Annotated in this window: 50 protein-coding genes (2 of these 50 only partly in view); 31 read left to right on the top strand and 19 right to left on the bottom strand. The window is 57.5% G+C overall.

The features are described from left to right. From EPG66_RS17880 to ugpQ, 10 genes are all read left to right on the top strand, one after another. Window positions 1-1087, top strand: the 3' portion of a protein-coding gene (locus EPG66_RS17880) for a branched-chain amino acid ABC transporter substrate-binding protein (protein WP_031592701.1). It extends 26 nt beyond the left edge of the window; only the last 1087 of its 1113 coding nucleotides appear in the window; its start codon lies beyond the left edge, outside the window; its stop codon occupies window positions 1085-1087. Window positions 1088-1221: 134 nt separating this feature from the next. Then, entirely contained in the window at window positions 1222-2148 is a 927-nt protein-coding gene (livH, locus tag EPG66_RS17875) for a high-affinity branched-chain amino acid ABC transporter permease LivH (protein ID WP_009087789.1), read from the top strand. Continuing rightward, on the top strand, window positions 2145-3416 hold the full coding sequence (locus EPG66_RS17870; protein WP_010253305.1) for a high-affinity branched-chain amino acid ABC transporter permease LivM: 1272 nt from the start codon (window positions 2145-2147) through the stop codon (window positions 3414-3416). Before livH ends, EPG66_RS17870 begins: the two co-directional genes overlap by 4 nt. Beyond that, window positions 3413-4180: a high-affinity branched-chain amino acid ABC transporter ATP-binding protein LivG gene (gene livG, locus EPG66_RS17865; protein WP_182687691.1), complete on the top strand. Its 768-nt coding sequence runs from the start codon at window positions 3413-3415 to the stop codon at window positions 4178-4180. Before EPG66_RS17870 ends, livG begins: the two co-directional genes overlap by 4 nt. Before the next feature lies 1 nt (window position 4181). Next, window positions 4182-4895 carry a high-affinity branched-chain amino acid ABC transporter ATP-binding protein LivF gene (gene livF / locus EPG66_RS17860; protein WP_022624013.1) on the top strand — a complete coding sequence of 238 codons (714 nt, stop codon included), beginning with the start codon at window positions 4182-4184 and terminating at the stop codon, window positions 4893-4895. Window positions 4896-5296: 401 nt separating this feature from the next. Further along, the gene (ugpB, locus tag EPG66_RS17855; RefSeq protein WP_031592699.1) at window positions 5297-6613 is read left to right on the top strand and encodes a sn-glycerol-3-phosphate ABC transporter substrate-binding protein UgpB; all 1317 of its coding nucleotides are present in this window, start codon (window positions 5297-5299) and stop codon (window positions 6611-6613) included. A 54-nt stretch (window positions 6614-6667) separates the two neighbouring features. Next, window positions 6668-7555, top strand: a complete 888-nt coding sequence (ugpA, locus tag EPG66_RS17850) for a sn-glycerol-3-phosphate ABC transporter permease UgpA (RefSeq protein WP_039387961.1) — start codon at window positions 6668-6670, stop codon at window positions 7553-7555. After that, window positions 7552-8397 carry a sn-glycerol-3-phosphate ABC transporter permease UgpE gene (gene ugpE / locus EPG66_RS17845; protein ID WP_039387959.1) on the top strand — a complete coding sequence of 282 codons (846 nt, stop codon included), beginning with the start codon at window positions 7552-7554 and terminating at the stop codon, window positions 8395-8397. The genes ugpA and ugpE overlap by 4 nt, the downstream gene beginning before the upstream one ends. A gap of 1 nt (window position 8398) precedes the next feature. After that, window positions 8399-9472, top strand: coding sequence for a sn-glycerol-3-phosphate import ATP-binding protein UgpC (locus tag EPG66_RS17840; RefSeq protein WP_031592695.1), 1074 nt, complete (start codon window positions 8399-8401; stop codon window positions 9470-9472). Beyond that, complete coding sequence (gene ugpQ, locus EPG66_RS17835) at window positions 9469-10212, top strand: glycerophosphodiester phosphodiesterase (RefSeq protein ID WP_115387097.1); 744 nt, start codon at window positions 9469-9471, stop codon at window positions 10210-10212. Before EPG66_RS17840 ends, ugpQ begins: the two co-directional genes overlap by 4 nt. Here ugpQ and EPG66_RS17830 read toward each other — a convergent pair. Next, window positions 10209-10502, bottom strand: a complete 294-nt coding sequence (locus EPG66_RS17830; protein ID WP_010253283.1) for a DUF2756 domain-containing protein — start codon at window positions 10500-10502, stop codon at window positions 10209-10211. The genes ugpQ and EPG66_RS17830 overlap by 4 nt on opposite strands. 206 nt (window positions 10503-10708) lie before the next feature. On the opposite strand from EPG66_RS17830, the gene ggt reads away from it, so the two are divergent. Beyond that, window positions 10709-12460 carry a gamma-glutamyltransferase gene (gene ggt, locus EPG66_RS17825; protein ID WP_031292113.1) on the top strand — a complete coding sequence of 584 codons (1752 nt, stop codon included), beginning with the start codon at window positions 10709-10711 and terminating at the stop codon, window positions 12458-12460. A 251-nt stretch (window positions 12461-12711) separates the two neighbouring features. Here ggt and EPG66_RS17820 read toward each other — a convergent pair whose 3' ends face one another. After that, a complete protein-coding gene (locus EPG66_RS17820) occupies window positions 12712-13206 on the bottom strand; it encodes a GNAT family N-acetyltransferase (protein ID WP_182687690.1) in 495 nt (164 codons plus the stop codon). Window positions 13207-13554: 348 nt separating this feature from the next. On the opposite strand from EPG66_RS17820, the gene EPG66_RS17815 reads away from it, so the two are divergent. The 4 genes from EPG66_RS17815 to gntU all read left to right on the top strand — a co-directional run bounded on the left by EPG66_RS17815 (window position 13555) and on the right by gntU (window position 17368). After that, a complete protein-coding gene (locus EPG66_RS17815) occupies window positions 13555-14250 on the top strand; it encodes a pirin family protein (protein ID WP_182687688.1) in 696 nt (231 codons plus the stop codon). A gap of 102 nt (window positions 14251-14352) precedes the next feature. Next, entirely contained in the window at window positions 14353-15348 is a 996-nt protein-coding gene (gntR, locus tag EPG66_RS17810) for a gluconate operon transcriptional repressor GntR (protein WP_010253274.1), read from the top strand. Window positions 15349-15488: 140 nt separating this feature from the next. After that, a complete protein-coding gene (gene gntK, locus EPG66_RS17805; protein ID WP_010253272.1) occupies window positions 15489-16025 on the top strand; it encodes a gluconokinase in 537 nt (178 codons plus the stop codon). A gap of 2 nt (window positions 16026-16027) precedes the next feature. Further along, a complete protein-coding gene (gene gntU, locus EPG66_RS17800; protein WP_010253270.1) occupies window positions 16028-17368 on the top strand; it encodes a gluconate transporter in 1341 nt (446 codons plus the stop codon). A gap of 50 nt (window positions 17369-17418) precedes the next feature. On the opposite strand, the gene EPG66_RS17795 is transcribed toward gntU, so the two are convergent. Then, window positions 17419-18012, bottom strand: coding sequence for a YhgN family NAAT transporter (locus tag EPG66_RS17795; protein ID WP_003853054.1), 594 nt, complete (start codon window positions 18010-18012; stop codon window positions 17419-17421). 217 nt (window positions 18013-18229) lie between these two features. Between EPG66_RS17795 and asd the strand changes: the two genes are divergently transcribed. The 7 genes from asd to EPG66_RS17760 all read left to right on the top strand — a co-directional run bounded on the left by asd (window position 18230) and on the right by EPG66_RS17760 (window position 30285). After that, window positions 18230-19339 carry an aspartate-semialdehyde dehydrogenase gene (gene asd, locus EPG66_RS17790; RefSeq protein ID WP_182687686.1) on the top strand — a complete coding sequence of 370 codons (1110 nt, stop codon included), beginning with the start codon at window positions 18230-18232 and terminating at the stop codon, window positions 19337-19339. A gap of 360 nt (window positions 19340-19699) precedes the next feature. After that, window positions 19700-21883 (top strand): 1,4-alpha-glucan branching enzyme, encoded by a 2184-nt coding sequence (gene glgB, locus EPG66_RS17785; RefSeq protein WP_033780976.1) that lies wholly within the window; start codon window positions 19700-19702, stop codon window positions 21881-21883. Then, window positions 21880-23862, top strand: coding sequence for a glycogen debranching protein GlgX (gene glgX, locus EPG66_RS17780; protein WP_064704133.1), 1983 nt, complete (start codon window positions 21880-21882; stop codon window positions 23860-23862). The genes glgB and glgX overlap by 4 nt, the downstream gene beginning before the upstream one ends. A gap of 10 nt (window positions 23863-23872) precedes the next feature. Continuing rightward, the gene (gene glgC, locus EPG66_RS17775; protein WP_010253246.1) at window positions 23873-25165 is read left to right on the top strand and encodes a glucose-1-phosphate adenylyltransferase; all 1293 of its coding nucleotides are present in this window, start codon (window positions 23873-23875) and stop codon (window positions 25163-25165) included. A gap of 63 nt (window positions 25166-25228) precedes the next feature. Further along, the gene (glgA, locus tag EPG66_RS17770) at window positions 25229-26662 is read left to right on the top strand and encodes a glycogen synthase GlgA (protein WP_010253243.1); all 1434 of its coding nucleotides are present in this window, start codon (window positions 25229-25231) and stop codon (window positions 26660-26662) included. 19 nt (window positions 26663-26681) lie between these two features. After that, window positions 26682-29129 carry a glycogen phosphorylase gene (glgP, locus tag EPG66_RS17765; protein ID WP_182687684.1) on the top strand — a complete coding sequence of 816 codons (2448 nt, stop codon included), beginning with the start codon at window positions 26682-26684 and terminating at the stop codon, window positions 29127-29129. Window positions 29130-29349: 220 nt separating this feature from the next. Next, the gene (locus tag EPG66_RS17760; protein WP_083070490.1) at window positions 29350-30285 is read left to right on the top strand and encodes a LysR family transcriptional regulator; all 936 of its coding nucleotides are present in this window, start codon (window positions 29350-29352) and stop codon (window positions 30283-30285) included. Here EPG66_RS17760 and mdcH read toward each other — a convergent pair. The 9 genes from mdcH to glpD all read right to left on the bottom strand — a co-directional run bounded on the left by mdcH (window position 30266) and on the right by glpD (window position 39211). Further along, complete coding sequence (gene mdcH, locus EPG66_RS17755; RefSeq protein ID WP_182687682.1) at window positions 30266-31168, bottom strand: malonate decarboxylase subunit epsilon; 903 nt, start codon at window positions 31166-31168, stop codon at window positions 30266-30268. The two genes, EPG66_RS17760 and mdcH, sit on opposite strands and share 20 nt — an antisense overlap. Next, entirely contained in the window at window positions 31165-31785 is a 621-nt protein-coding gene (locus tag EPG66_RS17750; RefSeq protein ID WP_182687680.1) for a malonate decarboxylase holo-ACP synthase, read from the bottom strand. Before EPG66_RS17750 ends, mdcH begins: the two co-directional genes overlap by 4 nt. Window position 31786: 1 nt before the next feature. Further along, complete coding sequence (locus tag EPG66_RS17745) at window positions 31787-32746, bottom strand: AEC family transporter (protein ID WP_010253228.1); 960 nt, start codon at window positions 32744-32746, stop codon at window positions 31787-31789. A gap of 133 nt (window positions 32747-32879) precedes the next feature. Further along, window positions 32880-33680, bottom strand: coding sequence for a biotin-independent malonate decarboxylase subunit gamma (mdcE, locus tag EPG66_RS17740; protein ID WP_031592683.1), 801 nt, complete (start codon window positions 33678-33680; stop codon window positions 32880-32882). Then, window positions 33680-34513: a biotin-independent malonate decarboxylase subunit beta gene (locus tag EPG66_RS17735; protein WP_031592682.1), complete on the bottom strand. Its 834-nt coding sequence runs from the start codon at window positions 34511-34513 to the stop codon at window positions 33680-33682. Before EPG66_RS17735 ends, mdcE begins: the two co-directional genes overlap by 1 nt. Next, entirely contained in the window at window positions 34506-34805 is a 300-nt protein-coding gene (mdcC, locus tag EPG66_RS17730) for a malonate decarboxylase acyl carrier protein (RefSeq protein ID WP_031592681.1), read from the bottom strand. Before mdcC ends, EPG66_RS17735 begins: the two co-directional genes overlap by 8 nt. A gap of 8 nt (window positions 34806-34813) precedes the next feature. Next, window positions 34814-35674, bottom strand: a complete 861-nt coding sequence (locus EPG66_RS17725) for a triphosphoribosyl-dephospho-CoA synthase (RefSeq protein ID WP_115758891.1) — start codon at window positions 35672-35674, stop codon at window positions 34814-34816. Continuing rightward, window positions 35674-37329, bottom strand: coding sequence for a malonate decarboxylase subunit alpha (gene mdcA / locus EPG66_RS17720; protein ID WP_010253213.1), 1656 nt, complete (start codon window positions 37327-37329; stop codon window positions 35674-35676). Before mdcA ends, EPG66_RS17725 begins: the two co-directional genes overlap by 1 nt. 376 nt (window positions 37330-37705) lie before the next feature. Continuing rightward, window positions 37706-39211, bottom strand: a complete 1506-nt coding sequence (glpD, locus tag EPG66_RS17715; RefSeq protein WP_010671548.1) for a glycerol-3-phosphate dehydrogenase — start codon at window positions 39209-39211, stop codon at window positions 37706-37708. Window positions 39212-39438: 227 nt separating this feature from the next. Between glpD and glpE the strand changes: the two genes are divergently transcribed. The 5 genes from glpE (at window position 39439) to malQ (ending at window position 46058) form a co-directional block, all read left to right on the top strand. Next, window positions 39439-39765, top strand: a complete 327-nt coding sequence (gene glpE / locus EPG66_RS17710) for a thiosulfate sulfurtransferase GlpE (protein WP_010253207.1) — start codon at window positions 39439-39441, stop codon at window positions 39763-39765. A 29-nt stretch (window positions 39766-39794) separates the two neighbouring features. Then, entirely contained in the window at window positions 39795-40616 is an 822-nt protein-coding gene (gene glpG / locus EPG66_RS17705) for a rhomboid family intramembrane serine protease GlpG (protein ID WP_064704138.1), read from the top strand. A 31-nt stretch (window positions 40617-40647) separates the two neighbouring features. Next, the gene (locus EPG66_RS17700) at window positions 40648-41406 is read left to right on the top strand and encodes a DeoR/GlpR family transcriptional regulator (RefSeq protein WP_010253201.1); all 759 of its coding nucleotides are present in this window, start codon (window positions 40648-40650) and stop codon (window positions 41404-41406) included. Window positions 41407-41561: 155 nt separating this feature from the next. Next, window positions 41562-43967 carry a maltodextrin phosphorylase gene (gene malP / locus EPG66_RS17695; protein WP_182687678.1) on the top strand — a complete coding sequence of 802 codons (2406 nt, stop codon included), beginning with the start codon at window positions 41562-41564 and terminating at the stop codon, window positions 43965-43967. A 9-nt stretch (window positions 43968-43976) separates the two neighbouring features. Then, entirely contained in the window at window positions 43977-46058 is a 2082-nt protein-coding gene (gene malQ, locus EPG66_RS17690) for a 4-alpha-glucanotransferase (protein WP_182687676.1), read from the top strand. 34 nt (window positions 46059-46092) lie between these two features. On the opposite strand, the gene nfuA is transcribed toward malQ, so the two are convergent. Together nfuA and gntX are read right to left on the bottom strand one after the other, a co-directional pair. Beyond that, window positions 46093-46668, bottom strand: coding sequence for a Fe-S biogenesis protein NfuA (gene nfuA / locus EPG66_RS17685; RefSeq protein ID WP_010253194.1), 576 nt, complete (start codon window positions 46666-46668; stop codon window positions 46093-46095). A 58-nt stretch (window positions 46669-46726) separates the two neighbouring features. Then, a complete protein-coding gene (gene gntX, locus EPG66_RS17680; RefSeq protein WP_031594626.1) occupies window positions 46727-47407 on the bottom strand; it encodes a DNA utilization protein GntX in 681 nt (226 codons plus the stop codon). A gap of 34 nt (window positions 47408-47441) precedes the next feature. On the opposite strand from gntX, the gene bioH reads away from it, so the two are divergent. Beyond that, entirely contained in the window at window positions 47442-48218 is a 777-nt protein-coding gene (gene bioH / locus EPG66_RS17675) for a pimeloyl-ACP methyl ester esterase BioH (RefSeq protein WP_182687674.1), read from the top strand. A gap of 170 nt (window positions 48219-48388) precedes the next feature. After that, the gene (locus tag EPG66_RS17670; RefSeq protein ID WP_010253187.1) at window positions 48389-48658 is read left to right on the top strand and encodes a YdgH/BhsA/McbA-like domain containing protein; all 270 of its coding nucleotides are present in this window, start codon (window positions 48389-48391) and stop codon (window positions 48656-48658) included. Here the strand turns inward: EPG66_RS17670 and EPG66_RS17665 are convergent, their stop codons facing one another. The 4 genes from EPG66_RS17665 to yjbE form a co-directional block, all read right to left on the bottom strand. Next, the gene (locus EPG66_RS17665) at window positions 48659-50344 is read right to left on the bottom strand and encodes an alpha-amylase family glycosyl hydrolase (RefSeq protein WP_083070483.1); all 1686 of its coding nucleotides are present in this window, start codon (window positions 50342-50344) and stop codon (window positions 48659-48661) included. 128 nt (window positions 50345-50472) lie between these two features. Beyond that, complete coding sequence (locus EPG66_RS17660) at window positions 50473-52800, bottom strand: Tex family protein (RefSeq protein ID WP_143789909.1); 2328 nt, start codon at window positions 52798-52800, stop codon at window positions 50473-50475. 103 nt (window positions 52801-52903) lie between these two features. Further along, entirely contained in the window at window positions 52904-53377 is a 474-nt protein-coding gene (greB, locus tag EPG66_RS17655; RefSeq protein ID WP_010253180.1) for a transcription elongation factor GreB, read from the bottom strand. Window positions 53378-53559: 182 nt separating this feature from the next. After that, on the bottom strand, window positions 53560-53808 hold the full coding sequence (gene yjbE, locus EPG66_RS17650; protein WP_010253177.1) for an exopolysaccharide production protein YjbE: 249 nt from the start codon (window positions 53806-53808) through the stop codon (window positions 53560-53562). 537 nt (window positions 53809-54345) lie between these two features. Here yjbE and ompR point away from each other — a divergent pair. Together ompR and envZ are read left to right on the top strand one after the other, a co-directional pair. After that, window positions 54346-55065 (top strand): osmolarity response regulator transcription factor OmpR, encoded by a 720-nt coding sequence (gene ompR / locus EPG66_RS17645; RefSeq protein ID WP_003853014.1) that lies wholly within the window; start codon window positions 54346-54348, stop codon window positions 55063-55065. Beyond that, window positions 55062-56429, top strand: coding sequence for a two-component system sensor histidine kinase EnvZ (envZ, locus tag EPG66_RS17640; protein ID WP_010253168.1), 1368 nt, complete (start codon window positions 55062-55064; stop codon window positions 56427-56429). Before ompR ends, envZ begins: the two co-directional genes overlap by 4 nt. Before the next feature lie 39 nt (window positions 56430-56468). On the opposite strand, the gene pckA is transcribed toward envZ, so the two are convergent. Next, window positions 56469-57671, bottom strand: partial view of a phosphoenolpyruvate carboxykinase (ATP) gene (pckA, locus tag EPG66_RS17635; RefSeq protein ID WP_010253165.1) — the 3' portion only. 417 nt of this gene lie beyond the right edge of the window; the window shows 1203 of its 1620 coding nt (coding positions 418-1620); its start codon lies beyond the right edge, outside the window — the gene reads right to left on this strand; it ends in the stop codon at window positions 56469-56471.

The raw sequence follows: 57671 nt of genomic DNA, 5'->3' as shown, positions 1-57671 counted from the left end.
GGCGGGATGTGTAGCACTGGCGATGAGCCATGCGGCGCTGGCTGAAGATATCAAAGTGGCGATTGTCGGCGCAATGTCTGGCCCGGTGGCGCAGTACGGCGACATGCAATTCGCCGGTGCGACTCAGGCAATTGAAGATATCAACGCCAAAGGCGGTGTTAACGGCAACAAACTGGTTGCGGTGAAATATGACGACGCCTGTGACCCGAAACAGGCAGTTGCGGTAGCGAACAAGGTAATTAACGATGGCATCCGCTACGTGATCGGCCATCTCTGCTCTTCATCCACCCAGCCCGCTTCTGACATCTATGAAGATGAAGGCGTGCTGATGATTACCCCGGCGGCGACCGCACCTGACCTGACTTCCCGCGGCTATAAACTGATTATGCGCACCACCGGTCTCGACTCCGATCAGGGTCCGACCGCCGCGAAATATGTGATGAGCGAGCTTAAACCTAAGCGTATCGCTGTGGTGCATGACAAACAGCAGTATGGCGAAGGCCTGGCGCGCTCCGTACAGGAGAGCCTGAAAAAGCAGGGCGCTAATATTGTGATGTTTGAAGGTATCACCGCTGGCGATAAAGATTTCTCTACGCTGGTGGCGCGCTTCAAGAAAGAGAACGTCGATTTCGTCTATTTCGGCGGTTACTACCCGGAAATGGGCCAGATAGTGCGTCAGGCACGTGCTGCGGGCCTGAAAACCCAGTTTATGGGACCAGAAGGCGTGGGTAACGCCTCGCTGTCCAACATCGCCGGTGCCGCATCTGAAGGCATGCTGGTGACCCTGCCGAAACGCTACGATCAGGTTGAAACCAACAAACCGATCGTGGAAGCGCTGAAAGCGAAGAAACTGGATCCAACCGGACCGTTCGTCTGGACCACCTATGCAGCTCTGCAGTCGCTGGCAACCGGCATGGAGCGCAGCAAGAGCGCTGAGCCGGACGCTATCGTGAAAAACCTTAAGGAAGGTGCCGCGGTGCCAACCGTGATGGGCAACCTGAACTGGGATGAGAAGGGTGATCTTAAGGGCTTTGAATTCGGCGTCTTTAAATGGCACGCCGATGGCACCTCGACTGCTGTGAAGTAAACCAGGCTGTTTTGTGGTGAGCGGGAGGCTGGTTAACCGGTTTTCCCTGACCAGCGACACGAACGCCTGGTGCTTGTCTGCCAGGCGTTTTTTGTACCCCGATCGCCCATGATCGGTTAAGTAAGGGTCAAGGTATGTCCGAGCAGTTCCTCTATTTTATTCAGCAGATGTTTAACGGTGTGACCCTTGGTAGCACCTACGCGCTGATCGCCATCGGTTACACCATGGTTTACGGCATTATCGGCATGATCAACTTCGCCCACGGCGAGGTCTACATGATCGGCAGCTATGTCTCCTTTATCGTGATTGCCGCCCTGATGATGATGGGCATCGACACCACCTGGCTGATGATTGCGGCCGGCTTTGTGATGGCGGTAATTATCTCCAGCGCCTACGGCTGGAGCATCGAGCGCGTCGCCTACCGGCCTGTGCGCTCGTCCAAGCGCCTGATTGCGCTGATCTCCGCCATCGGGATGTCGATATTCCTGCAAAACTACGTCAGCCTGACGCAGGGTTCACGCGACCTGGCGCTGCCGAGTCTGATTACCGGACAGTGGACGGTAGGCGAGAGCAACGGCTTTGCCGCTACCATCTCCACCATGCAGATTGTGATCTGGGTGGTGACGTTCCTGGCGATGCTGGCGCTGACCACCTTTATCCGCTACTCGCGCATGGGCCGCGCCTGCCGCGCCTGCGCTGAAGACCTGAAAATGGCCAGCCTGCTGGGAATTAACACCGACCGCGTGATCTCGCTGACCTTTGTGATCGGTGCAGCAATGGCCGCGGTAGCGGGCGTGTTGCTGGGACAGTTCTACGGTTCAATCAATCCCTTCATCGGCTTTATGGCAGGCATGAAAGCGTTCACCGCCGCCGTACTGGGCGGGATTGGTAGTATTCCGGGCGCGATGATTGGTGGTCTGGTGCTGGGCATCGCCGAGGCGCTGACCTCGGCCTATCTCAGCACGGAATATAAAGATGTGGTCTCGTTTGCCCTGCTGATTGTGGTGCTGCTGGTGATGCCGACCGGGATTCTGGGTCGCCCGGAGGTCGAAAAAGTATGAAGACTTCCTTTATCAATGCCCTGATCTCCTCGGTGATGCTGCTGGTACTCGCCACCTTCTTTATGGGGCTGCGCCTGAATCTGGACGGCACTAATCTGGTGGTGCAGAACGCCGGTAGCGTGCGCTGGAACTGGATCGCCACAGGCTGTGCGGTGGTGTTTCTGTTTCAGTTGCTGCGTCCGGTATGGCAAAGCGGCCTGAAGAAAATTTCCGGTCCGGCGCTGGTGTTACCGGGTCTTGATGGCTCGACGCCGAAGCAGAAGCTGGTGATGGCGGTGCTGATTATCGCCGCCGTTGCCTGGCCATTCCTGGTGTCACGCGGCACCGTCGATATCGCCACCATGACGCTGATCTACGTGATGCTCGGTCTGGGCTTAAACGTGGTAGTCGGCCTTTCTGGTCTTCTGGTACTGGGTTATGGCGGCTTTTACGCCATCGGTGCCTACACCTTTGCGCTGCTGAACCACTATTACGGTCTCGGCTTCTGGCAGTGCCTGCCGCTCTCCGGCATAGTCGCCGCGCTGTTTGGTCTGCTGCTGGGCTTCCCGGTGCTGCGACTGCGCGGCGACTATCTGGCGATAGTGACGCTGGGCTTTGGTGAGATCGTGCGTATTCTGCTGCTGAACAATACCGCCCTGACCGGCGGGCCGAATGGCATCAGCCAGATCCCGAAACCAACGCTGTTTGGTCTGGAATTTGGCCGTACGCCGCGTGAAGGCGGCTGGGATACCTTCCATAACTTCTTTGGGCTGAAGTACGATCCCAGCGACCGCATTATCTTCCTCTACCTGGTGGCGCTGCTGCTGGTGGTGCTGACGCTGTTTGTGATTAACCGGCTGCTGCGGATGCCACTGGGCCGTGCCTGGGAAGCCCTGCGCGAGGATGAGATTGCCTGCCGTTCACTGGGCCTCAGCCCGACCCGCATCAAGCTGACCGCCTTTACCATCAGTGCCGCGTTTGCCGGTTTTGCCGGCAGCCTGTTCGCGGCGCGTCAGGGCTTTGTCAGCCCGGAATCCTTTACCTTTGTCGAATCCGCCTTTGTGCTGGCGATTGTGGTTCTGGGCGGGATGGGTTCGCAGTTTGCGGTGATTCTGGCCGCCATCCTGCTGGTGGTGTCACGCGAGCTGATGCGCGATCTCAATGAGTACAGCATGCTGGTGCTGGGTGGCCTGATGGTGCTGATGATGATCTGGCGTCCGCAGGGCCTGTTGCCGATGAAGCGTCCGCATCTGAAGCTCAGGACTGGTAAACAAGGAGAGCAGGCATGATTCAGCCTTTATTAGCCGTTGAAGGCCTGATGATGCGCTTCGGCGGTCTGTTAGCCGTGAACAATGTGGCGCTGGAGCTGCGTCCGCAGGAGATCGTTTCGCTGATTGGCCCCAATGGTGCCGGTAAAACCACCGTGTTCAACTGCCTGACCGGCTTTTACAAGCCAACCGGCGGGACGATCACATTGCGTGAGCAGCATCTGGAAGGGTTGCCGGGCCAGAAGATTGCGCGGATGGGCATTGTGCGGACGTTCCAGCACGTGCGTCTGTTCCGTGAGATGACGGTCATTGAGAACCTGCTGGTGGCGCAGCATCAGCATCTGAAAAGCGGCGTATTTTCCGGTCTGCTGAAAACCCCGGCGTTTCGCCGCAGTGAGAGCGAGGCGCTGGATCGTGCGGCGACCTGGCTGGAGCGGGTAGGGTTGCTGAATCTGGCTAACCGTCAGGCGGGCAATCTGGCCTATGGTCAGCAGCGTCGACTGGAGATTGCGCGCTGTATGGTGACGCGCCCGGAGATCCTGATGCTGGATGAACCGGCGGCGGGCCTTAACCCCAAAGAGACCCATGAGCTGGATGCGCTGATTGCGGAGCTGCGTGGCGAACATAAGGTGTCGGTGCTGCTGATTGAACATGATATGAAGCTGGTGATGGGGATTTCTGATCGTATTTATGTGGTCAATCAGGGAACGCCGCTGGCTAACGGAACGCCGGAAGAGATTCGTAATAACCCGGATGTCATTCGTGCCTATTTAGGAGAGGCCTGAGATGGCAAATGCGATGTTAACCATTGAGAACGTCAGCGCCCACTACGGCAAAATTCAGGCGCTGCACAACGTCAGCCTCTATATCAATCAGGGCGAAATCGTCACCCTGATTGGCGCTAACGGTGCCGGAAAAACCACGCTGCTGGGTACGCTATGCGGCGAACCGCGCGCGACGCAGGGCACCATTACCTTTGATGGCAAAACCATTACCGACTGGCAAACCTCACGCATTATGCGTGAAGCGATCGCCATCGTGCCGGAAGGCCGGCGGGTCTTTTCGCGCATGACGGTAGAAGAGAACCTGGCGATGGGGGGCTTTTTTGCCAGCCGTCCGGACTACCTGACGCGGATCAAGCGCGTTTATGAACTCTTCCCGCGTCTGGAGGAGCGTAAAATCCAGCGCGCCGGGACGATGTCGGGCGGCGAACAGCAGATGCTGGCGATTGGCCGTGCGCTGATGAGTCAGCCGCGCCTGCTGTTGCTGGATGAACCGTCGCTGGGACTGGCACCAATCATTATTCAGCAGATCTTCGACACCATTGAGCAGCTGCGCAGCGAGGGAATGACGATTTTCCTGGTGGAGCAGAATGCGAATCAGGCGCTGAAGCTGGCGGATAGGGGCTATGTGCTGGAGAACGGGCATGTGGTGCTCGAAGACACAGGTGCAGCACTCCTTTCCAACGAAGCCGTCCGCAGCGCGTACTTAGGTGCCTGATGGGGCACGGCCTGGCTTACTGGTCAGGTTGTGGTTGGGCAGTGCTCGCCATCCTCACGTACTACGTGTACGCTCCGGTGGCTGCGCGCTGTCCGCCCGCAACCTGCCTGCGCCGCCGACGGCCTTGAGCATCGATTTGGGGGAGCTGAGGATGGCCTTATGGGCGTGATTTAAAACCCCAGTCAGGCATTTTCAGCTTCCAATCGCTCTGCAAATTATGTAACCAAAAGCTGGCAGCGGTGACGCGTTACCGCTGCGCTGCCAGCCTCCTCTTTTGCGCATACCGGTCTGTCACCCGGCTGTCATCTTTCTGTTATTAATCCTTCATTTCCCCGTGTCATGTTACTTCGCGAAACAGAAATCCGTGATTTCACGCGTATTTACCTGCACAGGAAAATTCTATGTCCGTCGTTACCTTTCGTCGTAGCCTGATGAGCGTGCTGCTCGGTCTGACGCTCAGCAGCCATGCCATGGCCGCCACTGAGATCCCTTTCTGGCACTCTATGGAAGGCGAGCTAGGCAAAGAAGTGGATTCGCTGGCACAGCGTTTTAACCAGACGCATCCCGATTACAAAATTGTTCCGACCTACAAAGGTAACTACGAGCAGAGCCTGGCGGCAGGGATTGCGGCAGTGCGCAGCGGCAAAGCCCCTGCGGTGCTGCAGGTTTATGAAGTCGGTACGGCGACCATGATGGCCTCGCAGGCGATTGTGCCGGTGCATCAGGTCTTCAAAGACGCCGGTATCCCCTTTGATGAAAAGCAGTTCGTGCCAACGGTGGCGGGCTACTACAGCGACAGCAAAGGTCAGTTGATCTCTCAGCCGTTCAACAGCTCGACGCCAGTGCTCTACTACAACAAAGACGCCTTTAAAAAAGCGGGTCTGAACCCGGACCAGCCGCCGAAAACCTGGCAGGAGCTGGCGACGGATGCCGCCGCACTGCGCAAATCGGGCATGAGCTGTGGCTACGCCAGCGGCTGGCAGGGCTGGATCCAGATTGAAAACTTCAGCGCCTGGCACGCTCTGCCGGTAGCGACCAAAAACAACGGGTTTGACGGACTTGATGCGGTGCTGGAGTTCAACAAGCCGGTACTGGTTCGTCATATCGAGCTGCTGGAAGCGATGAACAAGAAAGGGGACTTCACCTACTTTGGCCGCAAAGATGAGTCCACCGCCAAGTTCTACAACGGCGACTGCGGTATCACCACCGCCTCATCCGGATCGCTGGCTGATATCCGTCATTACGCCAAATTCAACTTCGGCGTTGGCATGATGCCGTATGACGAGACCGTGCCGAATGCGCCGCAGAACGCCCTGATCGGCGGTGCCAGCCTGTGGGTGATGAAAGGCAAAGATGCCGCAACCTACAAAGGTGTGGCTGAGTTTATGCAGTTCCTCGCTAAACCGGAAATCGCTGCGGAATGGCACCAGAAAACCGGCTATCTGCCGATTACCACCGCCGCCTACGAGCTGACTAAGCAGCAGGGCTTCTACGATAAGAATCCGGGCGCGGATATCGCCACCCGTCAGATGATGAACAAGCCGCCACTGCCGTTCACCAAAGGCATGCGCCTGGGCAATATGCCGCAGATTCGTACCGTGATCGACGAAGAGCTGGAAAGCGTCTGGACCGGCAAGCAGTCGCCGCAGAACGCGATGGATAACGCAGTGAAACGCGGTAATGAGTTGCTGCGCCGCTTCCAGCAGCAGGTGAAGTAATCTCTCCTTGCGGGCCAGCTCAGGCTGGCCCCTCTCTTTGACGCCAGGTATGCCATGTCTTCATCTCGTCCGGTCTTTCGCACCAGTCTGTTGCCCTATCTTCTGGTGCTGCCGCAACTGCTGATTACCGCCATCTTCTTTCTCTGGCCTGCCGGTGAAGCGCTATGGTACTCGCTGCAAAGCCTCGATCCCTTTGGCATCTCCAGCAGCTTTGTCGGGCTGGAAAACTTCAGACGGCTGTTTGCCGATCCTTACTATCTGGATTCGTTCTGGACCACCATAAAATTCAGCGGCATGGTCACGGTATTCGGCATGGTGTTCTCGCTGCTGCTGGCGGCGCTGGTGGATTATGTGGTGCGGCTGCGCCGTCTCTATCAGACGCTGTTGCTGCTGCCCTACGCCGTTGCGCCTGTCGTGGCCGCGGTGCTGTGGATGTTCCTGTTTAATCCGGGCCTGGGCCTGTTCAGCTATCTGCTGAACCACATCGGCTACAACTGGAACTATGCGCAAAACAGCGGTCAGGCGATGTTCCTGGTGGTGCTGGCATCGATCTGGCAGCAGATGAGCTACAACTTCCTGTTCTTCTTCGCCGCACTGCAATCGATCCCGAAATCGCTGGTGGAAGCCGCCGCGATTGACGGTGCCGGACCGGTGCGTCGCTTCTTTAATCTCTCTCTGCCGCTGATTACGCCGGTCAGCTTCTTCCTGCTGGTGGTGAATCTGATCTACGCCTTCTTCGATACCTTCCCGGTGATCGATGCCGCCACCGGCGGCGGGCCGGTGCAGGCGACCACCACGCTGATCTACAAAATCTATCGCGAAGGCTTTACCGGTCTGGATCTCTCCTCGTCCGCTGCGCAGTCGGTGGTGCTGATGCTGCTGGTCATCGGGCTGACGGTGCTCCAGTTCCGCTTTGTTGAACGTAAGGTGCAATACCAATGATTGAGAATCGACGCGGGCTGGATCTCTTCAGCCACATCGTGCTGGTGCTGGGCGTGCTCACCATCCTGTTTCCGCTCTATGTCGCCTTTGTGGCGGCGACGCTGGACAACGAAGCAGTCTATCAGGTGCCGATGACGCTGGTGCCCGGCACGCACCTGTGGGAGAACATCTCGCGCATCTGGACGCACGGCGTCAACGGCAACGGGCCGGCGTTTGGCCTGATGCTGCTCAACAGCATGATCATGGCGCTGGGCATCACCTTCGGCAAAATCACGGTGTCGATGCTGTCGGCGTTTGCGCTGGTCTGGTTCCGTTTTCCGCTGCGTACGCTCTTTTTCTGGCTGATCTTCATCACCCTGATGCTGCCGGTTGAGGTGCGTATTTTCCCGACAGTGCAGGTGATCGCCGATCTCAACCTGCTCGACAGCTACAGCGGATTAACCCTGCCGCTGATGGCTTCGGCCACCGCCACCTTCCTGTTCCGTCAGTTCTTTATGTCGCTGCCTGATGAGCTGGTGGAGGCGGCGCGTATCGACGGTGCCAGCGCGATGCGCTTCTTCATCGACATCGTTCTGCCGCTGTCGAAAACCAATCTGGCGGCGCTATTCGTCATCACTTTTATCTACGGATGGAACCAGTATCTCTGGCCGCTACTGATCATCAACGACGCCAGCCTCGGCACGGCGGTGGCGGGGATCAAAAGCATGATCTCCACCAGCGGCTCACCGACCCAGTGGAACGAAGTGATGGCGGCAATGTTATTAACCCTGATCCCACCGCTGGTGGTGGTGTTGGTCATGCAGCGTGCCTTTGTGCGCGGTCTGGTTGAGAGTGAGAAATAAGATGGCAGGCGTAACCCTTCAGGCAGTAACTAAATCCTACGATGGCAAAAATCAGATCATTCAGCCGCTGAATGTCACCATCAATGACGGCGAATTTATGGTGATGGTCGGGCCATCCGGCTGCGGTAAATCGACCCTGCTGCGCATGGTGGCCGGACTGGAGCGCGTCAGCTCCGGCGATATCTATATCGACGACCGGCGCGTTACTCAGGAAGAGCCAAAAGATCGCGGGATTGCGATGGTGTTCCAGAACTACGCGCTCTATCCCCATATGTCAGTGGAAGAGAACATGGCCTATGGCCTGAAAATCCGTGGCATGGGCAAAGAGCAGGTTCGCCAGCGGGTGCTCGACGCGGCGCGCAGTCTGGAGCTGGATCACCTGCTGATGCGTCGGCCTCGCGAACTCTCCGGCGGACAGCGGCAGCGCGTGGCGATGGGCCGCGCGATCGTGCGTGAACCGGCGGTCTTTCTGTTTGATGAGCCACTCTCCAACCTTGATGCCCGCCTGCGGGTGCAGATGCGGCTGGAACTGCAGCTGCTGCATCGCCGCTTACAGACCACCAGCCTCTATGTCACCCACGATCAGGTGGAGGCGATGACGCTGGCGCAGCGGGTGATGGTGATGAACAAAGGGGTGGTCGAGCAGCTCGGCACGCCAGTCGAGGTATATGAGCGTCCCGCCAGCCAGTTTGTTGCCTCGTTTATTGGCGCGCCCGCCATGAATCTGCTGAAAGGGCAGTTCAGCAGCGATGGATCACGCTTCGACCTCGACGCCTCGCACGCTCTGCCGCTCAGCGACAGTAAAGCGAAATGGGCTAACCGGCCGGTAGTGCTGGGTATCCGGCCAGAGCACATCCGGCTCAGTAGCCGCGAGCAGGGCGGCGTACCGCTGCGGGTCGATACGCTGGAAATGCTGGGGGCTGATAATCTGGCACATGGCCGCATCGGTGACACGCCACTGGTGGTACGCTTAGCCCACAGTGAACGCCCGCAGCCCGGCAGTACGCTGTGGCTGCATCTGCCGTCAGATGCGTTACACTTCTTCGATTCAACCCATGGGAAGCGTCTGGAATGAGCACACAACACTGGCCCTATCCCCGCATCGTCGCCCATCGCGGCGGCGGTAAACTGGCACCGGAAAATACGCTGGCGGCGATCGACACCGGCGCGAAATATGGTCATCAGATGATTGAATTTGATGCCAAATTATCGGCCGATGCGCAGATCTTCCTGCTGCATGACGACACGCTCGATCGCACCAGCAACGGCTGGGGCGTGGCGGGTCAGCTGCCGTGGGAGAAGCTGTCGCAGCTTGATGCGGGCAGCTGGTTTGGCAACGCGTTTACCGGTGAAAAGCTGGCGCGGCTGGATCAGGTGGCGGCACGCTGCCGTCAGCATCAGATGATGGCGAACATCGAAATCAAACCGACCACCGGCAGCGACGCTGAAACCGGACGCGCCGTGGCGCAGGCTGCCGCGATACTGTGGCAGGATCAGGTCGCACCGTTGCTCTCTTCGTTCTCTTTTGAAGCGCTGGAAGCCGCGATGAAGGCAGAGCCGCAGTTGCCTCGTGGCCTGCTGTCGCACAGCTGGGATCCGCAGTGGCAGGAAAAAACAGCTGCGCTGGCGTGTGTCTCAATTCATCTTAATCATAAGGTGCTGACCGCTGAGCGGGTCGCCGAACTGAAAGCCGCAGGCCTGAAGATTCTGGTTTACACCGTGAACAGCCCGGATCGGGCGCGGGAATTGCTGAAATGGGGCGTCGATGCCATCTGTACTGACGCCATCGACATCATCGGCCCCGATTTTCATTAGTTCTGGTTTAGATTCTGATTCTGATTCTGCTGGCCCGGCTGCGTGGTAATCACCCGCTGCTGGGCGCTGTTCCGCTGTTCCTGCATTTTACGCTGCGTGTCCTGCGTCTGACGCTGCTGATCCTGGCGCAGCTTCAGCTGTTGCTGCTGCTGCTGGGTCTGCATCTGCGACTGCATCCGCTGCTGGCTGGGGTTATAGCCAGGTTTATTCGGATCGTTAGTGCTGTTCAGCGTGTTCGCCTGACTGGCGAAAGGCAGCAGAGCGGCCAGAATAATCATCCACTTTTTCATCACTCCTCCTTCCTTAAAGCGACAGGGTTTTGGGTGCGCAACCGCGTACACCGATATCAGGGTCGTAGCCATAAGTTTACCCGATATCACAGACCTTACTTTCCGATCTATTCCTGATTTGACTTAACCCCGGTTATTTTGCTGTATTTGTAGGCACTTGCAGAAATGATAAAAAAATGTAAATAACAATATGGGATGGTGGCAGGATGAAAATGCAGCAAACAGTGCGTCAGCTTAGCTGGTCGCTGGTGATGAGTTTCACCGTCGTGGCAGGCGCTAACGCCGCGCCAACGCAGGCTCCTCCGGTCTCCTACGGCGTGGACAGTGATACTTTTCACCCGGTAAAAGCGCAGCACGGCATGGTTGCGTCAGTGGATGCGATGGCAACACAGGTTGGCGTGGAGATCCTGCGTCAGGGCGGTAATGCGGTGGATGCCGCGGTGGCGGTGGGCTTTGCGCTGGCCGTGACCCATCCGCAGGCGGGCAACCTCGGCGGCGGCGGTTTTATGCTGCTGCGCACTGCCTCTGGCCGCGCCACGGCTATCGATTTCCGTGAGATGGCACCGGGACACGCGTCGCGTGACATGTTCCTGGATAAGCAGGGCAACGCCGACAGTAAGCTCTCGCTGACATCACATCTCGCCTCCGGCACGCCGGGCACCGTAGCCGGACTGGCGCTGGCTGCGCAGAAATATGGCACTCTACCGCTGAGCACGCTGCTGGCACCGGCGATCAAACTGGCGCGTGACGGTATTCCGGTTAACGACGCGCTGGCGGACGATCTGAAAACCTACGGCAAAGAAGTGCTGATCACCCATCCCAACAGCAAAGCGATTTTCTACAAACCGGACGGCACACCGTGGCAGAAGGGCGATAGGCTGGTGCAGAAGAACCTGGCTCACAGCCTGCAACTGATTGCCCGTCAGGGACCGGATGCGTTTTACAAAGGTGAAATCGCGGATGAGATCGCCGGAGAGATGGCGCAACATGGCGGCTTGATCAACAAAGCTGACCTGGCGGCCTATCGTGCGGTCGAGCGTAAGCCAATTAGCGGGACATACCGTGGCTATGAAGTCTTCTCAATGCCGCCGCCGTCATCCGGTGGCATCCACATCGTGCAGATTCTGAATATCCTGGAGAACTTCGATCTGGCGAAGATGGGCTTTGGCAGTGCTGATGCCATGCAGGTGATGGCGGAAGCGGAGAAATATGCCTACGCGGACCGCTCGGAATATCTCGGCGATCCCGATTTCGTGAAGGTGCCGTGGCAGGCGCTGACCAGTAAAGCCTATGCCAAAACCCTGGCGCAGCAGATCGATGTGGCAAAAGCGCGACCTTCCAGCGAGATCAAACCGGGCAAGCTCGAACCTTATGAAAGCAATCAGACTACCCATTTCTCGGTGGTGGATAAGCAGGGGAATGCGGTCGCGGTGACTTATACGCTTAACACCTATTTCGGCAGCGGAATTGTGGCGGGCAACAGCGGCATCCTGATGAATAACGAGATGGATGACTTCTCAGCCAAGCCAGGCACGCCCAATGTCTACGGGCTGGTTGGCGGGGAAGCGAATGCGGTGCAACCGGCGAAACGTCCGTTGTCATCGATGTCGCCGACCATCGTCGCCAAAGGGGGCAAAACCTGGCTGGTGACCGGCAGTCCTGGCGGCAGCCGCATTATCACCACGGTGTTGCAGATGGTGGTTAACAGCATCGATTTCGGGATGAACGTGGCGGAAGCCACCAATGCGCCGCGCTTCCATCATCAGTGGCTGCCGGATCAGCTGCGGGTGGAGAAGGGCTTCAGTCCCGATACGCTGCGTCTGCTGGAAACCAAAGGTCAGCATGTGAAGGTACTGCCGTCGATGGGCAGTACGCAGAGCATCATGATTGGGCCGGATGGCATGCTCTATGGCGCTTCCGATCCGCGCAGCATTGATGATTTGAGTGCGGGTTATTGAGATTTAAAACTGCTGACAAACTCAAACCCGGGTGAATCTGACAGCAATAAATAAGCTTAATGCGCAGGGAACTGGGTCAGAAGAGGAAAGCGTCCCGCGCCAGGACGGCGCGGGCCGAGCATGTCATGGATGACGGCTTTTGCGTCTTTCCGATCTGACCCTGTTTCCTGCGCAGGCGCTAACTGACAGCGAACCTGGTCAGGGTTTATCAGCAGAAAGGGCGCCTTCGGTGCTCTTTCTGCTTCCACACGTCAGGCTTTAACCCGCGCCATATAATGCGCGTCGATCAGTTCACCGTGCCGCATTGCGAAGCCTTTAGCCGTTCCCTCAATCTCAAAACCGAAACTCTGATAAAGGGCGATGGCCGGGCCATTATCGACGAACACGGTCAGTTCCATTCGGCTCACCTGTAGCCAGTTGTCGCACAACGCGACCATTTCACGCATGAGTGCGGTTCCGACGCCACGCTGACGATAGCGTTCATCCACGCCCATACCCAGTGAGGCCACATGACGGCGTCTGGCACGCTCTTCCACATGCAGCGCACACTGACCGACGACCTCCTCATCAATACAGGCCACCAGCAGATGCGCATTCGACGGAGGCGTCGCGAGACGGGTATGCCACATCTGGAGTGATGAGTGGGGCAAATGGAGTGTGCTGGCCTGGGTATCTGGCTGACCGTAGATCCTGTGCAGCGCAGCAGCATCTTCTGGCATGACATGGCGGACAACTATTTCACTCATGGTTTCTCCTTTAGTCCATTAAAACCCTTTAAACATCAAGGTATTCACCGCGTTAATCAGAGTAAAAAATGTGAAAATGACTTTACAGACGCGAATGATAATGATTATTATTGTCATGCGTTCTCGGGAGGTCGCCCGACAGCCTGAGAAAGCACGACATTGCTCACATTGCTTCCAGTATTATTTAGCCAGCTTATCCGCTGGCTTTTTTTTGCCTGCCCTTCTTCAGTGCTTTTCAGTCACTGCTCAATGCTCATTCAACTATTTTGAACAGAGGCGTGAAGTTTTTCAGCTATCAATCAGACCCCCTCAGGGACAGACTATAAAAAACATTGAGGAGATTTGAACATGATTTATGTACGCAAAGCTGAAGAACGCGGTCACGCAAACCATGGCTGGCTGGATAGCTGGCACACATTCTCTTTCGCCAGCTATCACGATGCGAACTTTATGGGTTTCTCCGCGCTGCGGGTCATCAACGAAGATGTGATTGATGGCGGCCAGGGGTTTGGTACCCATCCTCACAAAGATATGGAAATCCTGACCTACGTGCTCTCCGGTACGGTTGAGCATCAGGACAGCATGGGCAACAAAGAGCAGATCCCGGCAGGGGAGTTCCAGATTATGAGCGCCGGCACTGGCGTACGTCATTCTGAGTACAATGCCAGCGAAAGCGAGCCGTTGCACCTTTATCAGATCTGGATCATTCCTGAGCGTACCGGTATCGAGCCACGCTACGATCAGCGCCGCTTCCCGGATGTGCAGGGGCGTCAACTGGTGTTAAGCCCGGATGCCCGTGAAGGGTCGCTGAAAGTCTTTCAGGACATGACCTTATCGCGCTGGGTAATGGCTGCTGGCGAACAGGACAATGTCGCGATTGATGCGGGACGTCGTATCTGGATTCAGGTGATGAAAGGTGATGTTACCGTTAATGGCAACGCGATCACCACCAGCGACGCCCTGGCGATCTGGGACGAAAGCGCGCTGACCATTGAAGCCAGCTCGGCTGCAGAAGTCCTGCTGTTTGATCTGCCACCGGTCTAAGCAGATAACGGGCGCGCATCGTCGCGCCCGGTTGGCAATTTTGTGACAGAAAAGTGATAGACTCATCGTACTTTAGCTTTAAGGGCGATCCCAGGCGCTACGATGAAGAAGAAAAGACCGGTATTACAGGACGTTGCCGATCGCGTCGGCATTACTAAAATGACCGTCAGCCGTTACCTGCGTAATCCAGAGCAGGTCTCCGTTGCCCTGCGGGATAAGATCGCGGTGGCACTGGATGAGCTGGGTTATATCCCCAATCGCGCCCCTGATATGCTTTCTAACGCCACCAGCCGCGCCATTGGCGTACTGCTGCCGTCACTCACAAACCAGGTTTTTGCTGACGTATTGCGCGGCATCGAAGCCGTCACTGACGAAGCCAACTATCAGACGCTGGTCGCCCACTTTGGTTACAACCCGCAAAAAGAGGAGCTGCAACTGCGCTCGCTGCTGGGCTGGAACATTGATGGGGTTATCCTCACCGAACGCACCCATACACCAGGCACGCTGCGCATGCTGGAAGTGGCCGGTATCCCGGTGATTGAGGTGATGGACAGCGTCACGCCCTGCCTGGATATGGCGGTAGGCTTTGATAATGTTGAAGCGGCCCGGCAGATGACGCAGGCAATCCTCAGCAAAGGTCATCGTCATACCGTCTACCTCGGCGCACGCCTGGATGAACGTACGCTGCAGAAGCAGCGTGGTTACGAAATCGCGATGCGCGAAGCGGGGCTGACGCCACGCAGTGTGATGATGGAAGATGCCTCTTCATTCAGCGCCGGCTGTGATCTGCTGCGTGAGGCGCAACGTCTCTATCCTGAAACAGATAGCCTGTTCTGTACCAATGACGATCTGGCGGTCGGCGCGATGTTTGAGTGCCAGCGCCAGGGATTGCAGGTGCCCTCTCAGATGGCGATTGCCGGTTTCCACGGCCATGACATCAGTCAGGTTGTCACGCCACAACTGGCGACAGTGCTGACGCCACGCGACCGCATGGGGCGTGAAGCCGCGGCGCTGCTGCTGGCGCGCATTGCCGGAGAAACCAGCACCTGCCAGCCGCTGGATGTCGGTTTTGAGATCAGTGAAGGTGGCAGCATCTGATTGTGGCGTTTTTATGAGTCAGCTCACACTTTCATGCATTTCCTGGTAAAAAGGTTGCCAGGCTGTTAAGCGGCCAGGAGAATGAGAAACGACATTGTTATCGGTAACATTGGCAAATTCTCACCTGCCGGAGCAGAAAAATGACAACGCAATCCCCGTCGCATCACGTTTTTATCCTGATGGGCGTTTCAGGCAGCGGAAAGTCTGCCGTCGCCAATCAGGTCTCTCACCAGCTGAATACAGCCTTTCTTGACGGTGATTTTCTCCACCCACGCGCCAACATCCTGAAGATGGCCGATGGTCATCCGCTGGATGACAACGATCGCCAGCCGTGGTTACAGGCACTGAACGACGCCGCGTTTGCCATGCAGCGCACCCAGGCAATTTCCGTGATTGTCTGTTCAGCCCTGAAGAAAAGTTATCGCGACATCCTGCGTCAGGGAAATGACAACCTGCGTTTCGTCTACCTGAAGGGCGATTTCGACACCATCGAAGCCCGCCTGAAAGCGCGTAAAGGCCACTTCTTCAAGCCGCAGATGCTGGTGACGCAGTTTGCGACGCTTGAAGAGCCGGGTAGCGATGAGCCGGATGTACTGGTGGTGGATATCGCGCATTCACTGGACGATGTGGTGGCGGCTACGGTTGCGACTATCCAGGACGCTATCAGCCAGGGTTAGAGATGAATACCGCAACACTCGTTTTGACCGCAGCAGGCTCCGTCCTGCTGCTGCTTTTCCTGGTGATGAAGGCCCGTATGCACGCCTTCGTCGCATTGATGTTAGTGTCCATCGGTGCCGGGCTGTTCTCCGGCATGCCACTGAATCAGATCGCTGAAACCATGCAGAAGGGGATGGGCGGCACGCTCGGCTTCCTCGCGATTGTGGTGGCGCTGGGTGCCATGTTCGGCAAAATCCTGCATGAAACCGGCGCAGTTGATCAGATCGCCATCCGGATGCTGAAAACCTTTGGTCAGAGCCGCGCCCATTACGCGATGGGCATTGCCGGTCTGATCTGCGCGCTGCCGCTCTTTTTTGAGGTGGCAGTCGTGCTATTGATCAGCATCGCTTTTGCAGTAGCACGGCGTACCGGCGGCAATCTGGTGAAGCTGGTGATCCCGCTGTTTGCCGGTGTGGCCGCAGCGGCGGCGTTCCTGCTGCCTGGACCGGCCCCGATGCTGCTGGCCTCGCAGATGCACGCAGACTTTGGCTGGATGATCCTGCTGGGGCTCTGTGCGGCGATCCCGGGCATGCTGATTGCCGGGCCGCTGTTTGGCAACTTCATTGGCAACCACGTTTCGTTCAGCGCGCCGCCGGAAGATCATCAACCGGATGTCGATGAGAGCAAGCTGCCGTCGTTTGGCTTCAGCCTCTCACTGATTCTGTTTCCGCTGGTGCTGGTTGGCCTGAAAACCATCGGCGCACGCTTCACGACCGAAGGCACCACCCTGTATGAGTGGCTGGAATTTATCGGCCATCCCTTCACCGCAATCCTGCTGGCGCTGCTGGTGGCGATTTATGGCCTGGCTTATCGTCAGGGTATGGATAAAGAGCGGGTAATGCAGGTGTGCGGCAGCGCGCTGCAACCGGCTGGGATTATCCTGCTGGTGATTGGCGCGGGCGGCGTGTTTAAGCAGGTACTGGTGGACTCCGGCGTGGGTCCGGTGCTGGGCAATGCGCTGACCGGCGCAGGACTGCCGATTGCGCTGGCCTGCTTTATTCTGTCAGGTGCGGTGCGGGTGATTCAGGGATCGGCGACGGTCGCCTGTCTGACTACGGTGGGCTTAATCATGCCGGTGATTGAACCGCTGCACTACAGCGGCGCTCAGCTGGCGGCGCTGTCGATCTGCATCGGCGGTGGCTCCATCATTATCAGCCATGTGAACGATGCCGGTTTCTGGCTGTTTGGTCGCTTCACCGGGGCCAGCGAAGCGGAAACCCTGAAGACCTGGACGCTGATGGAAACCATTCTCGGCACCGTTGGTGCGGTGGTGGGGATGATCGCCTTCACACTACTCTCTTAATTACGTCGGTTCTGCGCTTCCCTGTCTTCATGGGAAGCGCAGATACTCTCCTACAGCTTCAGATAAGCCCGAATGCCATCGAGGAACATCTGAGTTGCCAGCATAATCAGAATCAATCCCATCAGCCGCTCCAGCGCATTGACCCCTTTATCACCCAGCAGCCGCAGGAACAGACCTGACATCAGCAGAATGCCCACCGTCACGCCCCAGGCGATCAGCAGCGCGCCGACCAGGTGCGACATCTGATGCGGATATTGATGCGACAGCAGCATCAAGGTCGCCAGCAGCGATGGCCCGGCTACCAGTGGAATCGCCAGCGGCACCAGGAAGGGCTCTTCACCCGCCGGTAAACCAGAACTGCTGCTTTCCGCCGACGGGAAAATCATTTTGATGGCGATAAGAAACAGGATAATCCCGCCGGAAATCGACACCGTTTCAGTACGCAGATTCAAAAATGCCAGGATGCGTTCGCCGGTAAACAGGAACAGCAGCATGATGATCAGGGCAATCAACATTTCACGGATCAGCACCACTCGCCGCCGTTTCGGCTCCAGATGCTTTAAAACCGACATAAAAATCGGCAGATTGCCCAGCGGATCCATAATTAACAACAATAATATTGTCGCTGAAATCATTTCAGTCATCGGTTTTACGCCATGTTGTTCACGAAAAAGCGGAGTTATTAGTTACGCTGCTGAAAAAGTTAGCGTAATCGAATTAATTCACTTGCTACCCGGCCTGCATTTTGTAGAGTGAAGGGACACAGGTAAATCTTATTATTACGCAGAGCGGCGTGAAAATAGCACGCTGCTCTCTCCTCTGAAATGAAAAGCAGGTGTAACTGCCTTAGACGGACACGACATGAAGAATGTAGGTTTTGTTGGTTGGCGCGGTATGGTCGGCTCTGTGCTGATGTCCCGCATGAGTGAAGAGCGTGATTTTGATGCAATCAATCCGGTCTTCTTCTCGACGTCGCAGCATGGTCAGGCGGCACCCGCATTTGCGGGCAAACAGCAGGGCACACTGCAGGATGCGTTTGATATTGAGGCGCTGCGGGCGCTGGATATCATTATTACCTGCCAGGGCGGCGACTACACCAGTGACGTCTATCCAAAGCTGCGCGCCAGCGGCTGGCAGGGATACTGGATTGATGCGGCCTCCACGCTGCGCATGAAAGATGATGCCATCATCATCCTCGATCCGGTCAACCATGCGGTGATTCGTCAGGGCATCGACAGTGGGATCAAAACCTTTGTCGGCGGTAACTGTACCGTCAGCCTGATGCTGATGTCTCTGGGCGGCCTGTTTGCTCAGGACCTGGTGGAGTGGGCTTCGGTTGCCACCTATCAGGCGGCTTCTGGCGGCGGTGCGCGCCACATGCGTGAACTGCTGACCCAGATGGGCATGCTGCACGATCACGTTGCGACTGCGCTGCAGAACCCGGCCTCCGCCATCCTCGACATCGAGCGTAGCGTGACCGACTTCACCCGTTCCGGCACTCTGCCGACCGATAACTTCGGTGTGCCGCTGGCGGGCAGCCTGATCCCGTGGATCGACAAACAGCTGGAAAACGGTCAGAGCCGCGAAGAGTGGAAAGGCCAGGCGGAGACCAACAAGATCCTCGCCACCCGTAACGTCATTCCGGTGGATGGATTGTGCGTGCGCGTCGGGGCACTGCGCTGCCACAGCCAGGCCTTTACGCTGAAGCTGAAACGCGACCTGCCGCTGGCTGAAATTGAGCAGCTGCTGGCCTCTCACAATGAGTGGGTCAAAGTGGTGCCGAATGACCGCGAACTGACGATGCGTGAACTGACGCCCGCCGCCGTTACCGGCACGCTGACCACGCCGGTTGGCCGGTTACGTAAACTGAATATGGGGCCGGAATATCTCTCCGCCTTCACGGTGGGCGACCAGCTGTTATGGGGCGCAGCCGAACCGCTACGTCGCATGCTGCGGTTGTTAACCAGCTAAACAGAAAACATCGCCAAAGGCCGGATTTATCCGGCCTTTTTTGTTTTTGTCGTACACGAAACAATCTGCCGTTTCGCTTACTCAGTGATCAACTTCCCTTTTTTGCCGGTCGGTAAAGATTATTTTGCTTTAGTCCATAGCAAGTGCCGTGACCAAGCTATGATTTAACCATGATGTGCCACAGGTAACGCTTGTGCTTTCCGGATTAAATGGTTGTGGTACACGGCAAAAACACTTTTCCCACGGAATGGCCTGACTTCTTTGTCGTTGTACGTATGGCTCAATGAAGAGCAGCGCAGGTGAACCGCGACAGGCTGTGTCGCGTTCATTTCGGCTGCCAATTATCACAGGAAGAAAGTCATGTCAGAGCTTCCCGATCGCGATGCGATCAATGCCCTGTTTGCGGGTAATTATGCCGACCCTTTTTCGTTACTAGGGATGCACCGAACTCAGCAAGGCCTTGAAGTCAGGGCGTTGCTCCCCGAAGCGCTTGAAGTGTGGGTCATTGAAACCTCCACCGGGCGCAAACTGGCTCAGCTGGTGTGTGAAGATGCACGCGGCTTCTTCAGTGGCGTCATTCCACGCCGCAAAAACCCGTTCCGCTATCAGCTGGCGGTGAACTGGCACGGCCAGCAGAACCTGATAGACGATGCCTATCGCTTTGGCCCGCTGCTGCAGGAGATGGATCTGTGGCTGCTGGCGGAAGGGACGCACCTGCGCCCTTATGAGACGCTGGGTGCGCACGGTGACGTCATCGATGGTGTCTTCGGTACCCGCTTCTGCGTCTGGGCACCCAACGCCCGTCGCGTTTCAGTGGTTGGCGATTTCAACTTCTGGGATGGCCGCCGTCATCCGATGCGTCTGCGTCAGGAGCTGGGCATCTGGGAGCTGTTTGTACCGGGCGCGGTCAACGGCCAGCTCTACAAGTATGAAATCATCGACGCCAATGGCGAACTGCGCATCAAAGCGGACCCGTACGCGTTTGAAGCGCAGATGCGTCCGCAAACTGCGTCGATGATCTGTGGTCTCCCGGAGCCGGTTGAGATGAAAGCGGAGCGCAAGGCTGCCAACGCCTTTGACGCGCCGATCTCCATCTATGAAGTGCATCTGGGCTCCTGGCGTCGTCACACCGACAACAACTTCTGGCTGAGCTACAAAGAGCTGGCTGAACAGCTGGTGCCCTACGTCAAAGAGATGGGCTTTACCCATATCGAACTGCTGCCGATCAACGAACATCCGTTTGATGGCAGCTGGGGCTATCAGCCGCTGGGCATGTATGCGCCAACCCGCCGTTTTGGTACCCGTGACGAGTTCCGCGCCTTCATTGACGCCGCCCATGAGGCGGGCCTCAACGTGCTGCTCGACTGGGTGCCGGGCCACTTCCCCAGCGACGATTTCGGTCTGGCAAGGTACGACGGCACCGAGCTCTATGAGCACAGCGACCCGCGTGAAGGCTTTCACCAGGACTGGAATACCCTGATCTACAACTTTGGTCGCCGGGAAGTGAGCAACTACCTGTCGGGCAACGCGCTCTACTGGACGGAGCGCTTTGGCATTGATGGCCTGCGTGTGGATGCGGTGGCGTCGATGATCTACCGTGACTACAGCCGCAGCGAAGGGGAATGGGTGCCGAATCAGTACGGCGGCCGTGAGAACCTGGAAGCGATTGAGTTTCTGCGTCACACCAACCGTACGCTCGGCACCGTGGCATCCGGTTCGGTGACCATGGCCGAAGAGTCGACGGACTACCCTGGCGTGACGCGTCCCACCGAAGACGGCGGGCTGGGCTTCTGGTTCAAATGGAATCTGGGCTGGATGCACGACACCCTCGACTACATGAAGGTCGATCCCATCTACCGCAAGCACCATCACGACCTGATGAGCTTCGGCATGATGTACAACTACACCGAAAACTTTGTGCTGCCGCTGTCGCATGACGAAGTGGTGCACGGTAAGCGCTCGATTCTCGATCGTATGCCGGGCGATGCCTGGCAGAAGTTCGCCAACCTGCGTGCTTACTACGGCTGGATGTGGGGCTTCCCCGGCAAGAAACTGCTGTTTATGGGCAACGAATTTGCCCAGGGTCGCGAGTGGAACCACGACGTCAGCCTCGACTGGCATCTGCTGGAAGGGGACGACAACTGGCACCACGGCGTTCACCGTCTGGTGCGCGATCTCAACCACACCTATCAGTACTACACGCCGCTGCATCAGCTCGACTTCGATCCGGCAGGTTTCGAGTGGCTGGTGGTAAATGATGCGGAGCACTCCGTCTTCGCCTTTGTCCGTCGTGACCGTGAAGGCAACGAAGTGATCGTCGTCAGTAACTTTACGCCGGTGCCGCGTCCGGGCTATCGCTTTGGCGTTAACCAGCCTGGCTACTGGCGTGAAGTGCTGAATACCGATCAGCATGAGTATCACGGCAGCGACGTGCGCAATCATCGGGTGCATACCGATGAGCAGGAGAGCCACGGGCGACCGCAGTCGCTGAGCCTCAATCTGCCGCCGCTGGCAACGGTATGGCTGGTGCGGGAGGCTGAATGACCATCACTGCCGGAGATCCTGAACCGCTGGGTGCCAGTTACGATGGCAAAGGCGTTAACTTCACTCTGTTCTCACAGCATGCCGGGCGCGTAGAGCTCTGCCTGTTTGATGAGCAGGGCGCTGAACAGCGTCTTGACCTGCCTGGCCGCAGCGGGGATATCTGGCACGGTTATGTTCCGGCGTTAAAACCGGGACAGCGCTACGGCTACCGGGTGCATGGTCCCTGGGCGCCGCAGCAGGGACACCGTTTTAATCCGGCGAAGCTGCTGGTTGACCCCTGCGCCCGCGCAGTTGAGGGCGATGTACCGGATGACCCGCTGTTTCATGGCGGCGAGGCGCAGCCCGATCCGCATGACAACGCGGCGATTGCGCCGAAGTCACGGGTAGTCGCGGAGGATTTTGACTGGCAGGGTGATGTCGCCCCGCGCACCCCGTGGGGTAACACGGTGATTTACGAAGCCCACGTGCGCGGCCTGACGCAGCAGCATCCGGAAATTCCGGAAACGCTGCGCGGGACTTACGCGGCGCTTGGTCATCCTGTTATGGTGAATTACCTGCGCAATCTGGGGATTACCACCCTTGAGCTGCTGCCGGTGGCGCACTTCGCCAGTGAGCCGCGACTGCTGCAGCTCGGCCTCAGCAACTACTGGGGCTATAACCCCTTTGCGCTCTGGGCGGTGGATCCCCGTTACGCCTCCGGCCAGCCGGACGTGACGCCGTTGCAGGAGTTTCAGCAGGCGGTCAAAAACCTGCACGCCGCGGGTATCGAAGTGCTGCTGGATGTGGTGTTCAACCACACCGCTGAACTCGATGAGATTGGCCCGACGATCTCCATGCGCGGCATCGACAACGCCAGCTACTACTGGCTCGATGAGCAGGGCGATTATCAGAACTGGACCGGCTGCGGCAACACGCTGAATATTCATCATCCGCAGGTGATGACGTGGGCTTTAGAGGCGCTGCGCTACTGGGTGCGGGTCTGCCACGTCGACGGCTTCCGCTTTGACCTCGCGCCGGTGCTGGGCCGCACACCGGATTACCAGCGTGATGCGCCATTTTTTGAGGCCATACGCGCCTGTCCGCTGCTCTCTCAGGTCAAGCTGATTGCTGAACCCTGGGATATCGGCCCTGACGGCTATCAGGTTGGCCGTTTTCCGCCGCCGTTTGCTGAATGGAACGATCAGTTTCGCGACACCGCGCGTCGTTACTGGCTGCACGGCGACATAAGCAACGGCGAGTTCGTCCGCCGCTTTGCCGCCTCCAGCGATCTCTACCAGCATAATGACCGGCCGCCACACGCCACGGTTAACCTGATCACCGCCCATGACGGCTTTACGCTGTGGGATGTGGTGAGCTTCGAACGGAAACACAACGAAGCGAACGGGGAAGATAACCGTGATGGTCACGGCGATAACTACAGCCACAACCACGGCAAAGAGGGGCTGAACGTCAGCTTCGACGTGATTGAACGACGCCGTCGCAGCGTGCGGGCACTGCTGACGACGCTGCTGCTGTCACAGGGTACGCCGATGCTGCTGGCAGGCGATGAGCGCGGCCACACCCAGCGTGGCAATAACAACGCTTACTGTCAGGACAACGCCCTGAGCTGGCTTGACTGGCAGGCGGATGAGAAGGGATTAGTCGGATTTACCGCTGCACTGATCGAGCTGCGCCAGCGCATTCCGGCGCTGACCGCAGATCGCTGGTGGCAGGACGGTGACGGCAATGTGCAGTGGCTCAATGCTGGTGGCCAGCCACTGCAACACGATGAATGGGCACAGGGGATGCACAGATTGCAGATCCTGCTGTCCGGCCGCTGGTTAATAACAATAAACGCCACGGATACGGTGAATGACATCGTGTTACCAGACGGAGAATGGCGCGCCCTTCCTCCTTTCGCCGGGGACGACAACCCCATCCTGCTAACTGTCTGGCATGGTCCCGCACACGGTGTGTGCGTGTTCCAAAAGCAATCATAAGGAGTCAGACATGGTTAAGTTAGATAGAACAGATCACCTGATGCTGGCCCGCCAGCTCCCTACACAGACGGTTGCTCTGATCCTCGCCGGCGGACGCGGCACGCGCCTGGTCGACTTAACGGCCAAACGTGCCAAACCGGCGGTGCATTTCGGCGGCAAGTTCCGCATTATCGACTTTGCCCTCTCCAACTGCGTCAACTCCGGTATCCGACGGATTGGCGTGATTACTCAGTATCAGTCTCATACCCTGACTCAGCACATCCAGCGTGGGTGGTCGATCTTCAATGAAGAGATGAATGAGTTTGTCGATTTGCTGCCAGCGCAGCAGCGATTTTCGACCGAACAGTGGTATCGCGGGACGGCCGATGCCGTGACGCAAAACCTTGATGTGATTCGCCGCTATCAGGCGCAGTACATCGTGATCCTTGCCGGGGACCACATTTATAAGATGGATTATTCACGCATGCTGCTGGACCACGTGGTCAACGAGGCGAAATGTACCATCGCCTGTTTACCGGTGCCGGTGCATGAAGCCACGGCGTTTGGCGTGATGGCGGTGGACGAAGAGAACATGGTGATCGACTTCGTGGAGAAACCCGCGAAACCGCCCACTATGCCGGGTGATGACACCCAGGCGCTTGCCAGCATGGGGATCTACGTTTTCAACGCAGACTATCTCTATGAACTGCTGGAAGAAGATCTGCAGACGCCAGGCTCTAACCATGACTTCGGCAAAGATATCCTGCCGAAAATCGTGGCAAGCGGCGAAGGCTATGCGCACTCCTTTGCGCTCTCCTGCGTACAGAACGACGACAATGCGCCGCCTTACTGGCGAGATGTCGGGACGCTGGAAGCCTACTGGCGCGCCAATCTCGACCTGGCATCGGTGATGCCTGAACTCGATATGTATGACGTCACCTGGCCGATTCGTACCCACATGGAGCCGCTGCCGCCGGCCAAATTTGTTCAGGATCGTTCCGGAAGTCACGGGATGACCATGAACTCGCTGGTCTCGGGTGGCTGCATCATCTCCGGGTCGGTGGTGGTCAATTCGGTGCTGTTCCCGCGGGTACGCGTTAACTCTTTTTGCAATATTGATTCAACTGTACTGCTGCCTGATGTGGTAGTGGGCCGATCGTGTCGTCTGCGTCGCTGCGTCATTGATCGGGCCTGCGAGTTACCCGAAGGCATGGTTATTGGCGAAAACCCGGATGAAGACAGTCGCCGGTTTCACCGTTCGGATGAAGGCATCGTACTGGTAACCCGCGCCATGCTGGCCAGACTGGCCAAAGCGGGGCTGTAAGCGATAAGCGAAACTTACGCAATCGGCACGCGGAGCGTGCCGGATAACTTAATGAGGTCGAGGATGCAGGTTTTACATGTCTGTTCGGAACTTTTCCCGCTGCTAAAAACGGGCGGACTGGCTGATGTCGTCGGGGCATTACCTCAGGCACAAATAGCGGGCGGCACGGATACGCGGGTACTACTGCCCGCTTTTCCCGCATTGCGCAAAGGCATACCTGATCTCCAGGTCGTGACAGAGCGAGAAACATTTGCCGGTCATGTACGTCTGCTATTTGGTGAATTTAACGGTGTGGGCATCTACTTAATTGATGCCCCCGGCCTCTACGATCGTCCGGGTAGTCCCTACCATGACGAATCGCAGTTTGCGTATGTCGACAACTATCTGCGCTTTGCGCTGCTGGGCTGGGTTGGCTGTGAACTGGCGTGCGGCATGGACGCGATGTGGCGTCCCGATATTGTGCATGCCCATGACTGGCACGCAGGCCTGACCTGCGCCTATCTGGAAGCGCGTGGTCGTCCGGCTAAATCGGTCTTCACCGTGCACAACCTGGCGTATCAGGGGCTGTTCATGGCGCACCACATGGAAGAGATTGGCCTGCCATGGTCGTTCTTTAACATGCACGGGCTGGAGTTCTTCGGTCAGATCTCCTTCCTGAAAGCGGGACTCTTTTACGCCGACCATATCACGGCGGTCAGTCCGACTTACGCCCATGAAATTACTTCTGCCGAATATGCTTACGGCATGGAAACCCTGCTGGCACAGCGGATGCGTGAAGGGCGTCTCAGCGGGATTCTTAACGGCGTTGATCCCTCTATCTGGGATCCGGCGCACGATCTGTTGCTCAGCGCGCGTTATAACCGCGACACGCTGGAAGCGAAAGCGGAGAACAAACGTCAGCTGCAGGTGGCGATGGGACTGAAGGTGGATGATAAAGCGCCGGTGTTCTGCGTGATCAGCCGTCTGACCAAACAGAAAGGGCTGGACCTGGTGCTGGAGGCGCTGCCCGGCTTGCTGGCGCAGGGCGGTCAACTGGTGCTGCTGGGCCAGGGCGATGCTGAACTGCAGCAGGGCTTCCTGGCGGCGGCGGCAGAGCATCCGGGCAGCGTCGGCGTGCAGATCGGTTATCACGAAGCGTTCTCACACCGCATTGTCGGCGGCGCAGACGTGATTGTGGTGCCGAGTCGCTTTGAGCCCTGCGGTCTGACACAACTTTATGGCCTCAAGTATGGTACGTTGCCATTAGTGCGCCGCACCGGCGGGCTGGCCGATACCGTGAATGACAGCTCACTGGAGAATCTGGCCGACGGCATCGCCAGTGGATTCAGTTTTGAAGATGCCAACGCCTGGTCACTACTTCGGGCCATCCGGCGCGCGTTTGTGTTGTGGTCCCGCCCTTCGCTCTGGCGCTATGTTCAGCGCCAGGCAATGGCGATGGACTTTAGCTGGCAGGTGGCAGCACAAGCCTACCGTGATCTCTACCAACGTTTGATGTAACGGATTGGGAAAACTGGATATGAATGCACCTTTCACTTACGCCTCACCAACGTTGACGGTTGATGCCTTAAAGCATTCGATTGCCTATAAATTGATGTTTACCATCGGCAAAGATCCCTCTATCGCCAATAAGCATGAGTGGCTTAACGCCTCGCTGCTGGCGGTGCGCGACCGGATGGTGGAGCGCTGGCTGCGTTCCAGCCGTGCTCAGCTGTCGCAGGATGTCCGGCAGGTCTATTACCTGTCGATGGAGTTCCTGATGGGCCGCACGCTGGGCAATGCGCTGCTGGCGATGGGGATTTATGACGATCTCAACCAGGCGCTGGATGAGATGGGTCTTGATCTGGCCGAGCTGATGGAAGAGGAGAACGATCCGGGGCTGGGCAACGGCGGTCTGGGTCGCCTGGCGGCCTGTTTCCTCGACTCGCTGGCGACGCTGGGCATGCCGGGCCGTGGGTATGGCATCCGGTATGACTACGGCATGTTCAAACAGAACATTGTGGAAGGTGAGCAGAAAGAGTCGCCGGATTACTGGCTTGAATATGGTAATCCGTGGGAATTCCAGCGTTTCAATACCCGTTACAAAGTGCGCTTTGGTGGCCGCGTCCAGCACGAAGGCGCGAAAGTGCGCTGGCTGGAGACCGAAGAGATCCTGGCGATGGCCTATGACCAGATCATTCCGGGCTTTGACACCGACGCTACCAACACCTTACGGCTGTGGGGCGCGCAGGCCAGCAACGAAATCAACCTCGGCAAGTTCAACCAGGGCGACTACTTTGCGGCGGTGGAAGATAAAAACCACTCCGAGAACGTGTCGCGCGTGCTCTATCCGGATGATTCGACCTACTCAGGCCGCGAGCTGCGCCTGCGTCAGGAATATTTCCTGGTCTCCGCGACGGTGCAGGACATTCTGAATCGTCACTGGCGAATGCATCAGACCTGGGACAACCTGGCGGATAAAATCGCTATTCACCTGAATGATACCCATCCGGTGCTGGCGATCCCCGAACTGATGCGCCTGCTGATCGACGATCATAAATTCAGCTGGGACAACGCTTTTGACGTCTGCTGTCAGGTCTTCTCCTATACCAACCATACGCTGATGACCGAAGCGCTGGAAACCTGGCCGGTCGATATGATCGGCAAGATCCTGCCGCGTCACCTCAGCATTATTTTTGAAATTAACGACTTCTTCCTTAAGACCATTCAGGATCACTATCCCGATGACCTGGATCTGCTGTCGCGCATTTCGATCATCGACGAAAACGATGGCCGCCGGATACGCATGGGCTGGCTGGCGGTGGTGGTCAGCCACAAAGTAAACGGCGTTTCGGAGCTGCACTCCAACCTGATGGTACAGTCGCTGTTTGCCGATTTCTCCCGCCTGTTCCCTGGCCGCTTCTGTAACAAAACCAATGGCGTTACGCCGCGTCGCTGGCTGGCGCTGGCGAACCCGGCGCTGTCAGAGGTGCTGGATGAGGAGATTGGCCGCAACTGGCGTACCGATCTCAGCCAGCTGGGCGAGCTTAAGGCGCAGATCGACTATCCGGCGTTTATTGAAAAAGTGGCGGTCGCTAAGTATCAGAACAAGCGTCGGCTGGCCGACTGGGTGGCGAAGAATCTGGACGTGGTGCTCGACCCGAACGCGCTGTTTGATGTGCAGATCAAGCGTATTCACGAGTACAAACGCCAGTTGCTCAACGTGCTGCATGTGATCACCCGATACAACCGTATCAAGGCCGATCCGCAGGCGGATTGGGTGCCACGCGTCAATATCTTTGCCGGTAAAGCGGCATCGGCTTACTACGTTGCCAAGCACATCATTCATCTGATCAACGATGTCGCCAATGTGATCAACAACGATCCGCAGGTGAAGAACAAACTGAAGGTGGTCTTCATCCCGAACTACAGCGTGAGCCTGGCGCAGATCATTATTCCGGCGGCCGATCTTTCTGAGCAGATCTCTACCGCAGGGACGGAAGCGTCCGGCACCAGTAATATGAAGTTTGCGCTGAATGGCGCGCTGACCATCGGTACGCTGGATGGGGCCAACGTTGAAATGCTGGATCACGTCGGTGAAGAGAACATCTTCATTTTCGGTAATACCACGCCACAGGTCGAAGCCCTGCATAAAGGGGGCTATAACCCGCGTGACTATTACGAAAAGGATGAAGAGCTGCATCAGGTGCTGACTCAGATTGCTTCCGGTCTGTTCAGTCCGCAGGATCCGGGCCGCTACCGCAATCTGTTTGATTCACTGGTCAACTTCGGCGATCACTACCAGTTGCTGGCGGATTATCGCAGCTATGTGGATACCCAGGATAAGGTGGATGCGCTCTACCGTAAACCGGATGAGTGGCAACGCCGCGCGGCTAAAAACATCGCCGGAATGGGCTACTTCTCGTCGGACCGTACGATTCAGGAGTACGCTGATGAGATCTGGAATATCTCGCCAGTAAGGTTGTAAGGCGCGGGCAGTCAGGTTTCTGACTTTTTTGCGGCCGAGGGATCGGCCGCACTCTCCTGTGCTCTCTTTGCTCACCGCTCATTCTGCACCTCTTCAGCAGGTTCAGCCTCTTATCGCCTCTGCGTCCGTAAGTGCCTCTTGTGCGAGCCAGATCATTACACCCTGGCTGAGAATCGCTACTATGCGGGAAAGCAAAATGACCCTACAGGCAACAGCAGCAATGAGTGACAACATCAACCAGGAAATTACCTTCCGTAAACTCAGCGTCTTCATGATGTTTATGAGCAAGGGCAATATCGCCCGCACGGCGGAAGCGCTGGAGCTGAGCAGCGTCAGCGTACATCGCGCACTGCATACGCTGGAAGAGGGCATCGACTGCCCGCTGTTTATCCACAAGGGCCGCAACCTGGTGCCGCTGCCTGCCGCCTGGACACTGCTGGACTACTGTCGCGACGTGACCACCCTGATGGGCAAAGGCATCGAAGAGGCGCGCAAAGTCGCAGGCATCGGCGGGGGGCGTCTGCGACTTGGCACGCTCTACTCCCTGACGCTGGAGACCATTCCCCGACTGATCATGGGCATGAAGCTGCGTCGGCCCACGCTGGAGCTCGATCTGACCATGGGTTCCAATCAAATGCTGCTGAATATGCTGGAAGATGACGCGCTGGATGCGATTCTGATCGCCACCGATGACGGCGAACTCAGCGACGCGCATTTTGATGTGATTCCGCTGTTTGAAGACAGGATCTTTCTGGCCACACCGGCCGGGGAGACGCGGGACGGAGCCGGTCCGGTGGATCTGCGTGATTATGCCGACCGTGATTTTGTCTCGCTGGCTGAAGGGTTTGCTACCTATGCCGGTTCGCAGGAGGCGTTTCAGATAGCCGGATTTGAACCGCGCATGGTCACCCAGGTGAATGACATCTTCTCGATGATAAGCCTGGTGCAGGCGGGCGTCGGCCTGGCACTGATCCCGGGACGGATGAAGAAGGTGTATGAAAACAACATTCAGCTGCTGACGCTCGCTGAGCCTTACCAGATGCGTCAGCAGATCTCGATTGTCTACTCACATCGCCGCGAACGGGATAATGACCTGCTGGCACTGGCGGCAGAAGGGCGGATGTACGCCCGCAGCCTTACTGACTTAGCCGTTTAACCAGATGGAGTGCAACCTCAATGCTGTTGCGCTCCAGACAAATCGCGTCGCCCTGCCAGCCTGCCTGAAGCGTCAGGCCGGTCAGCACATTGCCAGGCGGCATCTCAATCGCCAGTCGGGCATCGCGCTGATTGGCTGAAACCATCGCATCATTCCACTGCACCGTACGCGCCATATTAAAGGCAAGATCGTCGGCAATCTTCTCCGGCTCCCAAATCACGCGTCCGGTTGAACCGCTGAGGTAAGCGCAATGGGGGCGGGAAAGGCTGACGGACCCGAACGCGCGCGCCAGTTCTGCGGCGGGCTTATCCAGCAGCGCGCAGTGCGACGGCACGCTCACCGCGAGTTTAATCGCTTTGCTGGCACCGGCATCCAGCGCTTTCTGCGCGACTACCGCCATATCCTCATCGCGGCCAGCAATCACAATCTGCGTTTCCGCATTCAGGTTGGCGATATAGGTGTTGCTGCCGGGCATCAGTTTCTCCAGACGACTCAGCGTCAGGCCGGTGATGGCGGTCAGGCCATATCCCTCCGGATAAGCCTGCTCCATCAGATCGCCACGCAGCGCCACCAGCCGCAGAGCATCACTGAAATCCAATGCGCCGGAAATCACCGCAGCAGGAAACGCGCCAATCGACAGACCGCTGACGATATCGGGTTTCACCCCGCGGCGAATCAGCTCGCGCGCCCAGGCGACACCGCAAATCAGCAGACTGAGCTGTACGGCGCGCGTGTGGCGCAGTGCATCGACACTGTCGAGCTGGTCAGTCTCGTCGCCCAGGACTGCACGCACGCTGTTTAACAGGGCGTCGCCGTCGGGAAGGTGCTGTAACATCCCGGCACGCTGAGTGCCCTGGCCGGGAAAGGTAAAGAGTATTTTCATTGTAGCTCCCTGCTCCAGGGTGAAGCGGTCAGTATCGGTCCGGTGACGGTTTTAACCAGCGCACGGCCTTCACGCAGCCATTCGCTGAGGGCAAACGCGCCGGACGGCGTTTCTATCTGCGTATCGACCCGGCAGGCCAGCGTATCGGTTTGCGCCTGCCAGCGTTGCAGCGCATCGCGCGCCAGCGGCTCTGGCGCGCGAATAACTAAATCAAGATCGCTGGCGGCATGCAGCGTGGGTTGCTGTGTTGCCAGTGCGTAACCGGTACTGCCGGTAATACCCCAGCGCCACGGCCAGTCGTGCTCACTGAGGGCAATCGCCGCGCCGACCGGCGCATAAGCGGTAAACGGCGAGGCAAGCAACTGCGCACGCGCCGCCAGCATCTCCGGAGTGACAACGCGAACGATATCCGCTGCATTGACCCATCCGGCGGCGCGCTGTTCGCGGCGCTCGCCGCGCACACCCACCGGTATCAGCCCGGTTTCGCTCCTGTCGCGCCGCACCACGACCGGAAGGCCCGGATGCCAGAACTGGCTGACCCAGCTCTCACTGATGGCGGCTAAGGCGCTGCCGTCTCGCAGCCAGAGCAGATCGTGGGGGCGCGGAACAGAGCTCATATTACATTCCTGATGTCAGCGTAATGAACAGTGGTAATGACAAAATACAGAGAATAGAGCTGAGCAGCAGCACAGCCTCTGCATCCGGCGACTGCACGCCAAAGCGGTTGCCAAACACCACCCCGAAGAAACCGGCGGAGAGCGCAATCATCAGAATGGCGGTAATTGCCACCGGACCGCTGAGACCCAATGCCAGCACCAGACCCCAGGCGATAAAGGGCTGAATCAGCAGTTTAGTCACCGTGCCGACGCCCACCACCGCGTTGAGTTTCAGTTTGCGTGCCGACAGGATGACACCGGTCAGGAAGAGTGCAGCGGCCGTGGCAGCCAGACCCAGCGGTTTGATGGCGGCCAGCACCAGATCAGGCATTTTAACGCCCAGCGCTGATAACACCACGCCAATCAACGGTCCCAGTACGATCGGTTTTTTCACTGAACGCCACATCAGAATCGGCAGCATGGTCAGGGTTGAACCGTGTTCGGTGCCATCGGCAAACGCTTTTTCACGTTCCAGAATCAGCAGGCAAAGCGGTGTAAGCAGCACTGAACCACAGGCGATGGAGACCGCTACCGAGAGCGAGGTGGCACCATTTTCACCCAGCACGCTGGCCAGAATGGGCAGGCCCAGCGCGGCGTAATTTGGCAGCGCCACAGTCAGTGTCAGCACAGCCGCATCCTGCGGTGATTTTTTGAAAACTTTTGTAGCCGCGAAATAGACAGCTCCATAGGTAATCCACATTGCGCCGGTAATAACCACAATCAGCGGCCATTGCGCCACGATGCCCGGCCAGGGCGTTTGTACCGTGGCACTGAACAGCGCGGCGGGCAGCGCAAAATCCATGACGAAAATATTCAGCAGAGAGACGTCTTTGTTGTTGACCATTCCGGCCTTACCGGCCCAGAAACCCAGCAGCATGATGACAAAAATTGGAGCAAGGGCATGAACAATTATGTAAATCATAAATCACCTGTATTTAAGAAAGAATTTTCTGTTAACAGCGATGTTTATAATTCTGAACACGGCCACTGCCCCGGGGCGCACTTAGCAATGCGCCCCGTCAGACCGGTTTCGGCAGGTTTATTTTTTTATTTAATTACCAGGTTGCGCGCATCCGCTCGCGAACCAGGGAGGAGCTGTGGCGATTGGATGCGCCCAGCCGGTTTTTCAGGCTCGGATCCTGGCGCGCATCGCTAATGGCTTTCTGCAAGGCGATCTCGACCATCGCCACATCGGCGTCAGAAGGTGCATCAGGATTGGCCACGTTCAGCAGATCGGAGAGCAGACCCAGTGTATGGAAGTTGCTGACGTCATAGGCCATCGGCGGAATGGTCGCCGCCAGTTTCTCCAGCGCTTCCACGGAACGCAGCGTGATACGCGCGGCGGACTCTTTACCCATCGCGTGCACCAGCACACCCTGATCGTTGAGCGCAATCAGGCGGTTGGCCTGATAACCGTGCGCCAGGAAGGCACCAGACATCGCTTTGCCAACAATCAGCCCAATTACCGGATGACCCGCAAGGCGTGCTTTGGCATAAGCGCCCGCAGCCCCGGCCAGCGCCTGATGAATACCGAACGCCTCTTCGCGACGGCCATAGGCCTGACTCGGTACGTCGATCACCGCCACAATCGGGCGTTTCACGTCGCTGTTCTTGTCCTCTTCCAGCGTTTCATTCACCACTTTCGCCAGCGTCCAGCCTTCCAGCAGGCCGACTTCGCCTCGCGCGGCACGCGGATAGTGGTTTTGTGCATCGGGCACCACGGCGATAAAGCGCACGCTTTCGCCATTGAGCTGGCCGTCCGCCACCTGGACAGAGGCGCACAGGCCGCTGAGGCGCTGCGCATCAGGTGCAAGTTTTTCCAGCCAGGTTGCACCGCGGCTGTTAGTCTGGGTCATTATTTATCCTCCCGGGCGAAAAGCTGTTTAATCTGCGCCGTGTCCGCCTGCTGACGGGTGTCGAACTGTGTCAGACGTGGCAGGAAATCGGCATATTTATCGCTGCGGTGCTGCGCCGGAACGCCTTTGGCGATGCAGTCATTCATCGCACTCTTAACCGCATTGACGCCATCACCGACCAGCGCATCGACCAGGCCGCTGGCGTAGCGGATTTCACCGCCGGTCATGCTCCAGATAAACGGGCGATCGCGCGAGTCATACTCTTCAATGCCCGCTTCCTGCTCAATCACCTGCGGACCATTCAGCCCCAGGCGCGCTTCACGCGTCACAATCAGGTAGCTGCACAGCGCAGCGGCGATGGACATCCCGCCAAAGCAGCCGACGGTACCAGCAATAATGCCGATAACCGGGGTATAGCGGCGCAGATCGACAATCGCGGCATGAATATCGGCAATCGCCGCCAGCCCCAGATTTGCTTCCTGTAAACGCACGCCGCCGGTTTCCAGGCAGAGCACCGCCTGAGTGGGTATTCCGTTGCGATTGTCTTCGGCTGCCAGTTCCAGCGCCGCCGCCATTTTGGCACCGGAGACTTCGCCCATGCTGCCACCCTGGAAGGTGCCTTCAATGGCGATAACGACCGCAGGCTGACCGTTCAGCGTGCCGCGTGCCACCACCATGCCGTCATCTGACTGCGGCACCACACCCTGCGGGGCCAGCCACGGCGACATGATGCCTTCAAAAGGATCCAGCAGTTCGCGATAGCTGCCGTCGTCCAGCAGTGCACGGGCGCGCTCACGGGCGCGTAATTCAATAAAACTGGCATCGTTACGCATGGCTCACCTCCTCAAAAACCTGTTCAATACGGATACGCGCTACGCCGGGTGTCGCGCCGAAATCGTGAATAATCAGCTTTCCGGCAGGCAGACCGTTGGTTAAATTCAGGCGGTCAAACAGCGCCTTCCAGCGGGCGTCGCTGTTATCCAGTGAGGTGGTGATATCAATGCTAAGCGTTTGTCCTTCGGTTGCGGTGTACAGCACTTCCATATCACCGGAACCAACGACCCCTGCCAGAGCTTTACCGCTGAGTGCGCGGTTAGCAGGTAAAGATAATGTGATGTGTTCCATAATGGCCTCTAGAAATAAGAATGTTCAGGTGAACAGACCCGATCAATGAACAGCGTCGCGGCCAGCAAATCGGCGGCCCCGCCAGGCGAAGCGTTGAGCGACAGCATGCGCTGGTCGAGCTGCGCCAGCGCCTTCTGGCCGCCTGCTGTGCGACAGCCGCCAGACAGCAGCACGGCGCGTGCTCCCTGCTGCATCGCTTTCAGTCCGGTCATACCGGCCCGTGACAGCACGCAGGTATCGCTGAGCGAGGTCATGATCGCCATCAGCGCATCAAGGCGGGCTTCGCTTTCACTGGCACCCGTTGCACGACTTGTCAGCAGCTGTGGCAGCGCCAGCTTCATCACGTGAGGAAACGCCTGTTGCGCCTCTTCGCGTGCGCCGGGCACCTGATAGCGGTGCGTCGCTTTTAACCCTTTGCTGAACAGTTTTGGCGCGGCGCGGTCCGGCAGGCTGGCCAGCGCGGCTGCGGTGCGGGTCAGCTGGTCGGCACTGGCCGCGCCACCGTGCATGGCTGCAGCACTGACCAGCAGTCCCAGCGCCCAGATCGCACCCCGATGGGTGTTGACGCCGCCGGTTGCCGCCATCATCTGCTGTTCACCGTCACGGCCCAGCCGACCCACCGTTTCGCGCAGGGCAATATCAGCAGGGCGCAGCCAGCTGTGACGGGCCAGCGCCAGAAAGGTCGGCACAAGGCTGTGAGCGGAACGCTCCATCAGCGCCAGCGTCAGGTCCTGATGCGCGCCGTTTCCCCGACTGTCTACCAGACCCGGCTTGGGGCTTAGCCGCGCTTCATCGGTCAGACAATCGTGCGCAATCGTCGCCAGCTGACTGGCCTGCGCCTCGGTTTGAGTCTGCGACAGAAGTTTCATTACCAGCTCCGGAATTTTGCCGGTGGGTTATAAAGACCACCCGACCATTCCACCAGGTCAGAGACGCTGCTGGCGGCGAGCAGTGAGCGGGTCGCATCTGAACGACGAATGCCCATATCTTCCGGATAGACCACTTTGCCGCTTTTACGCAGGGCCGCCACGCGCGCCGCATCGACGCCAAGGCCGATATCGGTGATACCGGCTACCGCAGCGACCATCGCACGGCGCTCTTCAAGGCTTTCCGCGCGATAAAGATAGGCAATACCCTCTTCGGTCAGCACGTGGGTGACGTCATCGCCATAGATCATCACCGGTGCCAGCGGCATACCGGTCGATTTCGCCACTTCAACGGCATCAAGCGTTTCAACAAAGGTCGGTTTGGCACCGGCCTGGAAGGTTTCCACCATCTGAACCACCAGCTTTTTACCGCGCTGCATCGGATCCGGTTCGGTGATCATATTGAGCCATGCAGGCGTGGCATGACGTCGGCCGTGCGGATCGTGGCCCATATTAGGCGCCCCGCCGAACCCGGAAAGGCGACCGCGGGTCACGGTTGAGGAGTTTGCCAGGCCATCAACCTGCAGGGTGGCGCCGATAAACATATCCACCGCATACTGACCTGCCAGCTGACAGAAGGCGCGGTTAGAGCGCATAGAGCCGTCGCTGCCGGTGAAGAAGATATCGGGACGGGCGCGAATGTACTCTTCCATGCCCAGTTCGCCACCGAAGCAGTGCACGCTCTCAACCCAGCCGCTCTCAATCGCCGGGATCAGCGTCGGATGCGGGTTAAGGGTCCAGTGCTTACAGATTTTGCCTTTCAGGCCGAGTTGTTCGCCGTAGGTAGGCAGCAGCAGTTCGATCGCGGCGGTGTTAAAACCGATACCGTGGTTAAGTGACTGCACCTGATGTTCGGCGTAAATGCCTTTAATCGCCATCATCGCCATCAGGATATGTTCCTGTTTAATCAGGCGCGGATCGCGGGTAAACAGCGGTTCGATAAAGAAAGGTTTATCGGCTACGACGATGTAATCGATCCAGGAGCCGGGAATATCGACGCGGGGCAGGTCGGTCTCGTCATCGACCAGCTCATTCACCTGGGCAATCACGATACCGTCACGGAACGCGGCGGCTTCCACCAGGGCAGGCGTATCTTCCGTACTCGGGCCGGTGTAAAGGTTGCCTTTGCGGTCAGCTTTATAACCGGCAATCAGCGCAACGTTTGGACTCAGATCGACATAGAGGCGGGAATAGAGTTCGATATAGGTGTGGATTGCGCCTATTTCCAGCTGCCCGTCTTCTAATAGCTGAGAAATACGCAGACTTTGCGGACCGGAAAAAGAGAAGTCGAGTTTACGCGCAATGCCTTTTTCGAAAATATCCAGATGCTCACTGCGGCCGACGCTCGGCATAATCATATGCAGGTCGTGTACTATCGCCGGATTAACCTCAGCCAGGGTACGTGATAAAAAATCGGCCTGCTTCTGATTATTCCCTTCCAGTACCACCCGGTCACCCGGTGCAATAAGTTTTTCAAATGCTTCTACAGCTCTTTCAGTAGGAATGACTTTGCCATCAACAGGGAAGGATGCCAGACGACGTGCTTTTTCACTGCGGCGCGTGTTCCATTCCCGGGCAGGCGTTTGGCCTGTGTTCATTTCAACCTCCTGATTAAAATAACGGTTGTTTCGTTTTTACTGAGGAAAGTTTGTGCTTTCTGATGACGTCGTTCAATTAAGCAAAAAGCCTGAACGTTATATTTACAGTAACAATAGGATGTGAACGTTTTGATATGCGAAGCAGAAAGAGTTGAGTTTAGGCGCTGACCAAAAATGTGATCGCATAAACGGATTTCTGTATAAAGAATGGTGTGAGCCTGGCATTTTTAATAAAAAGTACGTCGTACAAAAATAAACTCTGCTAAACGCTGAAAGGAGCAACCTGTCGGATCAGCACCTGGATGCAGCGACCCGCTATCGCAGAGATAAAAAAAGCAGGCCGAAGCCTGCTTTCTGATTCTCTACTTAGGACAGTTTATGATGCCAGCGACAGGGCGGGTTTAGCTTTCGCTGCCAGCCACTCGGTGACTCGCGCCTGCTGCTCTTTGGTCAGCCACATGCCCTGCTTGGTACGACGCCAGATAGCATCATCCAGCTCACGAACCCACTCATGCTGCACCAGGTAGCGTAATTCTGCTTCGTAAAACTCGTGACCGAAGTTCTCACCCAGATCGTCCAGGCTTTTCGCGCCAGCCAGCAGGGTTTCAGTACTGCTGCCGTAGGTGCGCGAGAAGTGGCGCGCCATATTTTCACTGATAAACGGATAGCGACGACGCAGGCTGGCCGCGTAATCTTCACGGGTGCCGGAGATATTTCCGCCTGGCAACACGCAGTTCTTCGTCCATGCCGGGCCTGCGTTCGGGTAGTACTTCGCCAGTTTCTCCAGCGCATGTTCTGCCAGCTTACGGTAGGTGGTCAGCTTGCCGCCAAACACCGACAGCAGCGGAGCCTGACCATTATCGTCGCGCACATCCAGGGTGTAATCACGGGTGATCGCCTGCGGCGAATCGGATTCGTCATCACACAGCGGACGGACACCGGAATAGGACCAGACGATATCGTCAGCGGTCAGCTGCTTTTTAAAGTGTCCGTTGAACACTTTCAGCAGATAGTCGGTTTCGCTGTCATCAATATTGACGTTTTTCGGATCGCCTTTGTACTCCACGTCGGTGGTACCGATGATGGAGAACTCATCCATCCACGGGATGACAAACACGATGCGGTTATCTTCGTTCTGCAGGATGTAAGCCTGCTTTTCGGTATGGACGCGTGGCACCACGATGTGGCTGCCCTTGATCAGGCGAATACCGTAAGGCGATTTCAGCTTCAGGCTGTCGTCGAACAGCTGTTTGACCCACGGGCCGGCAGCATTGACCAGGCCTTTCGCCTGCCAGGTAAAGGTTTTACCGCTGTCGACATCTTCCGCTTCGACCTTCCACAGGCCGCCTTCACGCCAGGCGCGGGTCACGCGGGTGCGGGTACGCACTTCGCCACCACGCTTCACGACTTCCTGTGCGTTCAGTACCACCATGCGGGCATCATCGACCCAGCAGTCAGAATATTCGAATCCGCGCGTAATTTCCGGCTTCAGGGCCGAATCCGCGCCAAATCGCAAACTTTTGCTGCCTGGCAGACTGGTACGCTTGCCAAGATGGTCATACATAAACAGGCCGGTGCGGATCATCCACGCCGGACGCAGATGCGGACGGTGCGGCAGACGGAAGCGCATCGGGAACGCCAGATGCGGAGCCATTTTCAGCAGCACTTCACGCTCGGCCAGTGCTTCACTCACCAGACGGAATTCGTAATGTTCAAGGTAGCGCAAGCCGCCGTGAATCAGTTTTGAACTGGCAGAGGAGGTCGCGCAAGCCAGATCCCGCGCCTCCAGCATTAACACCGACAGTCCGCGTCCTGCAGCGTCTGCTGCAATGCCGGCACCGTTGATGCCGCCGCCGATCACGATCAGGTCTTTGGTTTCCACGTCATCTCCTCCGATGTTCGGAATAGTTCACTAATGTTCGTTTTCGAGCATAATCATAATCGCAAACCAACATTGACGCCAGCTTTTAACCAGGTAAAAACATTTTTGCGTGATATAGCTAACATTCTGCCCACCAAAAAAACCGGTAGCCGTAACGATTGTCAGGTTATCGGCGTGGATTCTCGGGTTACACTACGCGCTATTGTGACGCTGTTATGAGAGATCCCATGGAAACGTTCGAATGTATTGATGTGCAGCAGGCGCAGGCGCGTCTGGCGCAGGGTGCGCTGCTGGTAGATATCCGCGATCCGCAAAGTTATGCCCTGGGTCATGCGGCGGGCGCGTTGCATCTGACCAACAGCAACCTCAGCGATTTTGTCAGCGGTGCCGATCACAGCCTGCCGGTGCTGGTGATGTGCTATCACGGCAACAGCAGCAAAAGCGCGGCACAATATCTGCTGGGACAGGGCTTCAGCGCGGCGTACAGCATTGATGGCGGCTTTGATGCCTGGCGTGCTGCCTTTCCTCAGCAGGTTGCCCTCGGCAGTGAATAGATTGCCGCTCGTCACATGGAGAGTTACTGATGCGCATTACCCAATTTAATCAGCCCCGCATGGCGCAGGCCTTTGTTGACTACATGGCGACGCGGGGCATCACGCTGCGTATTGAGCATGAAAATCACTACGTCATCATGCTGGATGATGAGAGCAAGATTTCAGTGGTCGAAAACGAACTTCAGCAGTTTTTGCACGACCCTAACCATCCGCGTTATCAGGCCGCCAGCTGGCACAGCGGAAAAACCGACAGTGGCCTGCGCTATGAGCGCAGCAATATCTGGGCGAATATCCGTGAGCGTGCCGGTCCGCTGACCATGACGCTGATGGTGCTCTGCATCGCGATATTTATTCTGATGCAGGTCATGGGCGATCGTACCGTGATGGCGTGGCTCTCCTGGCCGGATGCCGATCAGCATCTTCAGGTCTGGCGCTGGTTCAGCCATGCGCTGCTGCACTTTTCACTGCTGCACATTCTGTTTAATCTGATGTGGTGGTGGTATCTGGGCGGCGCGGTTGAGAAGCGACTTGGCAGCGGCAAACTCTTTGTCATCCTGCTGATTTCGGCTCTGCTCAGCGGCTGGCTGCAGGCGAAGTTCAGCGGCATCTGGTTTGGTGGCCTGTCGGGCGTGGTCTATGCCCTGATGGGTTACTGCTGGCTGCGCGGGGAGCGCGATCCCGACAGCGGCGTCTATCTTGAACGGGGATTGATCGGTTTTGCACTGGTCTGGCTGGTGATTGGCTGGTTCGGCGTCTTTGGTCTGGCCATTGCCAACGCGGCGCACGTCGCCGGTCTGGTTGTCGGACTGGCGATGGCGCTGGTGGATACGCGTAAAGTCACGCGTCGTTAGACAGGATTATGCGGGTTAACAGGAGAGGAACGTGAAGCAGACGCAACGTCATGACGCGATTATCGATTTAGTGCGTCGTCAGGGATATGTCAGTACTGAGGAGCTGGTGGATCATTTTGAGGTCAGCCCGCAAACCATTCGTCGCGATCTCAACGATCTGGCCGATCAGAACAAAATTCAGCGTCACCACGGCGGCGCAGCGCTTCCCTCCAGCTCTGAGAATACCGCCTGGCACGACCGTAAAATGATGTGGTCAGCGGAAAAAGCGCGGATTGCCCAGCGCGTGGCCAGCCAGATCCCGGATGGTGCCACGCTGTTTATCGATATCGGCACCACGCCGGAAGCGGTGGCGCATGCGCTGCTCAACCACAGCGATTTGCGCGTGGTCACCAATAACCTTAACGTTGCGATGCTGCTGATGGATAAACCCGATTTCCGGGTCATTATCGCGGGCGGTGAAGTGCGGACCCGCGATGGCGCGGTAATGGGTGAAGCGACGCTCGACTTTATTTCTCAGTTCCGGCTCGACTACGGCATTCTGGGGATCAGCGGCATCGATATGGATGGTTCGCTGCTGGAGTTTGACTATCACGAAGTCCGCACCAAGCGCGCCATCATTGAAAATTCACGCTGCGTGATGCTGGTGGTGGATCATTCGAAGTTTGGCCGTAACGCCATGGTCAACCTCGGCAACATGAGTCTGCTTGACTACCTCTACACTGACAAAACGCCGCCTGCCAGCGTAATGAAGGTGATTGAGCAGCATGAGGTTCATCTCGAACTCTGCTGATTTCTGCCACGCCAGCCTCCCGGCTGGCGTTTTTCTTTGATTGCTGTCGCTTTTTTCCTCACTCCCGTCTTTACTTAACGGTTGCTGGCACCCGGTTGCCAGCCCGTGCGCTTTCTATTTTTGCTTCACCTCATTGCGTAACAGAAGGGAGTGATATGCCGCAGCAAAAATTTAATAAAGCCCGTTTTAATGCCGCCTTTACCCGCCAGTGGCAACAGTTAAGTCTCCGTTCCGCCCAGCAGATGACCCCGCACCAGGCGTGGCAGGCGGTCAGCGCCGCGCTGGCGGAGCTACTGGACGCGCAACCGGCACCGCGTCCGGCTGTGCGGCAGCGTCACGTTAATTACCTCTCGATGGAGTTTCTGATTGGCCGTCTGACCGGCAACAACCTGCTCAATCTCGGATGGTATAACGACGTCAAAGCGGCGCTGGCTGAGCACGAGTTCGATTTAACGGAACTGCTGGAGCAGGAGGTCGATCCGGCGCTGGGCAACGGCGGGCTGGGGCGACTGGCCGCCTGCTACATGGATTCGATGGCAACGGTGGGGCAGTCCGCTACCGGCCACGGACTGAACTACCAGTACGGCCTGTTTCGCCAGTCTTTCGATGATGGCCAGCAGATTGAGGCGCCCGATGACTGGCAGCGTGAGCGCTATCCCTGGTTCCGCCACAACGCGGCGCTGGATGTGGAAGTCGCGATGGGTGGCCGGGTAGAAAAGCAGGAAAACGGCAGTGTAAGCTGGCTGCCCGATTTTACGCTGCGCGGCGAGGCCTGGGATTTGCCGGTAACCGGCTATCGCAACGGTGTGACGCTGCCGCTGCGCCTGTGGCAGGCAGTGAGTGCGCATCCGTTTGATCTCACGGCGTTTAACGACGGCAATTTTCTGCAGGCGGAGCAGCCGGGCATCGAGGCGGCAAAACTGACCAAAGTGCTCTATCCCAATGACAATCATCAGGCCGGCAAGCGGCTGCGCCTGATGCAGCAATATTTCCAGTGCGCCTGTGCGGTGGCGGATATCCTGCGTCGTCACCATCTGGCGGGACGCAGCATTCACAGCCTGCCTGACTTTGAAGTGATTCAGCTCAACGATACGCATCCCACCATCGCCATCCCGGAGATGCTGCGCGTGCTGCTGGATGAGCATCAGCTGAGCTGGGATGACGCGTGGCAGATCACCAGCCGGTTGTTTGCTTACACCAACCACACTCTGATGCCGGAGGCGCTGGAGCGCTGGGATGAGAAGCTGATGCGCAGTCTGCTGCCGCGCCATATGCTGATCATCAAAGAGATCAACCAGCGGCTGAAAAAGCAGGTGAAGCAGCGCTGGCCGGATGACAAAGCGATGTGGCACAAGCTGGCGGTGGTCGCTGACGGTCAGGTGCGGATGGCCAATCTCTGCGTCGTCAGCGGGTTTGCGGTCAACGGCGTGGCGGCGCTGCACTCAAGCCTGGTGGTCAGCGATCTTTTCCCGGAATATCACCAGCTCTGGCCGCAGAAATTCCACAACGTCACCAACGGCATCACACCGCGCCGCTGGCTGAAGCAGTGTAATCCGGCGCTGGCCGGGCTGATTGATGAGACGCTGAAAACCGAGTGGGCCAATAACCTTGAGGCGTTAAGCGGTCTGGAGGCCTATGCCGACGATCAGGTTTTTCGTCAGCGCTATCGCAGCATCAAACAGCAGAACAAAGCGCAGCTCACAGAGTATATCGCCCGCCACACGGGGATTATCGTGAACCCGGCCGCGCTGTTCGATGTGCAGATCAAACGGCTGCATGAGTACAAGCGCCAGCACCTCAGCCTGCTGCATATCCTCTACTGCTATCAGAAGCTCTGTAATAACCCGGAGGATGTCACCTTCACGCCACGGGTGTTCCTGTTCGGGGCCAAAGCGGCGCCCGGCTATTACCTCGCCAAAAATATCATTTACGCCATTAACAAGGTGGCGGAGGTGGTGAACAACGATCCACGCGTTGGTGACAGACTCAAAGTGGTGTTCATCCCCGACTACCGCATCACCGTGGCCGAACTGATGATCCCGGCGGCCGATCTCTCAGAGCAGATCTCCACCGCCGGATATGAAGCCTCCGGCACCGGCAACATGAAGCTGGCGCTGAACGGTGCGCTGACGATTGGCACGCTGGATGGCGCCAATGTCGAGATTGCCGAACAGGTGGGTGAGGAGAATATCTTTATCTTTGGTCACACCGTGGATGAGGTCAAAGCGCTCAAGGCGAAAGGCTATAACCCGAAAAAGGTGCGTAAGCAGAACAAGCCGCTGGACGATTTACTGAAATCGCTGGAGAAGGGCAAATTCAGCAACGGGGATAAACATGCGTTTGACCTGATGCTGGAGAGCCTGACGAAACATGGCGATCCCTGGCTGGTGCTGGCCGATTTCCAGGCCTATATCGAGGCGCAGCAACGGGTGGAAGCCCTGTGGCACGACCCGGAAGGCTGGACCCGCGCCGCCATCCTCAATACGGCACGAACCGGCATGTTCAGTTCGGACCGGTCAATTCGTGACTATCAGCAACGTATCTGGCAGGCACCGCGCTAAGGAGCAGCAATGAAGCAACATTCACTCGGTCAGGCCGCTCGTGCCGCGGGAATTTCACTGGACTACATCAACGTCAATGGCGAGAAAGAGGCGATCAGCGATGAGACCCTGCAGGCGCTGCTGGCGGTGATGGACGATCCGCAGGACGCAAAAAAATCGCCGCTGCCGCTGGTCGCGGTATTCAGCGGCAGTGGCAAGCGACAGCTGACGCCACAGGGCAGCGGCGTTTACCGCTGGCAGTTGCAGACTGAAAACGGCAAACAGCACAGCGGCGAGTTAACCGCCGGTGAGCCTTTTATGCTGCCTGGCCCGCTGGCGCAGGGGTACCACCAGCTCACACTCAGTAAGGGCAAAAAAAGCTGGCAGACGCGGATTATCGTCGCGCCGCGCCGCTGCTATCTGCCTCCGGCGCTGGAGGCGGGGGAAAAACGCTGGGGTGCGCTGGTGCAGCTCTACACCGTGCGCTCTGAACAGAACTGGGGCATCGGCGACTTCGGCGATCTCGATCAGCTGCTGGTGCAGCTGGCTGAGCGCGGTGGCGATTTCGTCGGGCTGAATCCGCTGCATGCGCTCTATCCCGCCAGCGCCGGTTTCGCCAGTCCGTACAGCCCGTCGTCGCGCCGCTGGCTGAACGTAATCTATATCGACGTCAGTCAGGTAGCCGATTTTCAGCAAAGCGCGGCGGCACAGAAGTGGTGGAAAAGCGCCAGAACCCGGAAGGCGCTGACCAAAGCGCGTGAGGCGGAGCTGGTTGACTATGAGGCTGTAATGGCGCTTAAGCTCGCTGCGCTGCGGCACGCCTGGGCGCACTTTCAGGCGCGAGACAGCCAGAGCGAAGAGCATCAATCCTGGGCGGCCTTTGTGCGTGAAGGCGGCGATAGCCTGCGTTATCAGGCCGCCTACGACGGCATACAGCTGGAGCGGCGGGCAGACAAGGCGCAGCAGGGCGGCTGGCCTGCGTGGCCGGAAGCGTGGCGCAACAGCCAGTTGCCGGAGGTGCAGCAGTGGTGTGCACAGCATGAAGAGGAGATCGCTTTCTGGCAGTGGCTGCAATGGCTGGCGCAGCAGCAGTTCTCTGGCTGCTGGACGCACAGTCAGGCACTGGGCATGAGCGTCGGACTCTATCGTGACCTTGCGGTGGGCGTGGCGGAAGGCAGCGCGGAAACCTGGCACGACCCGGAGCTTTACCGCCTCAAGGCCTCGGTAGGTGCGCCGCCCGACCGTCTCGGTCCGCTGGGACAAAACTGGGGCTTACCGCCGATGGATCCGCACGTAATGAAGGCGCGCGGCTACCAGCCATTTATCGACATGCTGCGCGCCAACATGCGCGACTGCGGCGCGTTGCGCATTGACCATGTGATGTCACTGCTGCGTCTGTGGTGGGTGCCTGCCGGGGAGACGGCGGATAAAGGCGCCTATGTGGCCTATCCGGTCAACGATCTGCTTGGCATCCTGGCGCTGGAGAGCCACCGGCTGCGCTGCATGGTGATTGGCGAAGACCTGGGCACCGTGCCCCAGGAGATTGTCAGCCTGCTGCGTAAAAGTGGCGTCTTTTCATGGAAGGTGCTCTGGTTTGAGCAGGAGAAGGATGAGCGCTATCGCGCGCCGCAGGACTATCCGCGCCAGTCGATCGCCAGCGCCAGTACGCACGATCTGCCTACGCTGACCGGTTTCTGGGAGCAGGGCGACCTGGCGCTGGGGGAGAAGATTGGCCTCTATCCGGGCGATGCGGTGAAAGCGTTACATCAGCAGCGCGCCGCGCAGAAGCAGGCGCTGCTGGATGCGCTGCATCAGGCGGGTGCCTTACCGGCACGCAGCCAGAAGAAGGCGGAGAAGCTCGCCATGACGCCTGCGCTGAATCGGGCAATACATCGCTTCCTGGCGGATACCGACAGTGCGCTGCTTGGCCTGCAGCCTGAGGACTGGCTCGGTATGACCACGCCGGTCAACGTCCCGGGCACGGTGGATCAGTACCCTAACTGGCGACGCAAGCTGAGCAAAACGCTGGAGGAGATCTTTGCGGACAAGGAAGTGAATGCACTGCTGAAGGTGGTCAGCCAGCAGCGTCAGTCAGGACAGAAAGGGCAATAACAGAAGCGCGGCAGCCAGGCTGCCGCGCTTAACATCAGTAGAACGAGTGTTCACCGCGCTGATGCTCAGTAATATCCCGCACGCCTTTGAGTTCCGGGAAGGCGGCCAGCAGCTCTTTCTCAATACCATCTTTCAGGGTCACGTCGATCATCGAACAGCCGTTACAGCCGCCGCCAAACTGCAGAATGGCGTAGCCCTCATCGGTGATCTCCATCAGCGACACGCGACCGCCATGGCCGGCCAGCTGTGGGTTGATCTGCGCCTGAAGCAGATACTCAACGCGCTCAACCATTGGCGCATCATCAGAGACTTTACGCATTTTGGCATTCGGCGCTTTCAGCGTCAGCTGCGAACCGAGGTTGTCGGTAACGAAGTCAATTTCAGCATCTTCCAGATAAGGCTTGCTCAGTTCATCAACGTAAGCAGAGAGCTTTTCGAACTTCAGTTCGGTGTCAGTAGCTTCAACGGCATCGGGCGGACAGTAAGAGACGCCACACTCGGCTGTTGGCGTACCCGGGTTAATCACGAATACGCGAATCTGGGTGCCATCTTCTTGTTTGGATAGCAGTTTAGAAAAATGTTCCTGGGCAGAGTCAGTAATTCGGATCATGTCGATTGCTCAATAGTTGACTAATTTAGTTGGTTATAATACGCCCATCAAAGACGCTCTACAAGGTACGGCACAGGCACCAGACCTGCACGCTGGCGGCACCCTGGGCTATTAACAGGCGGCTGATTTCATCTACCGTACTGCCGGTGGTAATGACGTCATCCAGCAGAGCGATATGGCGTCCCTGCACCGCCATTTCAAGGCGGAAAGCACCCCGTAAGTTGGTGCGGCGCTGGCGGGCGCTGAGCTGATGCTGTAATGCGCCCCCGCGCTTGCGGGAAAGACCTTCGCGCCATTCACATCCCAGCCAGTGCGCCAGCGGTGCGGCCAGTAATACCGTCTGATTAAAGCCACGCTGCCAGCGTCGACGCCGATGCAGCGGAACCGGCAGCAGCAGATCGGGACGCGGCACACTGCCACGGCGGTAAACATTAAGCCAGCTTAGCAAAAGCAGCCGCGCCAGCATCACTCTGAGTGCGGTTATGTGAGAAAATTTAAGCTGGTTAACCCACTGGCTGAACGGCGGACAATAGTCATTGACGCAGACCAGCGCCTGCCAGGCGGGCGGTTTAAGCTGGCAGCGGCCACAGGCGACCTTTGCTGAACCTGCCGGCAATCCGCAGCGCGGACAGAGCAGCGGTAACGGCGGCAATCCGCGCAGACATAAGCTGCAGATGCCGTGCCGGGCTATCCGCAACGGCATCCGGCATAGCCAACACAGGGCGGGCATTGCTAGCATAGCGACCTCCTTATCATTTTCGGGATAGTAACTGATGACGTCGCTCTACTGGCACACCTGCGGAGAAGGAAAACGCGATCTTGTGCTGCTGCACGGATGGGGACTGAATGCCGAAGTCTGGCAAAGCATAATTCCGCGACTCAGCGCGCACTATCGCCTGCATCTGGTCGATCTGCCGGGCTATGGCCGCAGCCAGCATTTCGGTGCGCTGGCGCTTGAGCAGATGGCAGCGCAGTTGCTGCCTGCGCTGCCACCGCAGGCGATTGTGGTCGGCTGGTCGCTGGGCGGACTGGTGGCGACGCAGCTGGCGCTGAGTGCGCCAGAAAAAATGGCTGCACTGATCACCGTTGCGTCGTCGCCCTGTTTCACCGCCACAGAGAGCTGGCCCGGCATTAAACCGGAGACGCTGCAGAACTTTCAGCAGATGCTCAGCAACGATTTCCAGCGCACGGTGGAGCGCTTTCTGGCGCTGCAGACGCTGGGTACCGAAACGGCTCGCGCCGATGCGCGGCAGCTGAAAGAGGTGGTGCTGTCGCAGCCGATGCCGGAGGTGGCGGTGCTGGATGGCGGACTGGAGATTCTGCGCCAGGTCGATCTGCGCGACGCGTTACCGCAAATTACGCTGCCGTTCCTGCGGCTCTATGGCGCGTTAGATGGCCTGGTGCCGCGCCGGATTGCGGCGGAGATAGATGAAATGTTGCCAGCATCGCCCTCAGTGGTTATCGAAAAAGCCGCACATGCGCCTTTTATTTCCCATCCTGAGAGCTTTTGCCAGCATATTGTTAATTTTATCAGTAATCTGCCGGGATAATGACGCTTTGAACTGGCAAAATCGCCGACAGCAGCAATACTTCTCTCTGTGAGCGAGGCCGTTGCAATTTTATGTGATTAGTCATGGAAATGACTATGCCGTTCCATACTGCCTTACGCGTTTAGCGGCTGCTTACATCTCACAATGGATCATGAATGAGGGTAAACATAATGAAGGTTTTTAAATGGGTTGTGGCTTCAATGATGATGGGCGCGATTTCATTTTCTGCGATGGCAGCGAAGGAAGTCACCAAAGAAGAAGTTAAGACAATGAACCTGCAGAAGATTGGCACCGTTAACACCACGGCGGAAACCACCTCGCCAATGGATGCTAAAAAAGTGCTGTCGCAGCTCGCTGACGAAAAAGGCGGTAAATATTACCTGGTGATCGCGGGTCGCGAACACGGCAAATTCAGCGCAACGGCTGAAGTGTACAAGTAATTAACGTAGCCACATGAACTGCCAGGCATCCAGCTTAACCGGCTGGGTGCCATCAATTTTCTCTCCGCTCACCACATCCTGCAACGTATGCGCCACCGGCAATTGCGTCTCCACTGATCGTCCACTGAGATTAAACACGCACAGCAGCCCGTCACCGCTTTCTGGCTGATGACGTCTGAGCACCAGCACGGCGTTTTCGCTCTCATAAAGCGTCATCGGATTATCCGGGTGAAACGCAGGCTGGCGACGACGCAGCTGAATCAGCTGGCCGAGCCGGGTATAGACCTGCTGGCGCAGCCAGTTACCGCCCGCCAGATCCGCTTCTATCTGCTTTAAATCATACTTCTGCCGATTAATCGCCCGGTTGTGTCCGGCGGCGCGCACGCCATCGTAATGGTTACGACCACCCAGAATGCTCTGGATATAGATGGCAGGCACGCCGGGAAAGACCAGCAGAATCGCATGGGCCAGCAAAAAACGTTTCAGCCGCGTGGCGTCGTCGTCGTCTTCACGGTTGAGCGCATCCAGATAGGTGACGTTGATTTCATAGGGGCTGGTGGTGCCGTCAGGGTTGTTTTTATAGGAGACCAGCGCGCCTTCCAGCGCCAGATCGCGCACCAGCGCGACAATCTCTACTTCAGACAAAATGCCGCGTGCCGGATTAAGGCCGATGCCGTCGTGTGACGCCAGGAAGTTGAAAAAGGTGGTGTCGTTGCTGCTGAGATCCAGAGCGCTCGCCCACTGCCGCAGGGCGCGCGCCGAGCCGGTGTGAATCGCATGCAGCACCAGCGGCGGCAGCGAAAACTGATAGACCATCTGCGCCTCATCGTGCCCGTTGCCCAGATAGCTGATGTTGTCCTGATGCGGCACGTTGGTCTCGGTGATAATCACCGTGCCTGGCGCAACCTGGTCGGCAATAGCGCGAAACAGCTTCACCAGCTGATGGGTCTTTTCCAGATGAATACAGCGCGTGCCGGGCGTTTTCCACATGTAGCCGACCGCATCGAGACGCACATAGTCAGCGCCGCGTTTCAGGTAGTCGAGCAGCACATTGACCATGCGCAGCAGCACCTCAGGATTGGCAAAGTTGAGGTCGATCTGGTCGGCGCTGAAAGTGGTCCAGATAAAGCGGGTATCGCCATCCGCCATTTTAAACGGCGTCAGCAGCGGCGAGGTGCGCGGACGCGTCACTGCGCTGAGATCGGTGGCGGGCGGCATACTGATAAAGAAATCGTCCCAGCCGGGATCCTGCGCCAGGAAGTGGCTGAACCAGGCGCTGTGTGCCGACATATGGTTGCAGACAAAGTCGAACATCAGCCGGGTTTCCTGATGCAGTCGCGCGATATCCTGCCAGTCGCCGCACAGCGGATCGACCTGATGGTAATCAATCACCGAAAAGCCGTCATCGGACGACCAGGGGAAAAAGGGTAGCAGGTGAACCAGCGGAAACGTGGATTGGAGGTGCTGCTGATAGAACCGGGAAAAGGTGCTGAGCGTGGGTTTATCGGCTTCGCGAAACTGATCGGCATAGGTGATCAGCACCACATCCTGCTCATCCCAGTGTGCCTTGCGCGGCAGCTTAATGGCCTCGCGGGCTGTGGCGATGTCAGCCAGCAGGCGCGCAAAGGTCGCCTCCGGAAATGTGCCAGCATAAATCTTATCAATCAGATCGGTGATCGTTTCCATCGTGAATTGGGTGCCACAGCAGGTGTTGTTTTTATGACAGGCGTCTTTTTAGCGTAGCGCGATGGCGGGGATTTTCAACCGGGGAGAGGGGTGTGAAGAGGGGGCCAGGCAGTGGCCCCCTGAAAAGCTTAGCGTTTTTTACCGAAAGCAGCAGCCAGCGCATCACCCATCGCACTGTTACCTGCTGACGAGCTGACCGGACGCGGACGACCTTTTGCGTTGTTCTGACGTTTCTCTTCGCGCGGAGCAGCGTTCTTCGCGCCACCACGGGCATTGCCTTCGCCAGGCTGCTCATCAAGACGCATGGTCAGGGCAATACGCTTGCGCTGGAGATCGACCTCCATCACTTTCACTTTAACGATATCGCCCGCTTTCACCACCTGATGCGGATCTTCCACGAAGCGATCGGAGAGCGAAGAGATATGCACCAGGCCATCCTGATGCACGCCGATATCCACAAATGCACCGAAGTTGGTCACGTTAGTGACGGCACCTTCGAGGATCATGCCCGGCGTCAGATCGTTCAGCGTCTCTACGCCTTCAGCGAACTGTGCAGTTTTAAACTCAGGACGCGGATCGCGGCCCGGTTTCTCCAGCTCTTTCATGATGTCGGTGACGGTCGGCAGACCAAAACGTTCATCAATGAAATCGCGGGCGCTGAGATTACGCAGGCTGCCTGCGTTGCCCATCAGATCGCTCAGTGCCTGCTCGGTGGCGGCCAGGATGCGCTCCACCACCGGATAGGCTTCCGGATGCACAGTTGAGGCATCCAGCGGGTTATCGCCATGGTTGATGCGCAGGAAGCCCGCACACTGCTCAAAGGCTTTTGGCCCAAGGCGGCTCACTTTCAGCAACTGCTGACGGTTCTGGAAGCGGCCATGCTCATCACGCCAGCCGACAATATTCTGCGCCATCATGCGCGTCAGGCCCGCTACGCGGGTCAGCAGCGGCACCGAGGCGGTGTTGAGGTCAACGCCGACGGCGTTCACGCAATCTTCTACTACCGCGTCGAGTTTCTTCGCCAGCTGGCTCTGACTGACGTCATGCTGATACTGACCCACCCCGATCGATTTCGGGTCGATTTTCACCAGCTCAGCCAGCGGATCCTGCAAACGTCGGGCAATCGACACCGCGCCGCGCAGTGAAACATCGAGATCCGGGAACTCCAGCGCCGCCAGTTCAGAGGCCGAATAGACAGATGCGCCAGCTTCACTGACAATCACTTTCTGCGCCGTGACCTGCGGGAACTGCTGCTGCAGATCCAGGAAGAAGCGCTCAGTTTCACGTGAAGCAGTGCCGTTGCCAATCGCCACCAGCTCAACCTGATGCTTAATGCAGAGTGCCGCTACGGCGGCCGCGGCTTTCGCGGTCTGGCCGGTATGCGGATAGACGGTATCGGTCGCGACGACCTTGCCGGTGGCATCGACCACCGCCACTTTGACGCCGGTGCGCAGGCCCGGATCCAGCCCCATGGTGGCGCGCATACCGGCGGGAGCGGCCATCAGCAGATCGTGCAGGTTGCGGGCAAAGACGTTAATCGCTTCATCTTCTGCGCGTTCGCGCACCGTGCCCATCAGCTCTGTTTCCAGATGCAGCATCACCTTGATGCGCCACGTCCAGCTCACCACCGCTTTACGCCAGTTGTCGGCAGGAGCGTTATTCAGGCGCAGGTTCAGGTGCTCAGCAATCAGCGTTTCGCCGTGGCTCTCACGCGGTGCTTCATCAAACTGTGGATCGGCATTCAGCGACAGTTGCAGCACGCCTTCGTTGCGGCCACGCAGCATCGCCAGCGCACGGTGCGACGGCACGCCGCTCAGCGCTTCGTGGTGATCAAAGTAGTCGCGAAACTTCGCGCCCGCTTCCTCTTTGCCTTCCACCACGCGTGACACCAGATGGGCATTTTTCCACAGGTAATTACGCACTTTCGCCAGCAGCGCGGCATCTTCAGCGAAACGCTCCATCAGAATGTAGCGGGCACCATCCAGCGCGGCACGGACGTCGGCGACGCCTTTATCGGCATCGACATACTGTTCGGCAAGCTGCTCAGGGATGTGAGACGGATCCTGCCACAGCGTCTCTGCCAGCGGCTCCAGACCCGCTTCGATAGCGATCTGTCCACGCGTCCGGCGTTTCTGTTTGTAGGGCAGGTAGAGGTCTTCAAGCTCGGTTTTGCTGAGGGTGGTGTTGATCGCGCGGGCGAGGTCGTCAGTGAGTTTCCCCTGATCGTCAATCGACTTCAGAATCGACTGGCGTCGCTCTTCAAGTTCACGCAGATAGCTGAGGCGGGTTTCCAGCTGGCGCAACTGGGTATCATCCAGCCCGCCGGTGACCTCTTTACGATAGCGTGCGATAAACGGCACGGTATTCCCTTCATCCAGCAGGCGAACGGCGGCGTCAACTTGCTCTGGACGCGCCTGGAGCTCACTGGCAATTATCTGGCTCAGAACTTTCATCATCAGGATTGTCTTGCTTTCCGGGTTGAGAAATAGCCGACAGTTATACGGATTGATGGTTAAAATTGCCAGAGACGCGGGCGGCTTTCAGCGATAATCTGAAGGGTTATTGCGGGTAGTCAATCGCATTGATATACCACAGCGCCGGCCCCACTGGCGTCTCGACGGTGGCGGCATCGCCGACCTCTTTTTTCAGCAGCGCCCGCGCCATGGGCGAGTCGATGGAGATGTAATCTTTGCGGCCAAAAATCTCATCGTAGCCCACAATGCGGAAGCGTTTGAGGTCGCCCTCATCGTTTTCAATTTCCACCCAGGCGCCAAAGAAGACTTTGCCATCCTGCTGAGGGGAATAGTCAACGATACGCAGCTGTTCAAGACTTTTGGTCAGATAGCGAACGCGACGGTCGATTTCACGCAGCCGTTTTTTGTTGTACTGATAATCGGCATTTTCACTGCGATCGCCAAGACTGGCAGCCCAGGTGACTTTTTTTGTCACTTCCGGTCGCTCTTCACGCCAGAGATAGTCGAGTTCTGCTTTCAGCTTATCGAAGCCTTCGCGGGTAATGAGTCGGGTTTTCATGCTATACCGGCCAGAGAGATCCAAAGAAGAACAGTGTAAGACAAAGGGGGCGCGGCAAAAAAGGGCGGGGAAAGGGTTTTTAAAGGCTAAAAACCCACGTTGACTTCCCCGGCGGCGAAAGGGTTGGTGCTGAACAACAATCTGAAGCCAGTAATCTGAAGCTATAAAAGAAATCGTGATACTTATTTACCGGCGTGAGTCGCCGTGGTGGTCGATGTACCGGTGCTGTGACCGTCACCGCCGCCGCCGCCCATGGTGGCCAGTGCAACGCCCAGCAGGGCTGCGACTGCGCCAACACCGATGGCGTTAGAATTACCTTGTGCTGTGGTGGTTGCCGCTGCGCCAGCTGCTTCACCGGTGGCTGTGGCAGCATAAGCTGGAGTGACGCTGCTTAATGCCAGCGCGCTCAGCAGTAAAATTGTTTTTTTCATTGTGTGTAATCCCCGTTGAGACATCGAATGTTGCCTGAGCAGTCTGGTTGAAAACGGAGAAGCCGAAAAGTTGGCTTTACTGATTGATTTAACGGACTTTAATTTCAACTGGCCTTGCTGGTGGCACCGCTGAAACTAATCCGAGAGGAGAGTGGGGCGTTACGCAGGTTTGCTGGAATATTATGCTGCCTGGCCGCTGTTGAGGTAGATTATCTGGAGCTTATCCACAATGATGGCTGATCATTAAGTCAAATTGTCTGCTAACTTGCTGAATTCGTTCATCGAATAAAAACCGGACCGCTTCTGACGCCAGCGATTCAGAGAAACAGAGCCATTTTTTCAGATTTGCCGTAACCGGGGCCGGGCAGCGCCAGACGCGTTAAAACTGGCCCGGAATCGCCTTAAATCAAATATAAGCTCCTGTTTAATATGCTTTGTAACAATTTTGGCTAGAATATAAACCATTAATGACTGTCACTATAAGGCATCTTTTTTTAACAATGTTGGCTCAGGCAATAGCGCCTTTGGGAGTTGAAAATGCAAGAGAACTACAAAATTCTGGTCGTCGATGATGATATGCGTCTGCGTGCACTGCTTGAACGCTATCTCACCGAGCAGGGCTTTCAGGTGCGCAGTGTCGCTAATGCCGAGCAGATGGATCGTCTGTTAACCCGTGAATCCTTCCATCTGATGGTGCTCGACCTGATGTTGCCGGGCGAGGATGGTCTCTCTATCTGCCGTCGTCTGCGCAGTCAGAGCAACCCGATGCCGATTATTATGGTGACCGCCAAGGGCGAAGAGGTGGATCGTATCGTGGGGCTGGAGATCGGCGCTGACGACTATATTCCTAAACCCTTTAACCCGCGTGAGCTGCTGGCGCGTATCCGAGCGGTGCTGCGCCGTCAGGCCAATGAACTGCCAGGCGCGCCTTCGCAGGAAGAGGCGATCATCGCGTTTGGTAAGTTCAAACTTAACCTCGGCACCCGCGAGATGTTCCGTGAAGATGAGCCGATGCCGCTGACCAGCGGTGAGTTTGCGGTGCTGAAAGCACTGGTCAGCCATCCGCGTGAGCCGCTGTCTCGCGATAAGCTGATGAACCTGGCGCGTGGCCGTGAATACAGCGCCATGGAACGTTCGATTGACGTCCAGATCTCCCGCCTGCGTCGCATGGTGGAAGAGGATCCTGCGCATCCGCGTTATATCCAGACCGTCTGGGGTCTGGGCTACGTCTTTGTGCCGGACGGCAGTAAAGCATGAAGCGACTGCGCTTCTCGCCTCGCAGTTCGTTTGCCCGCACCCTGCTGCTGATCGTTACCCTGCTGTTTGTCAGCCTGGTAACGACCTATCTGGTGGTGCTGAACTTCGCCATTCTTCCCAGCCTGCAACAGTTCAATAAGGTGCTCGCTTACGAAGTTCGTATGCTGATGACCGACCGGTTGCAGCTGGAAGATGGCACGCAGCTGGAAGTGCCACCGGCGTTTCGCCGGGAAATCTACCGCGAACTGGGGATCTCGCTCTACACCAATGCAGCAGCAGAGGAGAGCGGATTGCGATGGGCGCAGCACTATGAATTCCTGAGCGAGCAGATGGGCCAGCAGCTTGGCGGTCCCACCGATGTGCGGGTTGAGGTTAACAAAAACTCGCCCGTCGTCTGGCTGAAAACCTGGCTGTCGCCCGATATCTGGGTGCGGGTGCCGTTGACTGAGATTCATCAGGGCGACTTCTCGCCGCTGTTCCGCTACACCCTGGCGATTATGCTGCTGGCGATTGGCGGTGCCTGGCTGTTTATCCGCATCCAGAACCGACCGCTGGTGGATCTGGAGCACGCCGCCCTGCAGGTCGGGCGCGGGATTATTCCGCCGCCGCTGCGCGAGTATGGCGCGTCAGAAGTGCGATCGGTGACCCGCGCCTTTAACCAGATGGCGGCCGGGGTGAAGCAGCTGGCGGATGACCGCACGCTGTTAATGGCGGGCGTCAGCCATGATTTGCGAACGCCGCTGACCCGTATTCGTCTCGCCACCGAGATGATGAGCGAGCAGGATGGCTACCTGGCCGAATCGATTAATAAAGATATCGAAGAGTGCAACGCCATTATCGAACAGTTCATTGACTACCTGCGTACCGGTCAGGAGATGCAGACTGAGCGCGCCGACCTTAACAGTGTGCTGGGCGAAGTGGTGGCCGCTGAAAGCGGCTATGAACGTGAGATCGAAAATGCGGTGATGCCGGAAGAGTTAATGCTGGATATCAACCCGCTATCGATTAAACGGGCACTGGCTAACCTGGTGGTCAACGCCGCGCGATACGGTAATGGCTGGATCAGGGTCAGCAGCGGACGGGAACTGCATCGTGCCTGGTTCCAGGTGGAAGATGATGGACCTGGCATCAAGCCGGATCAGCTGGCGCATCTGTTTCAGCCCTTTGTGCGCGGCGACAGCGCCCGCAGCACCAGCGGTACCGGTCTGGGCCTGGCGATCGTGCAGCGTATTATTGATGCCCATCAGGGCTCGCTGGAGATTGGCGAGAGCGAACGCGGCGGTTTACGCATTCGTGCCTGGTTACCGTTAGTGGAAAGCATGGCGCTGAGCCACAACAACGGCAGCAACAGCGTGTCGGGATGATAAAAACGGCGCGGCAGTTTCATTGCCGCGCCGCTTCTTTTAGCGTTGCGGGCCAGCTTTCACCAGCGCAGCACCTGCGGCGTTATCCGTGTACTTGTCGAAGTTATCAATAAAACGCTGCGCCAGACCTTCGGCGGCGGCGGTCCACTTCTCCTCACTCTCCCAGCTACGACGCGGATCGAGCGTATCACTATCCAGTTCGCCCAGCGTAACCGGCATCTGCAGATTAAAGATCGGCAGCGTTTCCATCGGCGCATCATCCAGCTCACCCGCCAGAATGGCATTGATAATGGCGCGGGTATTCTTCAGTGAGATGCGTTTGCCGCTGCCGTTCCAGCCGGTATTGACCAGATAAGCCTGCGCACCGGACGCCTCCATCCGTTTCACCAGCACTTCTGCATACTGCGTCGGATGCAGCATCAGGAATGCCGCGCCGAAACAGGCGGAGAAGGTGGGGGTCGGCTCAGTGACGCCACGCTCGGTACCCGCCAGTTTGGCGGTGAAACCTGACAGGAAATGATACTGCGTCTGCTCCGGCGTCAGACGTGAAACCGGTGGCAGCACGCCAAACGCATCCGCGGTCAGGAAAATCACTTTCTTCGCGTGGCCCGCTTTTGAGACCGGCTGCACGATATTGTCGATGTGATTGATCGGATAGGAGACGCGGGTGTTTTCGGTTTTGCTGCCGTCGTCATAATCGACGCTGCCATCTTCGCGGACCACCACATTTTCCAGCAGCGCATTGCGGCGAATGGCGCGGTAGATCTCCGGCTCAGCCTGCTCAGAAAGGTTGATGGTTTTGGCGTAACAACCGCCCTCGAAGTTAAACACGCCATCATCATCCCAGCCGTGCTCATCATCGCCGATCAGCTGGCGGTCAGGATCGGTAGAGAGCGTGGTTTTGCCGGTGCCTGATAGGCCAAAGAAGACCGCCACATCGCCCGCTTTACCCACGTTTGCTGAGCAGTGCATCGAGGCGATGCCTTTCAGCGGCAGCAGGTAGTTCATGATGGCGAACAGACCTTTCTTCATCTCGCCGCCGTACCAGGTTCCGCCAATCAACTGCATGCGTTCAGTCAGATTGAAGGCGACAAAGTTTTCAGAGTGAAGACCCTGCGCCTGCCAGTCTGGATTGGTGCATTTGGCGCCGTTCATCACCACAAAGTCGGGGGTAAATTCGGCCAGTTCAGCGTCGTCAGGCTGGATGAACATGTTCTTCACGAAGTGTGCCTGCCAGGCCAC

This window comes from Pantoea pleuroti, from assembly GCF_014156615.1.
Lineage (GTDB): Bacteria > Pseudomonadota > Gammaproteobacteria > Enterobacterales > Enterobacteriaceae > Pantoea > Pantoea agglomerans.
The sequence above is the reverse complement of the archived record's forward strand: the minus strand, read 5'-3'. Positions and strand labels throughout refer to the sequence as shown.

Excerpts from the sequence above, each read along its gene's own strand:
- ompR (WP_003853014.1), top strand. The coding sequence starts at position 54,346 with ATGCAAGAGAACTACAAAATTCTGGTCGTCGATGATGATATGCGTCTG.
- EPG66_RS17795 (WP_003853054.1), bottom strand. The coding sequence starts at position 18,012 with ATGACTGAAATGATTTCAGCGACAATATTATTGTTGTTAATTATGGAT.
- glpG (WP_064704138.1), top strand. The coding sequence starts at position 39,795 with ATGCGCATTACCCAATTTAATCAGCCCCGCATGGCGCAGGCCTTTGTT.
- gntX (WP_031594626.1), bottom strand. The coding sequence starts at position 47,407 with ATGCTAGCAATGCCCGCCCTGTGTTGGCTATGCCGGATGCCGTTGCGG.
- nfuA (WP_010253194.1), bottom strand. The coding sequence starts at position 46,668 with ATGATCCGAATTACTGACTCTGCCCAGGAACATTTTTCTAAACTGCTA.
- livG (WP_182687691.1), top strand. The coding sequence starts at position 3,413 with ATGATTCAGCCTTTATTAGCCGTTGAAGGCCTGATGATGCGCTTCGGC.
- EPG66_RS17670 (WP_010253187.1), top strand. The coding sequence starts at position 48,389 with ATGAAGGTTTTTAAATGGGTTGTGGCTTCAATGATGATGGGCGCGATT.
- EPG66_RS17870 (WP_010253305.1), top strand. The coding sequence starts at position 2,145 with ATGAAGACTTCCTTTATCAATGCCCTGATCTCCTCGGTGATGCTGCTG.
- gntK (WP_010253272.1), top strand. The coding sequence starts at position 15,489 with ATGACAACGCAATCCCCGTCGCATCACGTTTTTATCCTGATGGGCGTT.
- EPG66_RS17815 (WP_182687688.1), top strand. The coding sequence starts at position 13,555 with ATGATTTATGTACGCAAAGCTGAAGAACGCGGTCACGCAAACCATGGC.
- malQ (WP_182687676.1), top strand. The coding sequence starts at position 43,977 with ATGAAGCAACATTCACTCGGTCAGGCCGCTCGTGCCGCGGGAATTTCA.
- glgP (WP_182687684.1), top strand. The coding sequence starts at position 26,682 with ATGAATGCACCTTTCACTTACGCCTCACCAACGTTGACGGTTGATGCC.
- mdcE (WP_031592683.1), bottom strand. The coding sequence starts at position 33,680 with ATGACCCAGACTAACAGCCGCGGTGCAACCTGGCTGGAAAAACTTGCA.
- EPG66_RS17660 (WP_143789909.1), bottom strand. The coding sequence starts at position 52,800 with ATGATGAAAGTTCTGAGCCAGATAATTGCCAGTGAGCTCCAGGCGCGT.
- EPG66_RS17735 (WP_031592682.1), bottom strand. The coding sequence starts at position 34,513 with ATGCGTAACGATGCCAGTTTTATTGAATTACGCGCCCGTGAGCGCGCC.
- mdcA (WP_010253213.1), bottom strand. The coding sequence starts at position 37,329 with ATGAACACAGGCCAAACGCCTGCCCGGGAATGGAACACGCGCCGCAGT.
- ggt (WP_031292113.1), top strand. The coding sequence starts at position 10,709 with ATGAAAATGCAGCAAACAGTGCGTCAGCTTAGCTGGTCGCTGGTGATG.
- EPG66_RS17820 (WP_182687690.1), bottom strand. The coding sequence starts at position 13,206 with ATGAGTGAAATAGTTGTCCGCCATGTCATGCCAGAAGATGCTGCTGCG.
- EPG66_RS17665 (WP_083070483.1), bottom strand. The coding sequence starts at position 50,344 with ATGGAAACGATCACCGATCTGATTGATAAGATTTATGCTGGCACATTT.
- greB (WP_010253180.1), bottom strand. The coding sequence starts at position 53,377 with ATGAAAACCCGACTCATTACCCGCGAAGGCTTCGATAAGCTGAAAGCA.
- livH (WP_009087789.1), top strand. The coding sequence starts at position 1,222 with ATGTCCGAGCAGTTCCTCTATTTTATTCAGCAGATGTTTAACGGTGTG.
- ugpQ (WP_115387097.1), top strand. The coding sequence starts at position 9,469 with ATGAGCACACAACACTGGCCCTATCCCCGCATCGTCGCCCATCGCGGC.
- yjbE (WP_010253177.1), bottom strand. The coding sequence starts at position 53,808 with ATGAAAAAAACAATTTTACTGCTGAGCGCGCTGGCATTAAGCAGCGTC.
- EPG66_RS17725 (WP_115758891.1), bottom strand. The coding sequence starts at position 35,674 with ATGAAACTTCTGTCGCAGACTCAAACCGAGGCGCAGGCCAGTCAGCTG.
- envZ (WP_010253168.1), top strand. The coding sequence starts at position 55,062 with ATGAAGCGACTGCGCTTCTCGCCTCGCAGTTCGTTTGCCCGCACCCTG.
- glpE (WP_010253207.1), top strand. The coding sequence starts at position 39,439 with ATGGAAACGTTCGAATGTATTGATGTGCAGCAGGCGCAGGCGCGTCTG.
- gntR (WP_010253274.1), top strand. The coding sequence starts at position 14,353 with ATGAAGAAGAAAAGACCGGTATTACAGGACGTTGCCGATCGCGTCGGC.
- EPG66_RS17750 (WP_182687680.1), bottom strand. The coding sequence starts at position 31,785 with ATGAGCTCTGTTCCGCGCCCCCACGATCTGCTCTGGCTGCGAGACGGC.
- malP (WP_182687678.1), top strand. The coding sequence starts at position 41,562 with ATGCCGCAGCAAAAATTTAATAAAGCCCGTTTTAATGCCGCCTTTACC.
- glgB (WP_033780976.1), top strand. The coding sequence starts at position 19,700 with ATGTCAGAGCTTCCCGATCGCGATGCGATCAATGCCCTGTTTGCGGGT.
- ugpA (WP_039387961.1), top strand. The coding sequence starts at position 6,668 with ATGTCTTCATCTCGTCCGGTCTTTCGCACCAGTCTGTTGCCCTATCTT.
- mdcH (WP_182687682.1), bottom strand. The coding sequence starts at position 31,168 with ATGAAAATACTCTTTACCTTTCCCGGCCAGGGCACTCAGCGTGCCGGG.
- asd (WP_182687686.1), top strand. The coding sequence starts at position 18,230 with ATGAAGAATGTAGGTTTTGTTGGTTGGCGCGGTATGGTCGGCTCTGTG.
- EPG66_RS17760 (WP_083070490.1), top strand. The coding sequence starts at position 29,350 with ATGAGTGACAACATCAACCAGGAAATTACCTTCCGTAAACTCAGCGTC.
- EPG66_RS17745 (WP_010253228.1), bottom strand. The coding sequence starts at position 32,746 with ATGATTTACATAATTGTTCATGCCCTTGCTCCAATTTTTGTCATCATG.
- glgX (WP_064704133.1), top strand. The coding sequence starts at position 21,880 with ATGACCATCACTGCCGGAGATCCTGAACCGCTGGGTGCCAGTTACGAT.
- EPG66_RS17830 (WP_010253283.1), bottom strand. The coding sequence starts at position 10,502 with ATGAAAAAGTGGATGATTATTCTGGCCGCTCTGCTGCCTTTCGCCAGT.
- glgC (WP_010253246.1), top strand. The coding sequence starts at position 23,873 with ATGGTTAAGTTAGATAGAACAGATCACCTGATGCTGGCCCGCCAGCTC.
- gntU (WP_010253270.1), top strand. The coding sequence starts at position 16,028 with ATGAATACCGCAACACTCGTTTTGACCGCAGCAGGCTCCGTCCTGCTG.
- EPG66_RS17840 (WP_031592695.1), top strand. The coding sequence starts at position 8,399 with ATGGCAGGCGTAACCCTTCAGGCAGTAACTAAATCCTACGATGGCAAA.
- ugpE (WP_039387959.1), top strand. The coding sequence starts at position 7,552 with ATGATTGAGAATCGACGCGGGCTGGATCTCTTCAGCCACATCGTGCTG.
- glgA (WP_010253243.1), top strand. The coding sequence starts at position 25,229 with ATGCAGGTTTTACATGTCTGTTCGGAACTTTTCCCGCTGCTAAAAACG.
- livF (WP_022624013.1), top strand. The coding sequence starts at position 4,182 with ATGGCAAATGCGATGTTAACCATTGAGAACGTCAGCGCCCACTACGGC.
- bioH (WP_182687674.1), top strand. The coding sequence starts at position 47,442 with ATGACGTCGCTCTACTGGCACACCTGCGGAGAAGGAAAACGCGATCTT.
- ugpB (WP_031592699.1), top strand. The coding sequence starts at position 5,297 with ATGTCCGTCGTTACCTTTCGTCGTAGCCTGATGAGCGTGCTGCTCGGT.
- mdcC (WP_031592681.1), bottom strand. The coding sequence starts at position 34,805 with ATGGAACACATCACATTATCTTTACCTGCTAACCGCGCACTCAGCGGT.